At 61.8% G+C, this 57,671-nt stretch carries 49 protein-coding genes (2 of these 49 cut by a window edge); 24 read left to right on the forward strand and 25 right to left on the reverse strand.

The window, feature by feature from the left end; all coding sequences use genetic code 11:
• Positions 1 to 104 carry the start of a methyltransferase domain-containing protein gene (locus tag RPS27_RS19375; protein WP_194405571.1) on the reverse strand. It extends 640 nt beyond the left edge of the window, so the window shows 104 of its 744 coding nt (coding positions 1–104); its start codon is at positions 102 to 104; its stop codon lies off the left edge, out of view.
• A gap of 108 nt (positions 105 to 212) precedes the next feature.
• Between RPS27_RS19375 and gloB the strand changes: the two genes are divergently transcribed.
• Positions 213 to 980, forward strand: a complete 768-nt coding sequence (gene gloB / locus RPS27_RS19380) for a hydroxyacylglutathione hydrolase (RefSeq protein WP_212065731.1) — start codon at positions 213 to 215, stop codon at positions 978 to 980.
• Positions 981 to 1,030: 50 nt separating this feature from the next.
• Positions 1,031 to 1,453: a cupin domain-containing protein gene (locus RPS27_RS19385; RefSeq protein WP_212065730.1), complete on the forward strand. Its 423-nt coding sequence runs from the start codon at positions 1,031 to 1,033 to the stop codon at positions 1,451 to 1,453.
• Between the two features lie 55 nt (positions 1,454 to 1,508).
• On the opposite strand, the gene RPS27_RS19390 is transcribed toward RPS27_RS19385, so the two are convergent.
• The 3 genes from RPS27_RS19390 to RPS27_RS19400 all read right to left on the reverse strand — a co-directional run bounded on the left by RPS27_RS19390 (position 1,509) and on the right by RPS27_RS19400 (position 4,711).
• Entirely contained in the window at positions 1,509 to 2,378 is an 870-nt protein-coding gene (locus RPS27_RS19390; RefSeq protein WP_212065729.1) for a DMT family transporter, read from the reverse strand.
• 164 nt (positions 2,379 to 2,542) lie between these two features.
• Positions 2,543 to 3,268 (reverse strand): acetoacetyl-CoA reductase, encoded by a 726-nt coding sequence (phbB, locus tag RPS27_RS19395; protein WP_212065728.1) that lies wholly within the window; start codon positions 3,266 to 3,268, stop codon positions 2,543 to 2,545.
• 264 nt (positions 3,269 to 3,532) lie between these two features.
• Positions 3,533 to 4,711, reverse strand: a complete 1,179-nt coding sequence (locus RPS27_RS19400) for an acetyl-CoA C-acetyltransferase (protein WP_194405567.1) — start codon at positions 4,709 to 4,711, stop codon at positions 3,533 to 3,535.
• Positions 4,712 to 5,028: 317 nt separating this feature from the next.
• Here RPS27_RS19400 and phaR point away from each other — a divergent pair, with 317 nt between their 5' ends.
• Together phaR and RPS27_RS19410 are read left to right on the forward strand one after the other, a co-directional pair.
• Positions 5,029 to 5,619 (forward strand): polyhydroxyalkanoate synthesis repressor PhaR, encoded by a 591-nt coding sequence (phaR, locus tag RPS27_RS19405; RefSeq protein WP_194405566.1) that lies wholly within the window; start codon positions 5,029 to 5,031, stop codon positions 5,617 to 5,619.
• A 44-nt stretch (positions 5,620 to 5,663) separates the two neighbouring features.
• A complete protein-coding gene (locus RPS27_RS19410) occupies positions 5,664 to 6,281 on the forward strand; it encodes a trans-aconitate 2-methyltransferase (protein WP_212065727.1) in 618 nt (205 codons plus the stop codon).
• Between the two features lie 104 nt (positions 6,282 to 6,385).
• Here RPS27_RS19410 and RPS27_RS19415 read toward each other — a convergent pair whose 3' ends face one another.
• Complete coding sequence (locus RPS27_RS19415) at positions 6,386 to 7,273, reverse strand: branched-chain amino acid aminotransferase (protein ID WP_212065726.1); 888 nt, start codon at positions 7,271 to 7,273, stop codon at positions 6,386 to 6,388.
• Positions 7,274 to 7,405: 132 nt separating this feature from the next.
• On the opposite strand from RPS27_RS19415, the gene RPS27_RS19420 reads away from it, so the two are divergent.
• Positions 7,406 to 8,341: an alpha/beta hydrolase gene (locus RPS27_RS19420; protein ID WP_212065725.1), complete on the forward strand. Its 936-nt coding sequence runs from the start codon at positions 7,406 to 7,408 to the stop codon at positions 8,339 to 8,341.
• Between the two features lie 6 nt (positions 8,342 to 8,347).
• On the opposite strand, the gene RPS27_RS19425 is transcribed toward RPS27_RS19420, so the two are convergent.
• Positions 8,348 to 8,593, reverse strand: a complete 246-nt coding sequence (locus RPS27_RS19425) for a hypothetical protein (RefSeq protein WP_211419975.1) — start codon at positions 8,591 to 8,593, stop codon at positions 8,348 to 8,350.
• Between the two features lie 214 nt (positions 8,594 to 8,807).
• Between RPS27_RS19425 and RPS27_RS19430 the strand changes: the two genes are divergently transcribed.
• Together RPS27_RS19430 and RPS27_RS19435 are read left to right on the forward strand one after the other, a co-directional pair.
• Positions 8,808 to 9,680: a hypothetical protein gene (locus tag RPS27_RS19430; protein WP_212065981.1), complete on the forward strand. Its 873-nt coding sequence runs from the start codon at positions 8,808 to 8,810 to the stop codon at positions 9,678 to 9,680.
• A gap of 234 nt (positions 9,681 to 9,914) precedes the next feature.
• Positions 9,915 to 11,498 carry a diguanylate cyclase gene (locus RPS27_RS19435; protein ID WP_313754166.1) on the forward strand — a complete coding sequence of 528 codons (1,584 nt, stop codon included), beginning with the start codon at positions 9,915 to 9,917 and terminating at the stop codon, positions 11,496 to 11,498.
• 6 nt (positions 11,499 to 11,504) lie between these two features.
• On the opposite strand, the gene RPS27_RS19440 is transcribed toward RPS27_RS19435, so the two are convergent.
• Positions 11,505 to 12,674: a PLP-dependent cysteine synthase family protein gene (locus RPS27_RS19440; protein WP_212065980.1), complete on the reverse strand. Its 1,170-nt coding sequence runs from the start codon at positions 12,672 to 12,674 to the stop codon at positions 11,505 to 11,507.
• Positions 12,675 to 12,740: 66 nt separating this feature from the next.
• Positions 12,741 to 13,205, reverse strand: a complete 465-nt coding sequence (locus RPS27_RS19445) for an Lrp/AsnC family transcriptional regulator (RefSeq protein WP_194405560.1) — start codon at positions 13,203 to 13,205, stop codon at positions 12,741 to 12,743.
• A 158-nt stretch (positions 13,206 to 13,363) separates the two neighbouring features.
• Here RPS27_RS19445 and RPS27_RS19450 point away from each other — a divergent pair, with 158 nt between their 5' ends.
• Positions 13,364 to 14,380, forward strand: a complete 1,017-nt coding sequence (locus tag RPS27_RS19450; RefSeq protein WP_211419973.1) for a 1-aminocyclopropane-1-carboxylate deaminase — start codon at positions 13,364 to 13,366, stop codon at positions 14,378 to 14,380.
• Between the two features lie 138 nt (positions 14,381 to 14,518).
• Here the strand turns inward: RPS27_RS19450 and recQ are convergent, their stop codons facing one another.
• The 6 genes from recQ to RPS27_RS19480 all read right to left on the reverse strand — a co-directional run bounded on the left by recQ (position 14,519) and on the right by RPS27_RS19480 (position 24,128).
• Complete coding sequence (gene recQ, locus RPS27_RS19455) at positions 14,519 to 16,384, reverse strand: DNA helicase RecQ (RefSeq protein ID WP_212065723.1); 1,866 nt, start codon at positions 16,382 to 16,384, stop codon at positions 14,519 to 14,521.
• A 132-nt stretch (positions 16,385 to 16,516) separates the two neighbouring features.
• Positions 16,517 to 17,263, reverse strand: a complete 747-nt coding sequence (locus RPS27_RS19460; protein WP_212065722.1) for a polysaccharide deacetylase family protein — start codon at positions 17,261 to 17,263, stop codon at positions 16,517 to 16,519.
• Between the two features lie 65 nt (positions 17,264 to 17,328).
• Entirely contained in the window at positions 17,329 to 18,369 is a 1,041-nt protein-coding gene (locus tag RPS27_RS19465; RefSeq protein ID WP_212065721.1) for a homoserine O-succinyltransferase, read from the reverse strand.
• 12 nt (positions 18,370 to 18,381) lie between these two features.
• On the reverse strand, positions 18,382 to 19,683 hold the full coding sequence (locus RPS27_RS19470; protein WP_211419969.1) for an O-acetylhomoserine aminocarboxypropyltransferase/cysteine synthase family protein: 1,302 nt from the start codon (positions 19,681 to 19,683) through the stop codon (positions 18,382 to 18,384).
• 231 nt (positions 19,684 to 19,914) lie between these two features.
• On the reverse strand, positions 19,915 to 23,025 hold the full coding sequence (locus RPS27_RS19475) for an efflux RND transporter permease subunit (protein ID WP_212065720.1): 3,111 nt from the start codon (positions 23,023 to 23,025) through the stop codon (positions 19,915 to 19,917).
• Complete coding sequence (locus RPS27_RS19480) at positions 23,025 to 24,128, reverse strand: efflux RND transporter periplasmic adaptor subunit (protein ID WP_212065719.1); 1,104 nt, start codon at positions 24,126 to 24,128, stop codon at positions 23,025 to 23,027. Before RPS27_RS19480 ends, RPS27_RS19475 begins: the two co-directional genes overlap by 1 nt.
• Before the next feature lie 208 nt (positions 24,129 to 24,336).
• Here RPS27_RS19480 and RPS27_RS19485 point away from each other — a divergent pair, with 208 nt between their 5' ends.
• Together RPS27_RS19485 and RPS27_RS19490 are read left to right on the forward strand one after the other, a co-directional pair.
• Complete coding sequence (locus tag RPS27_RS19485; protein ID WP_212065718.1) at positions 24,337 to 24,915, forward strand: TetR/AcrR family transcriptional regulator; 579 nt, start codon at positions 24,337 to 24,339, stop codon at positions 24,913 to 24,915.
• Between the two features lie 72 nt (positions 24,916 to 24,987).
• On the forward strand, positions 24,988 to 25,788 hold the full coding sequence (locus RPS27_RS19490; protein ID WP_313754167.1) for an SDR family oxidoreductase: 801 nt from the start codon (positions 24,988 to 24,990) through the stop codon (positions 25,786 to 25,788).
• 183 nt (positions 25,789 to 25,971) lie between these two features.
• Here the strand turns inward: RPS27_RS19490 and RPS27_RS19495 are convergent, their stop codons facing one another.
• The gene (locus RPS27_RS19495; RefSeq protein ID WP_313754168.1) at positions 25,972 to 27,417 is read right to left on the reverse strand and encodes an amidase; all 1,446 of its coding nucleotides are present in this window, start codon (positions 27,415 to 27,417) and stop codon (positions 25,972 to 25,974) included.
• A 770-nt stretch (positions 27,418 to 28,187) separates the two neighbouring features.
• Between RPS27_RS19495 and RPS27_RS19500 the strand changes: the two genes are divergently transcribed.
• The 8 genes from RPS27_RS19500 (at position 28,188) to RPS27_RS19535 (ending at position 34,124) form a co-directional block, all read left to right on the forward strand.
• On the forward strand, positions 28,188 to 28,376 hold the full coding sequence (locus RPS27_RS19500; RefSeq protein WP_313754169.1) for a hypothetical protein: 189 nt from the start codon (positions 28,188 to 28,190) through the stop codon (positions 28,374 to 28,376).
• 64 nt (positions 28,377 to 28,440) lie between these two features.
• Positions 28,441 to 29,007 (forward strand): cytochrome c, encoded by a 567-nt coding sequence (locus RPS27_RS19505; RefSeq protein WP_313754170.1) that lies wholly within the window; start codon positions 28,441 to 28,443, stop codon positions 29,005 to 29,007.
• A 32-nt stretch (positions 29,008 to 29,039) separates the two neighbouring features.
• The gene (coxB, locus tag RPS27_RS19510) at positions 29,040 to 30,014 is read left to right on the forward strand and encodes a cytochrome c oxidase subunit II (RefSeq protein ID WP_313754211.1); all 975 of its coding nucleotides are present in this window, start codon (positions 29,040 to 29,042) and stop codon (positions 30,012 to 30,014) included.
• Positions 30,011 to 31,924, forward strand: a complete 1,914-nt coding sequence (ctaD, locus tag RPS27_RS19515; protein WP_313754171.1) for a cytochrome c oxidase subunit I — start codon at positions 30,011 to 30,013, stop codon at positions 31,922 to 31,924. Before coxB ends, ctaD begins: the two co-directional genes overlap by 4 nt.
• Positions 31,921 to 32,523: a cytochrome c oxidase subunit 3 gene (locus RPS27_RS19520; RefSeq protein ID WP_313754172.1), complete on the forward strand. Its 603-nt coding sequence runs from the start codon at positions 31,921 to 31,923 to the stop codon at positions 32,521 to 32,523. Before ctaD ends, RPS27_RS19520 begins: the two co-directional genes overlap by 4 nt.
• Entirely contained in the window at positions 32,520 to 32,861 is a 342-nt protein-coding gene (locus RPS27_RS19525; RefSeq protein ID WP_313754173.1) for a hypothetical protein, read from the forward strand. The genes RPS27_RS19520 and RPS27_RS19525 overlap by 4 nt, the downstream gene beginning before the upstream one ends.
• Positions 32,849 to 33,733: a cytochrome c oxidase assembly protein gene (locus RPS27_RS19530; RefSeq protein ID WP_313754174.1), complete on the forward strand. Its 885-nt coding sequence runs from the start codon at positions 32,849 to 32,851 to the stop codon at positions 33,731 to 33,733. The genes RPS27_RS19525 and RPS27_RS19530 overlap by 13 nt, the downstream gene beginning before the upstream one ends.
• Positions 33,714 to 34,124, forward strand: a complete 411-nt coding sequence (locus RPS27_RS19535) for a c-type cytochrome (RefSeq protein ID WP_313754175.1) — start codon at positions 33,714 to 33,716, stop codon at positions 34,122 to 34,124. Before RPS27_RS19530 ends, RPS27_RS19535 begins: the two co-directional genes overlap by 20 nt.
• A 7-nt stretch (positions 34,125 to 34,131) precedes the next feature.
• Here RPS27_RS19535 and RPS27_RS19540 read toward each other — a convergent pair whose 3' ends face one another.
• From RPS27_RS19540 to RPS27_RS19550, 3 genes are read right to left on the reverse strand one after another with little or no spacing between them, the layout of a single operon-like run.
• The gene (locus RPS27_RS19540) at positions 34,132 to 35,049 is read right to left on the reverse strand and encodes a cytochrome c (RefSeq protein WP_313754176.1); all 918 of its coding nucleotides are present in this window, start codon (positions 35,047 to 35,049) and stop codon (positions 34,132 to 34,134) included.
• Between the two features lie 6 nt (positions 35,050 to 35,055).
• A complete protein-coding gene (locus RPS27_RS19545) occupies positions 35,056 to 35,664 on the reverse strand; it encodes a cysteine hydrolase (protein WP_313754177.1) in 609 nt (202 codons plus the stop codon).
• A gap of 41 nt (positions 35,665 to 35,705) precedes the next feature.
• Positions 35,706 to 38,027, reverse strand: coding sequence for an FdhF/YdeP family oxidoreductase (locus RPS27_RS19550; protein WP_313754178.1), 2,322 nt, complete (start codon positions 38,025 to 38,027; stop codon positions 35,706 to 35,708).
• A gap of 227 nt (positions 38,028 to 38,254) precedes the next feature.
• On the opposite strand from RPS27_RS19550, the gene fdhD reads away from it, so the two are divergent.
• From fdhD to RPS27_RS19565, 3 genes are all read left to right on the forward strand, one after another.
• A complete protein-coding gene (gene fdhD / locus RPS27_RS19555) occupies positions 38,255 to 39,001 on the forward strand; it encodes a formate dehydrogenase accessory sulfurtransferase FdhD (RefSeq protein ID WP_313754212.1) in 747 nt (248 codons plus the stop codon).
• Positions 39,002 to 40,095: 1,094 nt separating this feature from the next.
• Entirely contained in the window at positions 40,096 to 41,817 is a 1,722-nt protein-coding gene (locus RPS27_RS19560; protein WP_313754179.1) for an ATP-binding protein, read from the forward strand.
• Between the two features lie 9 nt (positions 41,818 to 41,826).
• Positions 41,827 to 43,077, forward strand: a complete 1,251-nt coding sequence (locus RPS27_RS19565; protein ID WP_313754180.1) for a response regulator — start codon at positions 41,827 to 41,829, stop codon at positions 43,075 to 43,077.
• Between the two features lie 186 nt (positions 43,078 to 43,263).
• Here the strand turns inward: RPS27_RS19565 and RPS27_RS19570 are convergent, their stop codons facing one another.
• Entirely contained in the window at positions 43,264 to 45,408 is a 2,145-nt protein-coding gene (locus RPS27_RS19570) for a hybrid sensor histidine kinase/response regulator (protein WP_313754181.1), read from the reverse strand.
• A 239-nt stretch (positions 45,409 to 45,647) separates the two neighbouring features.
• Positions 45,648 to 46,877, reverse strand: a complete 1,230-nt coding sequence (locus RPS27_RS19575) for an ABC transporter substrate-binding protein (protein WP_313754182.1) — start codon at positions 46,875 to 46,877, stop codon at positions 45,648 to 45,650.
• A 394-nt stretch (positions 46,878 to 47,271) separates the two neighbouring features.
• Between RPS27_RS19575 and RPS27_RS19580 the strand changes: the two genes are divergently transcribed.
• Positions 47,272 to 47,583: a hypothetical protein gene (locus RPS27_RS19580; RefSeq protein WP_313754183.1), complete on the forward strand. Its 312-nt coding sequence runs from the start codon at positions 47,272 to 47,274 to the stop codon at positions 47,581 to 47,583.
• 632 nt (positions 47,584 to 48,215) lie between these two features.
• On the opposite strand, the gene RPS27_RS19585 is transcribed toward RPS27_RS19580, so the two are convergent.
• A complete protein-coding gene (locus RPS27_RS19585; RefSeq protein WP_313754184.1) occupies positions 48,216 to 49,022 on the reverse strand; it encodes a methyltransferase domain-containing protein in 807 nt (268 codons plus the stop codon).
• Between the two features lie 1,349 nt (positions 49,023 to 50,371).
• On the opposite strand from RPS27_RS19585, the gene RPS27_RS19590 reads away from it, so the two are divergent.
• Positions 50,372 to 52,330, forward strand: coding sequence for a PAS domain S-box protein (locus tag RPS27_RS19590; protein WP_313754185.1), 1,959 nt, complete (start codon positions 50,372 to 50,374; stop codon positions 52,328 to 52,330).
• A gap of 195 nt (positions 52,331 to 52,525) precedes the next feature.
• Positions 52,526 to 53,446: an arginase family protein gene (locus tag RPS27_RS19595; protein ID WP_313754186.1), complete on the forward strand. Its 921-nt coding sequence runs from the start codon at positions 52,526 to 52,528 to the stop codon at positions 53,444 to 53,446.
• A 305-nt stretch (positions 53,447 to 53,751) separates the two neighbouring features.
• Here RPS27_RS19595 and RPS27_RS19600 read toward each other — a convergent pair whose 3' ends face one another.
• The 4 genes from RPS27_RS19600 to RPS27_RS19615 all read right to left on the reverse strand — a co-directional run.
• Complete coding sequence (locus RPS27_RS19600) at positions 53,752 to 53,952, reverse strand: hypothetical protein (protein WP_313754187.1); 201 nt, start codon at positions 53,950 to 53,952, stop codon at positions 53,752 to 53,754.
• Between the two features lie 430 nt (positions 53,953 to 54,382).
• Positions 54,383 to 55,792: an alpha/beta fold hydrolase gene (locus tag RPS27_RS19605; RefSeq protein ID WP_313754188.1), complete on the reverse strand. Its 1,410-nt coding sequence runs from the start codon at positions 55,790 to 55,792 to the stop codon at positions 54,383 to 54,385.
• Positions 55,793 to 56,197: 405 nt separating this feature from the next.
• The gene (locus tag RPS27_RS19610) at positions 56,198 to 56,659 is read right to left on the reverse strand and encodes a hypothetical protein (protein ID WP_313754189.1); all 462 of its coding nucleotides are present in this window, start codon (positions 56,657 to 56,659) and stop codon (positions 56,198 to 56,200) included.
• Positions 56,660 to 57,610: 951 nt separating this feature from the next.
• Positions 57,611 to 57,671, reverse strand: partial view of a hypothetical protein gene (locus RPS27_RS19615; protein WP_313754190.1) — the end only. The gene runs 596 nt beyond the window's last position; 61 of the gene's 657 nt are visible here — the last part of the coding sequence; its start codon lies beyond the right edge, outside the window; its stop codon occupies positions 57,611 to 57,613.

Genomic DNA, 57,671 nt, shown 5'->3' on the forward strand with positions numbered 1-57,671 from the left:
GCGCCCGGCCAGCGCTCCCTGATGCCGCGATTGATCATTTGCCGCGCCACGATGCCGAGGCGACGGGAATAGAACTCGCGGAGGTCGACGACGTCGATGGTCATGACGGCAATGTAACATGCGTAAGGCTGCGCCTGCGCGCGGAATATTGCATTGCCTGCGCAACGTTAACGCCATATTTGTCTGGCGGGGCTGAGCGCGATGGAGATGACATGGCCGCCGAAATTCGTACTTTCACCTGTTTAAACGACAATTTCGGTTATCTGATCCACGATGTGGAAACCAAGGCGACGGCGTCGATCGACGCGCCCGAGGCTGGCCCGATTGTCCAGGCGCTGGAGCGCGAGGGTTGGCAGCTCACCGACATCCTGATCACCCATCATCACGGCGATCATGTCGGCGGGGTCGCCGAACTCAAGCGGAAATACAATTGCCGCGTCGTCGCGCCGCACGACAAGACCACCGCTATCGCCAATGTCGACCTGCGCGTCGCCAACGCCGACGTGGTCAAGATCGGCAATCTGCTGGCGCGCGTTCTGGAGACGCCCGGCCACACGCTCGACCACATCTCCTACGTGTTCGACACCGAGAAGACGGTGTTCGCCGCTGACACGCTGTTCTCGATCGGCTGCGGACGCGTGTTCGAGGGCACCTACCCGATGATGTGGGATTCGCTCCTGAAGCTGCGGGCCCTGCCCGACGACTTCAAGCTCTATTGCGGCCACGAATACACGGCCTCCAACGTCAAGTTCGCGCTCACCGTCGATCCCGACAATGCGGCGCTGCAGGCGCGCGCGGCGGAGGTGGCGAAGCTCCGGGCCGAGAACAGGCCGACCATTCCGACACTGCTTGGCGAGGAGAAGCGGGCCAATGTGTTCCTGCGCGCCGATGAACCGTCGGTCGCGGCCAGGCTGCACATGAAGGGCGCGGATGCCGCCGCAGTGTTCGGCGAGCTGCGCGAGCGCAAGAACAAATCCTGACGCATAAATCCCGACGCGCAAGTCCTGAAGCACAGACCTGACGGGGATCGATGCCGACCGCAGCCGAGATCATCGCTCGCCTTGAACTGCGGCCGCATCCCGAAGGCGGCCATTATCGCGAGACGTTTCGCGACCAGGCCACGGACGCCAACGGCCGGTCGCGCTCGACCCTGATCTACTTCCTGCTCACACGCGGCGAGCGCTCGCACTGGCATCGCGTCGATGCGGTCGAGACCTGGCATTATTATGCGGGCAGCCCCTTGATGCTGCGCATCGCCCATGACGGCTGCTCGCGGCACGAGGTGCGGCTCGGCACCGACCTCGCCGGCGGCGAGCGGCCGCAGGCGATCGTGCCGGAGCAGGCCTGGCAGATGGCTGAGACCACGGGCGAGTGGACCCTGGTCGGCTGCACCGTGGCGCCCGCGTTCGAGTTCGCAGGCTTCGAGCTCGCACCGAAGGGCTGGGAGCCGTAGCGCCTACACCGTCATTCCGGCGCGCCGCGCGCAAGCGGCGAACCCGGAATGACGATCATCGCTTCCTCAGCACCATGTCCTTCGCCGCGATCAGGCCGCCGCCGGCAATCAGGATCGCGGCAATGGCGATGTTGGCGCTGGCCTTGGCAAAGCCGGCGGCGATGAGGAAGCCGGTCGAGAGCAACGGCGTCGCGTAGGAGGCGGCGCCGAGCACGCGGATGTCGCCACGCTTCATGCCGATGTCCCAGGCGTAGAAGGCCGCACCGACGGGACCGATGCCGAGGGCGATCACGGAGAGCCATTGCAAAATGGTCTCCGGCCACACCGTGGTTTCAAGCAAACCGTGCATCAGCGCGGCCAGCGCTGCGGTGGCAAGGCAGAAGCCCGCGACGGCATCCGTCGGCACCGCTTTCAATCGGCGCGACAACACCGAATAGGCCGCCCAGACGAACGCGGCAATGAAGGCTGCGATCAGTCCCGGCACCGCCCCCGGTGCAAATCCGCTGGTGTTGCCGGCGAACAGCATCACGGTGCCGACGAGGCCGAGCACGGCGCCGATGATGTGATGCAAAGCGAGCCGCTCGCCGGGCAGGAACGAGGAGAACAGCACGATCAAGAGCGGCCACATGTAGTTCAGAAGACCGGCTTCGGCCGGCGGCGCGAAGCGGAGCGCGAGAAAATACAGCGCGTGATAGCCGAACAGGCCGCCGACGCCGACGACCCAGACGACGAGCGGTTGACGCAGGCTTTTCGCCGCATCGCCGCGGCCGATCCAGGTGAGCAGGCCGACGAGGCCGCCGATCGCGAAGGTCATGGCCGCAAGCTGAAACGCCGGGATCGTTCCGGTCGCCACCGTCATCACCGAGAGCAGCGACCACATCAGGATCGCGGTCAATCCGATCAGCGTGGCGGTGCGGGGAGTCATCTTGGAAGGCCTCGTCATTCCGGGATGGCGCGTAGCGCCAGACCCGGAATCTCGAGTTTCCGGGTTCGCCGCTCTCGCGGCGCCTCGGAATGACAGGGCATGATGCCCGGGACAAGCCCGGGCACGCCGATGTGCAAAATATCAGCCGGCGTGATGCGATCGCATCACACCATGTATTGGCCGCCGTTGACCGTGAGCGTCGAGCCGGTGATGAAACCGGACTCGTCGGCCGCGAGGAACACGACCGCGCGCGCGATCTCTTCGGGTTCGCCGAGCCGGTTGGCCGGGATCTGCGGGATCACGTTCTTCTCCAGAACGTCCTTCGGCACCGCCTGCACCATTTCGGTGTTGATGTAGCCGGGGCAGATCGCGTTCACGGTAATGCCACCCTTGGCATTCTCCAGCGCGAGCGCCTTGGTGAAGCCGATATCGCCGGCCTTCGCCGCGGAATAGTTGACCTGGCCGAACTGTCCCTTCTGTCCGTTGATCGACGAGATCGAGATGATGCGGCCGAACTTGCGCGAACGCATGCCCTCGATGACCTGGCGCGTCATGTTGAACAGCGAACCGAGATTGGTGCTGATGACGGCGTTCCACTGCTCGAGAGTCATCTTGTGGAAGGCGGTGTCGCGGGTGATGCCGGCATTGTTGACGAGCACCTCGATCGGCCCGAGATCGGCCTCGACCTTCTTCACGCCTTCGGCACAGGCGTCGAAGCTGCTGACGTCCCATTTGTAGACGGCGATGCCGGTCTCGGCCTTGAACTTCTCCGCCGCCGCGTCGTTGCCGGCGTAGCTCGCCGCGACCTTGTAGCCAGCCGCCTTCAGTGCCTTGCTGATCGCAGCACCAATGCCCCGCGTACCACCCGTGACCAATGCAACACGTGCCATGTCGTATTCCTTCCCTTGGACTCTTCCTTGGACTCTTCGGACGTTTCTGGAGTGATCGTTTTTTAACGTGGGATTATGCGGTTGGTTTGACGGACATCAAGAACAAAACGCCCGGCGTTGAGCCGGGCGTTTGATTTAGTCGAGGCCTGCGCGATTGCGAAGAATATTTGATTTGCAACCGCTGCCTTTTTAGTCGCGTGCAACGCACTCACCGACGTGTGCAGCGCACGCGCACACCGCGCGTCAGCTGCACGTCAGCTATCGTCAGTCGCGCGCGATGCACATCGCGATGCCCATGCCGCCGCCGATGCACAGCGTGGCGAGGCCCTTCTTGGAATCGCGCTTCTGCATTTCGTGCAGCAGCGTCACCAGCACGCGCGCGCCGGACGCGCCGACCGGATGGCCGATCGCGATCGCGCCGCCATTGACGTTGACCTTGGAGGTGTCCCAGCCGAGGTCCTTGTTGACGGCACAGGCCTGGGCCGCGAAGGCTTCGTTGGCCTCGATCAGATCGAGATCGCCGACATTCCAGCCGGCCTTCTTCAGCGCGGCGCGCGACGCCGGGATCGGGCCCGAGCCCATGATCTTCGGATCGACACCGGCCTGCGCCCAGGACACGATACGCGCGAGCGGCTTCTTGCCTTCCTTGGCCGCCTGCTTGGCGGTCATCAGCACCACGGCGGCAGCGCCGTCATTGATGCCGGACGCAGAGCCCGCGGTAACAGTGCCTTCCTTCTCGAAGGCGGGACGGAGCTTGGCCATCGCCTCGAGCGTTGCGCCATGACGCGGATATTCATCGGCGCTGACGACGACGTCGCCCTTGCGGGTCTTGATGGTGACGGGGACGATCTCGTCGTTGAACTTGCCGGCCTTCTGCGCCGCCTCGGCCTTCTGCTGCGAGGCGACCGCGAACTCGTCCTGCTGGGCGCGGGTGATCTGCCACTGCCGCGCGACGTTCTCGGCGGTGTTGCCCATGTGGTAGCCGTTGAAGGCATCCCACAGACCGTCCTTGATCATGGTGTCGACGAACTCGACGGGTCCCATCTTGACGCCGCCACGCAGATATTGGGCGTGCGGGGCCATGCTCATGGATTCCTGGCCGCCGGCAACCACGATTTCGGAATCGCCGTTGAGCAGCGCCTGGTAGCCGAGTGCGACCGTGCGCAGCCCCGAACCGCAAAGCTGGTTCACGCCCCAGGCCGGGCTCTCCACCGGGATGCCGGCGCCGATCGAGGCCTGACGTGCCGGGTTCTGGCCCTGGGCGGCGGTCAGGATCTGCCCCATGATGACCTCGGAGACCCGGCCGGGCTCGATGCCACCACGCTCCAGCGCGGCCTTGATGGCTATGGCGCCGAGATCGTGGGCGGGAAGGGTCGCGAACGCGCCGTTGAAGCTTCCGACCGGGGTGCGGGCGGCGCTGACGATGACGACATCGTCTGACATGGGCATCTCCTGAGGCTTGAGGTTTCTTTGAAAGGGGCAGGCGGGGCTTTAGGGAAACGGCTCGCCAGTCTCGTCAGCCATCCTGTTAACGTCGTTGAGGCATGTCAATCGGCCGGCGACCGAATTCATGCCGCAGCGCATTCAAAATAGCGTTCTTGGCGCTTTCGCAAGCAAGATTTTGCTCCGCGATTAACCGTGCCGCACAAAACGGTAGCGTGACCCCTTTGAAAATGCTTATTTTGTTGCGTTGCGTACTCTTCCCGCCCTGCGGCATGGCCCGTCGGGTTCCCGTTCTCCGCGCTTGCAAGTGAGAGCCCATGGCGAAATCAGACCAACCCACCACCATCAAGAAATACGCGAACCGCCGGCTCTATAACACCGGGACGAGCACCTATGTGACGCTGGAAGACCTCGCCGCGATGGTCAAGGATGGCGAGGATTTCCTGGTCTATGACGCCAAGACCGGCGACGACATCACCCGTTCGGTGCTCGCCCAGATCATCTTCGAGCAGGAGAACAAGGCCGGCCAGAACCTGCTCCCGACCACCTTCCTGCGCCAGCTGATCCGCTTCTACGGCGACAGCATGCAGATGGTGGTGCCGAAATATCTGGAGCAGTCGATCGCGACCCTGACCCAGGAGCAGGAGAAGTTCCGCAAGCAGATCGCCAATACCCTGTCCGGCACTCCTTTTGCTCCTTTGGAGGAACAAGTCCGTCGCAACATGGAGCTGTTCCAGCAGACCTTCTCGATGTTCAAGCCCTTCGTCCCGCCGCGCCCGGGGGCCACTGCAGAGACGGAGACCGATGCGACCGCAGAAGCGCCGAAGGACAGCAACATCGACGATTTGCGCCAGCAGATGAAGGAAATGCAGGAACGCCTGGAGCGGATGTCGAAGAAGGACGAATAGTCCTTTCTATGCCCCGGCGCCCCAGGTGAGCCGGAGGATGCGCCATGTCCGACCGAAGCTCCCATTGGGACAACGTCTACGCCACCAAGGGCGAGGCCGAGGTCAGCTGGTTTCAGACCAGCCCCTCGACCTCGCTCGCGATGATCAGGGCAGCCGATCCCGATCGCGAGACTGCCATCATCGATATCGGCGGCGGCGCCTCGCGTCTGGTCGATGCGCTATTGCAGCACGGATATCGCGACGTCGCCGTCCTGGATCTCTCTGCCCACGCGCTTGACGCGGCAAAGAAACGGCTCGGCGACGCCGCATCACGTGTCGATTGGATCGTCGCCGACGCCACGACGTGGCGGCCGCCGAAGACCTACCAGGTCTGGCACGACCGCGCCGCATTTCACTTTCTGACCGATCCGCAGGACAGGACGGCTTATGTCGCGCGCCTGCGGTCCGCGGTTGCCCCCAGCGGCCATGTCATCATCGCGACGTTCGCACCCGATGGTCCGGAGAAGTGCAGCGGCCTGCCAGTGCAGCGCCATGACAGCGCCAGCCTTCTCGCAGAGCTCGGGCCGGACTTCGCGCTGATCGAGACGCGCCGCGAGACGCATCATACGCCCTGGGATTCGACGCAGGCGTTTCAGTTCAGCCGGTTTCGGCGACGCGGATAGATCCCGTCATGGCCGGGCTTGTCCCGGCCATCCATGCGTGACGCATGCGAGGAAGAACGTGGATGCCCGGGACAAGCCCGGGCATGACGACTGAGAAGTCCAGATCACGCCGCCAGTTTCACCGCATGGGCAAAGTCCCAATAGAGCTTTCGCGCCTTGGCGTAGAACGGGCCCGGCTTCAGCTCGCGCTCGTCGATGCGGATCACCGGGGCGACCTTGGCGAAATTGCCGGTGGAGAAGATCTCGTCCGCGGTCAGGAAGTCGGCATAGCGCAACGTCTTCTCGACCACATTGACGCCATCACCGCGCAGCAGGCTGATGACGCGCTGGCGCGTGATGCCGTTGAGGAAGGTGCCGTTGGGCACCGGCGTATAGACCACGCCGTCCCTCGCCATGAACACGTTGGAATTGCCGAATTCGGCGACGTTGCCGAGCATGTCGAGCATCAGCGCGTTCTGGAAGCCGCGCGAGGCGGCTTCCGCGAGCGCGCGCGAATTGTTCGGATAGAGACAGGCCGCTTTCGCCTCGACCGGCGCGCATTCGGCAGTCGGCCTGCGGAACGGCGACAGGGTGATGGCGTTGCCGACCGGCTTTGGCATCGGCGCCTCGTAGATGCACAGGCACCAATTGGTGGTCTCGGGGTCGAACAGCACGCCGCCGCCCGCGCCGTTCTGCGCCCAATACATCGGACGGACATAGAGCTCGGCATTCGCCGCAAAGCGAGCAATGCCTTCATTTGCCAGCGTCAGCCAGGTGCCGGTATCGACCACCGGCTTCAGACCGAAATTGATCGCGGATTGATTGGCGCGCGCGACGTGACGGTCGAGATCGGGCGCGACGCCCTCGAAGGCGCGGGCACCGTCGAACACCACCGAGCCGAGCCAGGCCGCATGCGTGCGCGGGCCCATGATCGGCACGTTGCCGTCGTGCCATTTGCCCTCGAAGAAGGTCCAGCTCGGCGAATATTCGATCGGCTTCTTGATTTCGGCCATATCCGGCCTCCCTTGGAATATCCGGCCACTATTGTCCCAATTTCTAAACGATTTGCTGCCCGATTGGCACCCTCTGCGGGAGGGCAGACAAGCCAAACAGGCTATAATGCGGGCAATGATACGGAGTTCGCCATGCCGCTCGATCCGCTTGCAAAGCGCTTGTTGACCATGATGGCTGCGGCTGCGCCGCAGGCGCGAAGCCGGCCGAGCGTGGAGGCGCGGCGGCAATCGCTGGCCAAGCTGATGCAGTTCGCGCGCGCTGATGCGCCTGACGTGACGACACGCGACGGCGTGCTGCCCGGCCGCGCCGGCGAGCTGCCCTATCGTCTCTACACGCCTGCAAACGCCGGCGAGCTTGCACCCGGCTTCGTATTCTTCCATGGCGGCGGCCTCGTCGCCGGCAGCATCGCCACGCATGATCGCATCGCGGCCGCGCTGGCGCATGCCACCGGCTGCCGCCTGGTTTCCGTCGATTACCGGCTCGCGCCGGAGCACCGATTTCCTGCCGCGGTCGACGACGCCATCGCCGCCACCGAATGGATCGCGCGCGAGGCCACATCGCTCGGCATCGATGCGGACCGCCTGGTGGTCGGCGGCGATTCCGCCGGTGCAACGCTCGCTGCGATCGTATGCCAGGAGGCGGCGCAGACCGCCGGCCTTGCCATCGCCGCGCAATGCCTGATCTGCCCGGTGCTGGACTTCGAGGAGACCTCGCCCTCACGTGAGGCCTTCGCCGAGGGCCATCTGATCGATCGGGTCACGATCGAAGCCGATCTTTCCGACTATCTGCCTGACGGTATCGACACGGCGGATCCGCGCGTGTCGCCCCTGCGCGCCACACGGCTCACGGGCCTGCCGACCGCGATCATCCACACGGCCGAGTACGACCCGATGCGCGACGAGGGCAATGCCTATGCCCGCAAGCTGCTCACTGCCGGCGTCGCCGTCGAGCATGTCTGCCACGACGGCATGGTTCACAATTTCCACGCCATGGGCGCGATCCTGCCGCAGGCGCAGCTCGTGCTGTCGCAGATCGGCGAGCAGGTGCGGCGAGCGGTGGAGAAGTAGCGCGAATCACACGCGCGCGTCGAGCACGGCCCTGGCTGCCGTGACATAGTCAGGCCAATGCATGTCCGCATAACGCTCCGCCTGCCGGGCGCAAGTCACGTCGGGCGCATGCGCGGCGGCAATCATGCGCGCAAACCGTTCTTCGGCAACCGTCGTGTCATCGCGCATCGGCACGGGGGTGGCTGCCCTTGCGGCCGGAGCGACGGCAAGCCCGGCCATTCCGGCGAGCAGGATGCGGCGTGACGTGGTCATGGCTGTCGTCCTCCATTGTCCGGCCTGCAGTCTGGCGGGCGAACCTGTCGTGCAATCCTCACAGAGTAGCCGCGGACGTCCGTGCCGTCCATCGCTCGCCGATATCGCTTGACCACACGAACGATCACGTTCCATCTAGCACGCGATTTTCGCCAACACCTTCCACGCGTCGGATTGTCACGTGTCCCCTCACCGCCCATCGCGTCGTCCGACCTTGCGCGCCGTCGCGATGGGACTGGCCTGCGTGATGCTGTCGGCCAGCGCCGCCTTCTCTGCCGAAGATGAGGACAACGAACCGGCGAAACCTGCGATCCCGAACATCTATCTCGATCTGCGCACGACCTATGCGTCGATTCCGGCCGGCACGCTCGGGCTCGGTTTCGGCACCACGTCGCTGTCGGCCGCGCTCGAAGCCCTGGCGGTGCGCCGAGGCGCAACGCTGCCGAACGGTCTGCCGGCCGCGAAGTCCATTGCCGTCGACCTGCCGCTGACCGTCGACGTCAACGACCGCGTCTCGCTCTACGGCGGCGTGTCGGGCTCGACGACCGACATCGGCGGCGGCTGGTCGACGTTCGACGTCACGAGCTGGAACATCGGCGTGCAGGCCGACCTCCACCGGCAGGACGGCGGATCAATTCCGACCATCACGCTGCAATCGACCCTGACGCAATCGGTGCCGAACGATCAGGGCATGACGAACTCGCTCAACAACATTCTGGAATTCGACTACGCGCTGGACGAAGACGAGACGCGGGGCTGGTTGGCCGGCATGCAACATACCTACACCACCATCGCAAGCCCGTTCGCCAGCATCCGGCCGAACACCATCCTCTATGCCGGCGGCTATTACCAATGGCCGAGCAACTGGAAGTTCACCGGCCGCCTCGGCGTGCAGTCGTTCGGCGGCGCGCAGCTCGCCGGCCGAACGCTGGCCGAGTCCTTCACGCAGCCTATCCTGCGGCTCGACCTCGACCGCATGGATGACAACGACAACCGCCTGTTCGGCGTCACCGCGCAGATCGCCTGGACGCCGAAGCCGGCCTACCAGGTGACCTTGCGAACGCCGCTTTACGCCGTGCGCAATTGACTGCGATCATGGTGGATAGCTGGTAAAGCCAATCTACCGCTTGTTCCGGCATCCCAGGGCGGCCGCACTGGGCCGGCCTTGACGATGAGGGATTTTCGCAGGGCTTTCGGACCCCCGTGGTGGCTTCTCCCGGCCAAGGACTGCCGGTCGGTCTTATGGCCGCCGCGCCCATCCGGTTACCTCTCGGCAATATGCTTGCGACAGACTGGGCCGGAGTCACGCGGGAGGCTGCGAATGTCCCATCTGGTCCCGGAACGGACGCTACTTGCTGGGAAGATCTTCTTCAATTTCGGCCAGTCGACGATCGATTGCGTCGTGCGACGGCTGACCGACGAGGCGGCGACGCTCGAGATGGAGAGCGGCCTCGGCGTGCCCGAGCGCTTCCAGCTTCGCCTGGCGGGGCGCGAGGTCCTGACCTGCCGCGTGGTCTGGCGATCGGACCGTCAGGTCGGGGTCGCTTTCGAGGAGCCGAACAATGTCGAGTCTCTCGCCGGCGAGGAGCGAAGGCGCTCGTCCGATGCGCTGATGCGCGGGCAGATGCTCGCACTTCGCGCAGCACTTGATTTCGTCTCGCTCGGCATCGTTCTGCTGGATGCCAATCTCCGTGCGAAGTTAATCAACCGCGCATTCCGTGAGATGTGGCTATTGCCGGACGAGGTCGCCAACAGCAATCCGTCATTCGTGACCCTGATGCATCACGGCCGCGATACAGTTGCTTACGAGATTCCGCCGGCTGAACTTGAAGCTTACGTCGCGGAGCGGGTCCGGCACGTCCAGGCGGGTGACGCCTCGCCGCTCGATCTGCGCCGCACCAAGGGTGACGTCGTGCGGATGCAGTGCACGCCACTGCCCGACGGCGGGCGAATGCTGACCTATACGCCCGTCACCGACATCGTGCGCTATTCCGACGAGCTGAAGCTGCTGCGCGACGCGCTCGAGAATGTCGAGGACGGCGTGCTGCTGCTCGATCGCGATCTCAACGCAAGCTTCATGAACAGGCGGATGCGCCGGTTCTGGGATGTGAGCGAGCCGGAGGCGGCGAGCCGACCGACCTATGCATCACTGGTGAGCCGGGTCCATCGCGCGAGCGCGCCGGACCTTCCGGCAAACGAGCTGACGAAATTTCCCGCCAGGCGGGTCGCGGAGGTCAAGGCCGGCGACCATGTGCGCGACCTGCAGACGCCGGACGGAAGGCGCATCAGGGCCCATTGCACCACGATGTCGAACGGCGGCCGCATGCTGACCTATGTCGACATCACCGACCTCACGCAAAAGGCCGCGATGCTCGAGACGCTCGCGACCACCGACTCTCTTACCGGCCTCTACAATCGCCGCCACTTCCTCGAATCCCTCGATGCGGAATGGAGCCGGTTCCAGCGCTATTATCGCTCCGTCTCGGTGCTGATGCTCGACATCGACCACTTCAAGTCGGTCAACGACCGCTACGGCCATGCCGTGGGCGATGCCGCGATCAGAGCGGTTGCGGCCGCGTGTCTCGATGGCAAACGCAAATCAGACCTCGTCGGCCGCCTCGGCGGTGAGGAGTTCGCGGTGCTGCTGCCCGAAACCAGCCTGTCACGTGCGAGGACTGTCGCCGATCGCATCCGCAAACGCGTGATGAGCGCGCAGATCATCGCCGGCGAGGTTCAATTCGGCGTCACCGTGAGTGTGGGCATCGCGGAGGCAACCGTCAGCATGTCCGGCATCGACGCGCTGATGAGCGCGGCCGATCAGGCGCTCTACCAGGCCAAGGCCGAGGGCCGCAACCGCTGCATCGCCTTTGTGCCACCAGCGCCCGCAAGCAAGGCGGCGGAGTGATCGAAACTATTGCGGCGGCACCGGAGCGTCGAACTCGCTCTGCGGATTGACGACGTCGTCGAGATCAAGCGCCAGTGGCTCGCCCGCCGCGAGGAATGACGACAATTTGGCCTCGAACGGCGCCGGATCGAGGCCGCGGGCCTTCAGCCATTCGGGCTCGTAATAGGTCTGCCGATAGCGCTCGCCGGAATCGCAGATCAGCGTCACCAGCGATCCCACAACGTTGGCCTGACGCATCTCCGAGGCGAGCCGGCACAGCGCCAGGAAATTGGTGCCGGTGGAGCCGCCCACCGGGCGGCGCAGCCGGCGCGACAGCACGTTCATCGCCGCGATCGTGGCCGCATCCGGGATCTTCATCATGCGGTCGACCACGCCGGGCACGAAGGACGGCTCGCAACGGGGACGGCCGACCCCTTCGATCAGCGACGGGCGGTCGCAGACATGGGTGCGGTCCTGCGAGCGGAAGCAGTCGAAGAAGGCGGAATGCTCGACATCGGCAACGCACAGACGTGTCGGATATTGCCGATAGCGCAAATAGCGTCCGATGGTGGCCGAGGTGCCGCCGGTGCCCGCGCCCATCACGATCCAGTCCGGCAGCGGGCGCCGCTCGCCCTGCAACTGCGTGAAGATCGATTCGGCGATGTTGTTGTTGCCGCGCCAGTCGGTCGCGCGCTCGGCGAAGGTGAACTGGTCCATGTAATGGCCGTTCAGGCGCGAGGCGAGCGCGGCGGCTTCCGCATACAGCGCGCGGCCATCGTCGATCAGATGGCAATTGCCGCCATAATGCTCGATCGCGGCGATCTTCTCCGCCGACGTCGTGCGCGGCATCACGGCGTAGAAGGGGACGCCGATCATCTGCGCGAAATAGGCCTCCGACACCGCGGTCGATCCCGACGAGGCCTCGACCACGGGCGTGCCTTCGCGGATGTGGCCGTTGCAGAGCGCGTAGAGAAACAGCGAGCGCGCAAGGCGATGCTTCAGGCTGCCGGTTGGATGGGTGGACTCGTCCTTCAGATAGATGTCGATGCCTGACAGCGCCGGCACGATCAGCCGGATCAGATGCGTATCGGCGGTGCGGCACTGGTCGGCCTCGATCGCGGCCACGGCCTCATCGACCCAGCCGCGGCGATAGGCCGGCCCGGCCGGATCGTGGTGGCGGAAGGGGAGCGGCTCCATCGGCATGACCAGGCGATTCCTCGAAAACTGACGTCCATCTAGCACGAGGCGCTTCGTGCAGGCCGCTCAAAATTCCAGCGGCGCGTTGTCGACGACTTCCTTCATCACAAAGAAGGTGCGGGTCTGCCGCACGCCGGGCAGCGCGATGAGCTGCTCGCCGTGGATGCGGTTGAAATCCTCCATGTCGCCGACGCGGATCTTCAGGAAATAGTCGAAGTCGCCGGCGACGAGATGGCAGTCGAGCACGAATTTCAGCCTGGCGATCGCCTGCTCGAAGGTGGCGAAGCTCTCCGGTGTCGAGCGGTCGAGCACGACGCCGACCATCACCAGCGTGCCCTTGGCCACCTTCTTCGGCGCAACCATGGCGCGGACGGCGGCGATGAAGCCGTCCTCGAACAGCCGCTGGGTCCGGCGATGGCAGGTGGCGGGGCTGATCGCGACTGAGACGGCCAGCTCGGCATTGCTGAGCCGACCGTTATTCTGCAGCAACCTCAGGATCTTAAGGTCGGTTCGATCGAGTCGGGCGGCCATGAAAGAAGCTTCCGCAAAAGAGTGTCATTATGGAAGAACCATTAACGAATATTATCCATGACGCAAGAATAGCCGCAGGATGGACGCAAAATTCGAGAGCACCTTTTCCCGGAGCGATGCTAGGGAGCCGCCAGCACCAACGCCAATCGGGATGACCCATGAAGCTCGACAAATTTCCGCGCTACAAGCTGACCTTCGGCCCGACCCCCATCGAGAAGCTGGAGCGGCTGTCAAAGCATCTCGGCGGCCAGGTCGAGATCTATGCCAAGCGCGAGGACTGCAATTCCGGCCTTGCCTATGGCGGCAACAAGCTGCGCAAGCTCGAATACATCATCCCCGATGCGATCGCCTCCAACGCCGACACGCTGGTCTCGATCGGCGGCGTGCAGTCGAACCACACCCGCATGATCGCCGCGGTCGCCGCCAAGATCGGCATGAAGTGCCGCCTGGTGCAAGAAGCCTGGGTGCCGCACGAGGACGCCGTCTATGACCGCGTCGGCAACATCATGCTGTCGCGCATCATGGGCGCTGACGTGCGCCTGGTCGACGACGGCTTCGACATCGGCATCCGCAAGAGCTGGGAGCAGGCGATCGAGGAAGTGAAGGCCGCGGGCGGCAAGCCCTATGCGATTCCCGCCGGCGCCTCCGTGCACAAGTATGGCGGGCTCGGCTATGTCGGCTTCGCCGAGGAGGTGCGCCAGCAGGAAGCCGAACTCGGCTTCAAGTTCGATTACATCATCGTCTGCACGGTGACCGGCTCCACCCATGCCGGCATGCTGGTCGGCTTCGCCGCCGACGGCCGCGCCCGCAAGGTGATCGGCATCGATGCGTCGTTCACGCCTGCACAGACCAAGTCGCAGGTGCTCGAGATCGCGAAGAACACGGCTGAACTCGTCGAGCTCGGCAAGGACCTCGTTGCTGACGACGTCGTGCTGATCGAGGACTACGCCTATCCCGCCTATGGCGTGCCGTCGGAAGAGACCAAGGAGGCCATCCGCCTCAGCGCGCGCCTTGAAGGCATGATCACCGACCCCGTCTACGAGGGCAAGTCGATGCAGGGCCTGATCGACCTCGCGCAGAAGGGCTATTTCGAGAAGGGCGCAAAGATCCTGTACGCCCATCTCGGCGGCGCACCGGCGCTGAACGGCTATGCGTATGCCTTCCGCAACGGCTGAGGCATAAGGGAGGCGATAGCCGCCTCCTGCACCTTCGTAGCCCGGATGGAGCGTAGCGTAATCCGGGACGGTGCCGTTGATGCGCGAGATCCCGGATTGCGCTTCGCTCCATCCGGGCTACGGCATCTGCGATAGCGCCTACCGCGTCTTGACGATCTGCAGCAGCTCGTCGCCGTAATGCTCGAGCTTCTTGTCGCCGATGCCCGGCACATTCCGCAGCTCATCCAGCGTGGTCGGCCAGGCCCGGACGATGCCGTCGATGGTGGCATCGTGCAGCACGACATAGGCCGGCACGCCGCGCTCACGGGCGATCTCCAAGCGCCACGAGCGCAGCCGCGCGCGCAGTTCGGGATCGACATCGCCTTGCGGGGCGTTGGCGGCGGGCGCAAGATCGCCGCGGCGAGATTTGCCGCGGCTTGCGCGAACGCGGGTGCCGGGCGCTTCCTCGCGCAGCCACACTTCGGTCTCGCCGCGCAGCACGCCGCGCGCGCTCTCGGTCAGCTTCAGCGCTCCATAGGCTTCGCTGTCGCTTTGCAAATGGCCCATCGCCACAAGCTGCCGCAGCACGGTGCGCCACTGCTTTTCGTTGAGCTCGCGTCCGATGCCGAACACCGACAATTTGTCGTGGCCGAACTGCGTCACTTTCTCGGTCAGGCGTCCGATCAGCACGTCGATCAGATGCATCGCGCCAAAACGCTGCCCCGTGCGATAGACGCAGGACAACAGCTTCTGCGCCAGCACCTTGCCGTCGCGCATCTTCGGCGGCGTCAGGCAATTGTCGCAATTGCCGCAGCTCTCGCCCATCACGACCTCGCCGAAATAGGCGAGCAGCCGCCGGCGCCGGCAGTGCGGCGTTTCGGCAAGGCCGACCAGCGCATCGAGCTTGCCGATCGAGACCCGCTTGAACTCGTCGGAGGCGCTGGACTCGTCGATCATGCGGCGCTGCTGCACGATGTCGGAGAGCCCATAGGCCATCCAGGCCGCCGACGGCTTGCCGTCGCGGCCGGCGCGGCCCGTCTCCTGGTAGTAGGCCTCGATGCTCTTGGGCAGGTCGAGATGGGCAACGAAGCGCACGTCGGGCTTGTCGATGCCCATGCCGAACGCGACGGTCGCGACGATGACGATGCCGTCCTCGTTGAGAAAGCGGTCCTGGTTGCGTGAGCGCAACGCCCCGTCGAGCCCGGCGTGGTAGGGCAGCGCTGCAATGCCGGCGTCTTGAAGCGCGGCGGCGACCTCCTCGACCCGGTTACGGGACAGGCAATAGACCACGCCGGCATCGCCCTCATGACGCTCCCGGATGAACTCCTTCAGCTGCGACACCGCGTTGCGCTTGTCGACGATCTCGTAGCGGATGTTGGGCCGGTCGAAGCTCGAGACGAATTGCGGCGCATCCGTCAGCTGAAGTCGCGCGACGATCTCCTTGCGCGTCAGATCGTCGGCGGTCGCGGTCAGCGCGATGCGCGGCACGTCGGGAAAGCGCTCGGCGATGATGGAGAGGCCGACATATTCGGGACGGAAGTCATGGCCCCATTGCGAAACGCAATGCGCTTCGTCGATCGCGAACAGCGCCACTTTCGCCTGCGCCAGCAGCGACAGGCAGCGCGGCGTGACCAGGCGTTCCGGCGCGACATAGAGCAGATCGAGATCGCCCGCGAGCAGGCGCCGCTCGATGTCGGAGGCCTCCTGGAACGACAGTGACGAATTCAGCGCGGCGGCATTGACGCCCGCTTCGATCAGGCCGGCGACCTGATCGCGCATCAACGCGATCAGCGGCGACACCACGATGCCGCAGCCTTCGCGCAGCAGGGAAGGGAGTTGATAGCACAGCGACTTGCCGCCGCCGGTCGGCATCAGCACCAGGCAATTGCCGCCGCCCGTGACGTGCCCGACGATCTCTCCCTGCGCGCCGCGAAAGCCCGGCAGGCCGAAGACCGAATGCAGCACCGACAGCGCGTCGCGGCCGTTGGCCGGCGCAGGCAGCGGGGCGGTGGAGGGAGCGGGCATGAGCGGGATGGAACCAGGCGGTGAGATTCGTCACAAGGCCAGTCGCATGCTGGCGCGGGCGTGGCAAGGGCGTTTGCTCCCGAGGCGTGGCTCTCTCCCTCTCGCCCTACAGGGGGAGAAGGGAAGACGACACTACGCCCCGATCCTGCGCAGCGCCTCTGCGACCGTCACGATCGGCATGTTGCGCTTGCCGGCCGCTTTCAGCGCGTGACGCATCAGGTCCGGCGTGCAGCCATACGGGCTCGGCTTCTCGGCAACGTCGTGCCCATAGAAGATCAGCCAACCGCCGCTCGCGACGGCCTCGTCGAAATAGCGATCGACGCCCGCGCGATCGATCTCGCGATCGATCAGGGGCGAGGCACGCAGGAATTGGAGATCGATGACGTCGCTATTGACGCCGGGAAGGATGCCACGTGCCGAACGGAACACCCTGGCAAGCTGCGGCTTGCGCCAGACCGAGGCGATGCCATAGGGATAGGCGAAATTCTCCAGCGTGATCGAGGAATCGATCGCACGAAAATGGGCGCGATTCCGCTCGATCTCGCGCGCCATGCCGCCCTCGTCGAGATTGGCCGAACTCTGGTGCGAGAACGTATGGCAGGCAATCTCGTGACCGGTGCGGTGAAGCCGGACGATCGCATCATCCGACAAGCCATGCCAATGGTCCGATGGCTGGCCGATCAGGCTGCCGGCGAGATAGAACGTGCCCCGGCCGCCATGCTGTTCGAGAAGTTCGGCGCCCTGCCCTGCTGCGCTGTCGGGGGCGTCATCGAAAGTGAAGCTCACGATCGGCGCATGCGAGGTGGGCAACCGATGCGGCGCGGCACGGAAATGCCGGGCCAGCCGATTGCTCACGCGTCCCTGGAGTGCCGACCACACGACCTAAGCTTCCCGTGATTTGCGTATTTCTGTACTGAAACATTCGCGCGACGGTTGAGGCAAGCCTAACGCTTGGGTAATCCTAACGCGGAACCAACATCCCTGGATGGACGCGCGAGGATCGGCGCCTCGGCTGCCGCGCTGAGATATTGCAACCAGTTGCGAAAAAGCACGGCCGCCGCGCTGCCGGCACCGATATCAGCGCGCAAGGTCAGCCCGGGCAGCTCGTTGGCGAGTGCCGGATGACGCTGGTGCGCCGCCTTCTTCTCGAAGCGGAGCAATTTCTCTTCCGTCGCTGCGTCAAAATAGCTCACGGGCAGGCGCGGATAGGTCTCGCGCTCCCGCGCGAGGTAGCGGCCGATGTCGCGCAGATATTCGCGCTGGAGCGACAGCGCGTCATACTCCGGATGGCCCTGGAAGAACACGAAGCGGCTGGCATATTGGCGAACGAAGACGTCGACGCCGGCCTCTGCCGAACGGGTCAGCACATGATAACCGGCCTGAACCAGGTCGCTCTCCGCGATCTCGTTCAGCCGCGAATGCGACACCTTCAGCGGCGCCGGCGCGGCGCGCGTCAGTGCATCGCTCGTCATCACGTCGCAATCGAAGATGCCGTGGCATTTGGCCGGCAGCCGTCGCCGTGCGATGCCGTCGAGATGCAGCACCGCCGCGTGCGCGGCAAGGCACGACCAGATCGTCGAGCGCGTATTGGCCTTGGCCCAGTCGATGAGCTTGGTGAGGTCGCGCCAGTACGGCTCCTGGTCGAGCTCGGGCGCGACGGGCTCGGCGCCTGTCACGATCAGCCCGTCGAATTTCAGGCGCTTGAGATCGGAGAGGTCGGAATACTCGCTCTCGACGCGCCATTTTGCTTCCGGCGACCGCTTCACGGTGGGAAGCGTGAAGCAGTGGAAACGGATGCGGCACGGGCCTGCTGCGGCCTGGAGCAACTTCATGAACTGCCGCTCGGTCGCCTTCAGCGCGGGATCCGGCATGTTGTTGACGAGCCCGATGGTAAGCTCGGCGCCGGGATCGCGCGCGAGATCGCGCTCGGTCGGCACCAGCGCCGGGCTCGAGATGACTTGATCCCTGTCGATCAGGATCGTCATTGGCGGTGCCGCCTACTCCGCGGCCTCGAGGCGCGCCGACCGGCAGGCCTTGTCCAGCGCCTGGTCGATGTCCTCGATGATGTCGGAGACGTGCTCGATGCCGATCGAGAGCCGGATGGTTTCCGGCAGCACGCCGGCAACGCGCTGCTGCTCGGCCGACATCTGGCGGTGGGTGGTGGAGGCCGGATGGCAGGCCAGCGACTTGGCATCGCCGATATTGACGAGGCGCGTGATCAGCTTCAGCGCGTCATAAAAGGTCTTGCCGGCCTCCATGCCGCCCTTGATGCCGAAGGTGAACAGCGAGGAGGCGTTGCCATCGAGATATTTCTGCACCAGCGGATAATAGGGGCTGTCGGGAAAGCCGGTGTAATTGACCCAGGCGACGCGCGAATCCTTGCGCAGGAATTCGGCGACCTTGCGGGCGTTCTCGACATGGCGCTCCATGCGCAGCGCGACGGTCTCGATGCCCTGGAGCAGCAGGAAGGCGTTGAACGGCGACAGCACCGAACCCATGGTGCGCTGATAGACGCTGCGCGCACGCTCGATATAGGCGGTGCGGCCGAACCGTTCGGCATAGACGAGGCCGTGATAGGAGGCATCCGGCTTGTTGTAGGCGGGGAAACGATCCGCGTGCTTCGCCCAGGGAAAATTTCCGGAATCGACGATGGCGCCGCCGAGCGTCGTGCCGTGGCCGCCCAAAAACTTGGTCAGCGAATGCACGGCGATGTCGGCGCCGTAGTCGAACGGCTTGAGCAGGATCGGGGTTGCGACCGTGTTGTCGACGATCAGCGGCACGCCATGGGCATGCGCGACCTTGGCCAGCGCCTCGATGTCGCAGACATTGCCGGCGGGATTGCCGATGGTCTCGGCGAACACCGCGCGGGTGTTCTCGTCGATCAGCCTCTCGACCGCATCCGGCGCGTCGCTCTCGGCGAAGCGGCCGGTGATGCCCTGCCGCGGCAGAATGTGCGAGAGCAGCGTGTGCGTTGTGCCGTAGAGCTGCGGCACGGAAACGATGTTGCCGCCGTGATCGGCGACGTTGACGAAGGCGAAATGCAGCGCCGCTTGCCCGGTCGCAACCGCCAGCGCGCCGACGCCGCCTTCGAGCTGCGCGATGCGCTTCTCCAGCACCGCGCTGGTCGGATTGGCAATGCGGCTGTAGCGAAAACCTTCGGCTTCGAGATTGAAGAGGGCTGCGCCGTGATCGGCGCTGTCGAAGGCATAGGCCGCGGTCTGGTAGATCGGCACGGCAACCGCGTGCGTGGTGGCTTCGGGCTCGTAGCCGGCGTGAATAGCGATCGTCTCGTTGCGCATCGTGCCACCTCCGCGTGGGGCGGGCCGCACTCATTGGCCTGGAATGAGGCATGTGCGTTTCCCGCCACGTCCGTGTTAGAGGCGGGTGGTAAAGCGGACAATAATTCGCTTAGAGATCGAGGAAGTAACCCTAACCGTTGTTGGCGAATTGGCCGGAATTCGGGTTAAATTGCATTAATCAATCAGCGGCGGCGATGTCGGCCACCGATCCTCCATGGGATCAACGGAGCCTTACTCGGCAGCCAATGCCGCTTGCAGGTCCGGCTTCTCGGGCGAAGCCTCATGCATATCGTCTGCGGTCGGCTTGATGCGGAACCACGCGGCATAGAGCGCAGGAAGAAACAGCAAGATCAGAACCGTTCCGAGCGCGGTGCCGCCGATCAGCGTGTAGGCCATCGATCCCCAGAACACGGAATGGGTGAGCGGGATGAAGGCCAGCACGGCAGCCAAGGCGGTCAGGATCACGGGCCTCGTGCGTTGCACCGTGGCTTCGATGACGGCGTGATAGTCGTCAAGGCCGGCGGCAAGGTTCTCCTTGATCTGTTCGGTCAGGATCAACGTGTTGCGCATCAGGATGCCCGCCAGTCCGATCAGGCCCAGGATCGCATTGAATCCGAACGGCTGGTTGAAGATGAGCAGTGCCGGCACGACACCGACCAGGCCGAGCGGTCCTGTCAGGACGACCATCGCCATCGTCGAGAAGGACCGCACCTGCAGCATGACAACGATCAGCATCGCGGCGATCATGGCCGGGAAGATCGTCGCCAGCGCGTCGTTGGCCTTGGTTGCTTCCTCGATCGATCCACCCAGCTCGATACGATAGCCGGCCGGAAGGGATGCGATCAGGGGCTGCAGGGCTGTCTTGATCTCCTTGGAGACTTCCGGCGGTTGGGACGCCTCATTGATGTCGGAGCGTATGGTGACGACGGGAGTGCGATCGCGCCGCTTCATGATCGGCTCTTCGAGTCGGATCTCCGAATGACCGACCTGGTCGAGCGGAATCGCGCGGCCGTCGCGGCTCATCAATGAGAAATCCGCCAGACGCGCCGGATCGAGCCGCTCGCCACCCGCGCTGCGTGCCACGATGGGGACATTGCGAATGTCCTCGCGAACCTGCGTCACGGCGATGCCGGTGAGCAGGAACTGGAGCTGGCGACCGACCTCGGCCGGCGAAAGGCCGATCAGGTTCAGTCGATCCTGATCCGGCACGAAGCGAAGCACGGGCGTGCGATCGCCCCAATCCCGATTTGCCTGCCGCGCGTCATGAATGCCACGCATCACTTCGAGAGCCTTTTGCGAGATGGCGTACAGTTGCGCGGGATCCGGCCCCATCACACGAAACTCGACCGGGAACGGCGTATAAGGTCCGAACACGAGTTGGGTGACGCGCACATTGGCCTCGGGTGCAAGGCCCTGCGACACGGTTTGTCGGAGCCGGTGCTTCAAGGCCTCGCGCTCTTCCGCGTCAGGCGTCAGGACGACGATCTTTGCGAAGGCCGGATCGGGCAACTCGGGCGCCATCGCGAAGAAGAAGCGCGGCGCACCCTGGCCGACATAGCTGGTGATGATCTTGGCCTCGGGTTGATCGTGCAGCCAACCCTCGAGCTTCTCGACAGTGGCCGTCGTCGTCTCGATGCTGGTGCCCTCAGGCAGACGAACCTCCACCAGCACTTCCGGGCGGTCAGAGGTCGGAAAGAATTGCTGCTTGACACCACCCATGCCGACGACGGAAAGCGCGAAGGCGACGGCGACGATGCTGCAGGTCAGGAATTTGTGGCGGACGGCTAGGGTGATCACGCCTCGCAGGCGCTGATAGTTGGGCGTGCCGTAGATCGCGTGGTGACCGCCTTCGACCGGCTTGATCGCGGGCAGCATCTTGACGCCAAGATACGGCGTGAAGATCACGGCGACGATCCAGGAGACGATGAGGGCGAACCCCACGACCCAGAAGATGTTGCCGGCGTATTCGCCGGCGGTCGAGCGGGCAAAACCCACCGGCAGGAAGCCCGCGATCGTCACCAGCGTTCCGGACAACATGGGTGCCGCGGTGTGGCTCCACGCATAGGCGGCCGCCGAGATGCGGTCCATGCCCTCTTCCATCTTCACCACCATCACCTCGATGGCGATGATGGCGTCGTCGACGAGGAGACCGAGCGCCAGGATCAAGGCGCCGAGCGTGATGCGGTCGAAGAATCGGCCGGTTTCCAGCATGATCAGGAACACGACGGCGAGCGTCAGGGGCACGGCAGCTGCCACGACGATGCCGACGCGCCAGCCAAGGCTGAGCAAGCTCACCAGCAGCACTACGCCGAGCGCCATCGCGAACTTCATCATGAACTCGTCGACCGCCGAGGTGATGTTGACGGCTTGATCGCTGACTTTGGCCAGGCTCATCCCGAGCGGCAGCGTCCGGGCGATCGCCGCGGACCTCTCCTCCAGCGCCCTGCCGAGCGCCAGGCCGTTCCAGCCCTCCTGCATCACCGCCGCGAGCATGATCGTGGGCTCACCCTGGTGCCTGATGATGTAGGTGGGAGGATCCTCGTAGCCGCGGCGGACCTCGGCGATGTCGGACAGCTTCAGCGTCCGCCCGGCAGCGACGATCGGCGTGTCTGCGATCCCCTGGACGCTGTCATAAGCGCCGTCGACGCGGATGAAGACCTGCGGGCCCTTGGTGTCGATCGAGCCTGCCGGTGTCACCGTGTTCTGCCGCTGCAAGGCAGCAACGATATCCGTTGCCGACACACCGAGAGTTGCCAGTTTGGCAAAGGAAAACTCGACGAAGATCTGCTCGGGACGCTCGCCGAGAATGTTGATCTTCTTGACGCCGGGCACGTGCAGCAGATCCTGGCGAATGGTCTCGGCCTGCCTGGCGAGCTCGCGCATCGGCATGCCCTTGGCCTTGAGCGCATAAAGCGCGAAACTCACATCCGAATATTCATCGTTGACGAAGGGACCGAGCACGCCAGAGGGCAGCTTGCGCGCTTCATCGCCCAGCTTCTTGCGGGCCTGATAGAACTCCTCCTGCACGCTCGATGGCGGCGTGCTGTCCTTCAGCGTCACCGTCATGTAGGCATAGCCGGGCCGCGTCGTCGTCTCCACCCGATCGTACCAGGTCAGCTCCTGAATCCGCTTCTCCAGGGGTTCGGCGACCTGGTCCTGCATCTCGCGTGCGGTGGCACCCGGCCACACGGTGGTGACCGTCAGGGTCTTGATGGTGAAGGACGGGTCCTCGGCCCGTCCGAGCTTGAAGAAGGCGTAGGCGCCCGCGGCCGCCAGCAGGAGGATGAAGAACAGGGTGACGGCCCGCTCGCGAACGGCGAGCGCGGAAAGATTGAAGCTCATCAGTTGCTCCTGCTGTCCGCGGCAGTCCTGACGTGGGCACCTTCGTGCAGCAGATGAGCGCCGAGTGAAACGATCTGGTCACCGGACCTCGATCCGGAAATAACGGCTGTCTCGCTGGTCACACGCAGGAGCTTGACGGGGTGCAGGCGTACGGTCGAGGTCGCACCGTCGAAGACCCAGATGCCGGTCGTTCTGCCGTCGTCGAGCACGGCTCCCAGCGGCACCTGGACTTCCGGTTGACTGTCCTGGCTTGCGAGCCGAATGGTGACCGTCGCGCCAAGCGGCGCGGCCGCGGCCTCACCATCGAGCACGTAGCGGGCCTCATAGGTCCGGGTCTGCGGATCGGCGGAATCCGACAACTGACGAAGATGTGCGGTATGGCGGCGTCCGTCGCTTCCATACAGACTGGCCTCCGCGAGCGAACCGATCGCCGGCCGGATCGTCTCCGGAAGCGCCACCACGGCTTCGCGAGGACCGGACTGTGCCAGCCGAACGACAGCCTGGCCGGCGGAGACGACCTGTCCGGGCTCACCAAGCGTTTGGGTGACCGTCCCGTCGGCATCGGCAACCAGGACGGAATAGGTCGCCTGGTTCTCGGCAACCCCTGCATCGGCTTCCGCCGCGGCAAGCTGCGCTTTGGCGGTGTCCGATGCGGCCTTCGCCTGCTCGTAGCGTTGCTTTGACGTCCATCCGTCATTCATCAGATTGGCGTAGCGCCGCTCGTCGGCATCGGTCTGCACGACAATTGCGCGCGCAGCCGCAACGGCGTTGCGCTTCGCGGTGAGCGCGAGACGGAGATCGGTTTCGTCGATCCGCATCAGTGGCTGGCCGGATTTGACCTGCTCACCGACATTCACGAGTCGTTCGACGATCTTTCCGGCGACGCGAAAGCCGAGATTGCTTTCCACGCGGGCGCCGATGGTCCCGGTAAAACCGCGTTCAGATCCTCCGACCCGGTTGGGGGTCACCAGACGGACCATCGGTGGCTCCTGCCTGGGATCGCTAACTGCGGAAGCCTCATGGGCGGGAATCGCGAGCGCAACGAAAGTCGCCACCCCCGCCGGGATCAAAATACCGGCGAGCACCGCAATACCCCTTTTCATGGCCGTCTCCCTTGAGAATTAGATTACATACGAACTCTATACGTAGATTAGGATTTCGTTCGCAATCTAAATTGTGACGGGTAACGGGAGCGTGATCCCTTGAGCGGGGGTTTTCCTCGAGCGGTGGTCAATTCCTGGAGGCTGATAGATTGCAGTTGAACTCTATACTTGTTATAGAGGTCAAACGAAATCCAAATGGAGGTCCACGATGCGAGTAAGTCGCACGCAGGCGGCCGAGAACCGTCAAACCGTGATCAACGTGGCCAGTCGCCTCTTCAGGGAGCGCGGCTTTGATGGCATCGGCCTCAAGGACCTGATGAAGGGGGCCGGGCTCACCCAAGGCGCCTTCTACAAGCAATTCGCTTCGAAAGAGGATCTGGCGGTCGAGGCGTCCAGGCGCGCATTGGAAAGCGCGTCCGGCCGATGGTCAGACGCGGCCACGGCACATCCCGATGATCCGCTCGGCGCGGTCATCTCGTTCTACCTCAGTGACGACCATCGCGGAGAAAGGATGGACGGCTGCCCGATCGTGGCGCTCGGCTCGGATGCCGCCCGACAGGGCCCCGAGGTGAAGGCGGAATTCGAAGCGGGGATCAAGGCGCATCTCGACGTGCTCAGCGGCTTCCTAGCCGGAGCCGGCGAGGAGGCCTCGCGCGGCAAGGCCATGGCCATCCTCGCGACGATGATCGGCGCGGTGACGCTGTCGCGCGTCGTCAACGACCCCGACCTGGCTCAGGCGCTGTTGGATGCCGCGGCCGAGCAGGTTCGCGACACCGCAGCCGCTTGAGTGGATGGGCCGGTGTTCCGATTGAATGGGCGCGAGCCCATTCGCTGACTCCAGATAGACGAGAAGAGAACGATGTCGAAAGAAGCAACGGATAGCTTCGCCGGAAAATGGGCGCTGGTCACGGGGGCGTCGAGTGGCCTCGGCCTCGAATTCGCAGATCTCCTGGCAGCGCAGAAGGTCAATCTCGTCTTGGCGGCTCGACGGCGGGAGCCGATGGACAAGCTTGCCTCCGATCTCCGCAGCAAATACGGGGTGGATGTGCTGGTCGAGGCGATCAATCTTGCCGCGCCGGACGCGGCCAGCCGCCTGAAAAGCAGTCTCGACGCGAGGTCCGTGACGATCGACATTTTGGTGAACAATGCCGGCTTCGGCTTGCACGGCGATTTTTTGGACACGCCGATCGAGCAGACCGCGAACATGATCCAGCTCAACATCACCACGCTCACAGAGCTGACCTATCTATTCGGCCGCGACATGGCTCAGCGGCGATCCGGACATATCCTTCTGATCGCCAGCCTCCTGGCCTTCCAGGCCGTTCCCAGCTATGCGGCCTATGCGGCGACCAAGGCTTACGTGCTGGCCTTTGGCGAGGCCCTGCATGACGAACTCCGCCCACATGGTGTGGTCGTGACCAGTCTTTGCCCGGGACACACGGCGACAGGCTTTGATGCGGCAGCCGGCGCAACCGCTTCAAGCTTGCTGCGGCTCCTCACCATGACGCCGCGTCCGGTCGCCACGAGCGGCATTCGGGCGCTCATGCAAGGAAAGGCCACCGTGATCGCAGGCCTGTCGAACAAGATGGCTGCCTTTTCAAATCGTTTGACGCCGCGATCAATGCAAAGGGCCACGATGAAGAGGATAATGGACGCCTGACGCCTAGCGCGGCTGCATGTGGGCGCTTATCGACCCGCGTTCTACCCACGTGGTTCGGACGCCGCTAAACCGACATATGCGACTGTCTCGATCTAGCTCTTCGGCGCAGCAGAGCGTCAGCTTGCCGAGACGCCGCCCGCGAGCCACCCTCTCCCGCACGGAGATAGGGGTGAGATTATCGCCCTACCCCATCTTCTCCCACAGTTGGCGCGTGAGCACGCCGGCCCGCTTCTCGATCGCGGCCGCCGCATCGAGCGCGAGATCCTCGCGATAGCGCCCGGCGATCAGTTGCACGCCGATGGGCTTGCCGTCGTGGAGCGCCACCGGCACCACCGCGCCGGGCAGGCCCAGCACGTTGATCGCGGAGATGAAGCGGATCTCGCCCCAGAAGATCTCGCGCACGCGCTCGGCGCTGACGGTGTCCTCGCGCGGGCCCGGCGTCGGCTTCACCGTGGTCGGCGCCAGCACGATTGGGTAGTCCTCGAACGGTCCGGCTACCGTGTCAGCGAGGTCGAGGTGCCCGACATCAACGGCGTCTGGCAGACCTGGTGCGACATCATCACCAACGAGACCGTGGTGATGCAGGAAGCTTCCATGCTGAAGGTCACCTCCGAGGATTTCCACAAGGTCGGCGGCCTGCCGCAGCGCCGCGCTGACGGACGGATCGACATCCATGTCGGCAGGGATCTTGGCCAGCGCCACCTTGATCGGCCCCTTCGGCTTCTCTCCGACCAGCGGCGCCGGCACCCACCAGGGATCGCGCGGATCGCGCTGGCTCATCACCTCGAGCGCAAGGCGAACGTCGGCGACGTGGCGCGCGAGCGGCCCCTGCGCCGACATCAGATGCGCCAGCATCGGCCGCTCGGCCGTTGCGCTCGCGTTGAACGCGGGGATGCGTCCCTGCGTCGGCTTGATGGTGGCAACGCCGTTGCAATGCGCCGGCCAGCGCAGCGAGCCGCCGATGTCATTGCCGTGGGCGATGGTGCCGATGCCGGCAGCGACCGCCGAACCCGCGCCGCCCGACGAGCCGCCGCAGGTGATATCAGGATCCCAGGGATTGAGCGTCAGGCCGTGCAGGGGATTGTCGGTGAAGCCGCGAAAGGAGAATTCCGGCGTATTGGTGAGACCGATGACGATCGCGCCGGCCTGCTTGAGGTTACGTACCACAGGCGCATCCGACGGCGCGACCAGGCCCTTGTTGGCGGGCACACCGTTGAAGTTCGGCCGTCCCTCATAGTCGACGTTTTCCTTGATCGTGATGGGCACCCCGTGCAGAAGGCCGAGCGCACCGCCCTTGGCACGCTGCTTGTCGGCCGCGTGGGCAGCCTTCAACGCTTCTTCCGAGAGATCGACGACGACGGCATTCAGCTTCGGATTGACCGCGCGCATCCGCTCCAGATGCGCCTCGACGGTCTCGACCGCGGAGATCGCGCCGGAGCGGATCGCGGCTGCGGTCTCCACCGCCGACCATTGCCAGGCCGGTCCGCGTGGGCGGGGCGGCTTCGCTGATTTGCCGGTGGCGGCTTTTCGGACCGGCTTCGCGACAGTCCCTTTGCGGGCCCCGCTCTTCGCTGCAGCTCGCGTTGCCGCCTTCTTCGCAGTCTTGTTCTTGGTCGCCTTCTTCGCCACGCCCCATCTCCCACAATTGCGCGCGAGAAGTTAGGGACGGCCCGCGTCCCTGTACAGGCGTGATTCTGCATCGCCGTCTTTCGCATCTGTGCCGACGTCAAATCGGGTTGGTGCTGATGCGCACGAGCAGTCCGCGCTGACGGAGCGTGACATGGCGCGGATGAAGGGGGATGAGGGCCGATGGCGGAGGGAGAGAATCTTGAAAGAAAATTGCTCCAGCGCTACCCCTTAGGTTCTCTCGGGAGGTAAGAAGACCAGCACCGGCAGCTTCTCCGCCAGGGGAATTGGCCAGAGCCGACCACGGGTTCATCGCGGACGCTCTGCACGGGCTGATCCCTACAACGGCCAACTCGTTACCGATACCGGGACCAGAGTGGAGGTTCCCCGAAAGCTGCGCGAGAGGCCCATACAGTGGCCCCGAGCCCGAGTTGGGGCTCGTGGGGGCTCCGGTGACCACGTGCCGGTCCGCGCATTTTAAATGGTCCGTTGATACCGGGGGACAGTCGAACAAACGACGCCGCCGATCCTCGCAAACGGCACTGGCGAGGTCGCACCGACCTGCTGATGTCGCAGCATTTTGACCGCGGGCCCAAGCCCTCGCCGGGCGCGTCAATCCTGCTGCGCGGCAACGAAGCGTGATCATCGCGCTCGAGACGCGGTGACGACAGCAACCATCCCCGGCCGGAGGCAGACTGCATGAAGACGCGATCCCGGCGCTCACAGCCCCTTGTGGCGCCGGGGTTAGCGGCGACGCGGCGTCCGTCGAGGCGATGAGTAAGCACCACCATGCCGGTGCGGTCAGCATGGTCGACCAGATGGGGCGTAGTCACGGAGACGCGCGCCTGCGCTTCATGGCGCCTGCCATTCGCCATGCCCAGCAGGCGAGATGCACGACGCGAGCGGCGTTTTCGGCGGTCGTCATCCCCGTCCGCAACGTGCTCGGCGACAACGCCAATTAGGGAACTAGGAACCATGGTTCGGCGAGTCGATTTACGCTTCCAGTCCCTCAATTCACGCGAACAGATGCAACGGATAGCCGGCGTCCTCCTTGGTCTTGCAGCCGCTTTGGCGGGATGCCAGCGGGAAGAGCGGCAGTTGCGGCTCGACCCGCCCGTTGCCGATGCGCTCGACAAGATCGCTCTGATGCCGAACCGCATCGGCGGCGCGCCGCCGGAGGTCTATCTCAAGCTCGGCAAACCCTACGAGACCAATGCGTACAATCTGAGCCAGGGCAAGCGGCTCTATAGCTGGTTCGGCTGCAAGAGCTGCCACGGCGACGGCCAAGGAGGCAGCGGCCCCGCCTTTCTCGACGGCTGGTGGTATTACGGCCCCGAGTTGGTCTCCATCTTCGCCTCGATCCGGGACGGGCGGCCGCATGGCATGCCCGCGTTCGCCGACAAGATGACGACGGATCAGATCTGGCAGCTCGCCGGCTATGTCCAGACCATCGGCTCCTACGAAGGCAAGACCGCCGCACCGAGCCGCAACGACGAGAAGCAGACGCGGCCTGCCGAAAATCGCGCGCCGGCCAAGCTGCGGTTCGACGAGGGCCCCTCGCCCGTGCATCCGGACCAGGGACCGACACCGTGATCCGCGCCGCCAGCAAAGCCGGTTTGAGCGCCATGCTCGCCGTCCCCCTGGCCGGCTGCGGCGGCAATTGGCAATCCGCGCTCGATGTCCATGGCAGCGCGGCGATCAGCCTGAAACATCTGATCATCCTGATCGTCACGGTCTGCTCAGTGGTCTGGATGTTGGTGATGGTCGCGCTGATCGCGGCGTTGTGGCGCAACCGCGAAGCGCACTCGACCTCTCCCGAACCGGCGCGCGAGCGACGCATGACCATGGCGGTCACTGGCGCCGTTGTCGCCACCATTCTGATCATCAGCACCTTCACCGTGTTGAGCTTCATTGCGACCCGCGCGCTCAATGTGGCCGGTCAGGACGACCTCACGATCCGGGTGCGGGGCCTGCAGTGGTGGTGGGGCCTCGAATATGTCGGCCCCGATCCGTCCCGGCGGTTCGAGACCGCCAATGAGATTCACGTTCCTGTCGGCCGCAACGTACGCCTCCAGCTCGAAGGTCTCGACGTGATCCACTCGTTCTGGGTCCCGAGTCTCGCCGGAAAGCAGGATCTCGTTCCTGGCCGACCGAACGAGCTCACCATCCGCGCCGAACGCGCCGGCGTCTATCGCGGCCAATGCGCCGAGTTCTGCGGCATGCAGCATGCTCATATGGCGCTGCTGGTGATCGCCGAACCGCAAGAGGATTTCGATCGATGGGCAGCAGCCCAGCGGGAGGCGGCGACGACACCCGCTGACGAGGAAGCCGCGGCCGGATTGCAGACGTTCCTGACCAAGCCGTGCGCAGCCTGCCATACCGTTCGAGGCACTGCGGCGGCCGGCACCACGGGACCCGATCTCACCCATGTCGGCAGCCGCCGCACCATCGCATCGGGCCTGTTCGAGACCACACGCGGCTCGCTCGCGGCCTGGATCGCCGACCCGCAGACCATCAAGCCGGGCAACAACATGCCTTTGGTGCCGCTGACGCCCGACGAGCTGCGCGCGGTGTCCGCCTATCTGGCGAGCCTGAAATGAACCGCCCCGCGACGGCGCCCGATACGCGCGACACCGACATCAAGGCCACGCGGCTGACCAGCGCGTTGGCGGAAACCTGGAAGACCCCCTCCGGATTCTGGGGCGCGCTCACGACCGTCGACCACAAGATCATCGGCCGCCGCTACATCTTCACGGCCTTCGTGTTTCTGGCGCTCGGCGGTGTGCTGGCAGCTCTGATGCGCCTCCAGCTCGCCCAGCCGGAGGCACGGCTGATCGGTCCCGACCGCTACAACCAGATCTTCACGATGCACGGCGCGAACATGATGTTCCTGTTCGCCGTGCCCGTGATGGAGGCCGTGGCGATCTATCTCGTGCCGCTGATGGTCGGCACCCGCAACATCGCGTTCCCGCGCCTGAACGCCTTCTCCTACTGGATCTATCTCGCCGGCGGCGCGCTGCTGTGGACCGCGTTCGCGCTCGACATGGGGCCCGACGTCGGCTGGTTTGCCTATGTGCCGCTGTCAGGCCCACAATACGGCGCCGGCAAGCGCGCCGACATCTGGGCGCAGATGATCACCTTCACCGAGCTCTCGGCCCTCGCCATCGCGGTGGAGCTGGTGGTCACCATCTTCAAGCAGCGGGCACCCGGCATGACGCTTGACCGCATCCCGCTGTTCGTCTGGGCCATGCTGGTGACGTCGTTCCTGGTGATCATGGCCATGCCGGCCATCATGATCGCGAGCACCGGGCTTATTCTCGACCGTCTCGTCGGCACGCATTTCTACAATCCGGCCGAAGGCGGCGACGTGTTGCTCTGGCAGCATCTGTTCTGGTTCTTCGGCCATCCCGAGGTCTACATCATCTTCCTGCCCGCTGCCGGCATGGTCTCGACCATGATCGAGCCATTCGCGCGACGGCCCGCCTTCGGCTATCTCGGGCTGGTGATGGCGCTGATCGCGACCGGCATCCTCGCCTTTGGGCTGTGGGTGCACCACATGTTCGTGGCGGGGCTGCCGCGGCTCGGCGACAGCTTCTTCACGGCATCCAGCATGGCAATCGCGATCCCTGCCGGCATCCAGATGTTCTGCTGGCTGGCCACGCTGTGGGACGGCAGGCCGGTGTTCAAGACGCCCCTGCTGTTCATTATCGGCTTCATCGTGACCTTCGTCATCGGCGGGTTGACTGGAGTGATGGTCGCGTCGGTCCCATTCGATACTCAGGTGCACGATACCTATTTCGTGGTCGCCCATTTCCATTACGTGCTGATCGGCGGCGCGGTGTTTCCCTTGCTCGGCGCCATCCACTACTGGTTTCCAAAGCTGACCGGACGCATGATGAGCGAAAGTCTTGGGCACTGGTCGTTCTGGCTCATCATTGTCGGCTTCAATGCCACCTTCTTTCCAATGCACATCCTCGGGCTCGAAGGCATGCCGCGCCGGGTTTACACCTACCAGCCCGACCTGCCCTGGCACGGCCTCAACGTGTTCGTCAGCCTGAGCTCTGTCGTGCTCACGATCGGCTTCCTGCTGTTCTTCATCAATGTCCTCCGGAGCGCACGCTTTGGCGAGGTTGCGCCGGACAATCCCTGGGATGCGCCGACGCTGGAATGGGCAACGACGTCCCCGCCCCCCAGCTACAATTTCCCGATGATCCCGGTCGTCGGGAGTCTGCATCCATTGTGGGTCGACCGCGACACCCTGCCCGTCGCCGACGGATTGCGCACCGATCGTCGCGAGCTGATCGTGACCAGTCTCGCGGCCGCCTCGCCGCAGGCGCGCGAGGCCTCGCCGCGGAACTCGATCTGGCCGCTGCTGGCGGCGGTCGCGACCACGGTCATGCTGATTTGGTCGATCTTCTCGCCCTGGGCCGTCGTTTGGGGTTCCATTCCGATCGCCATCACGCTGATCGGCTGGTTCTGGCCCAAGGGCACGCCGGAGGACGAGTCATGAGGGAGAAGATCGTGCTCAACCTCAGTCGATTACCGATGCACGGCATGGGCGCCGCGAGCGTCACCTGGTGGGGCACGCTGGCCTTCATGCTGATCGAAGGCACCGGCTTTGCACTCACCATCGCTGTCTATCTCTATCTGATGAGCCTGGCGGCGAACTGGCCGATCAACGCGCCGCGTCCCGACCTGCTTCCGGGCACGCTGATGACACTGATCCTCGGGATCAGCCTCATGCCGAACTTCCTGATTTCGCGCTGGGCTGAGCAGCAGGATCTGCGCAAGGTGCGGATCGGCATGGTGATCATGTCGATCTTCGGTATCGTCCCCTTGATCGTGCGCATCTTCGAATTTCCGGCTCTTCGAGTCAGCTGGGACAGCAATGCCTACGGCTCCATCGTGTGGATACTGCTGGGCCTCCATACCACCCACATCCTCACCGACCTCGTCGACACTCTGGTGTTGGCGGTACTGATGTTCACGCGGCATGGCCCGAACCGGCGCAGGTTCGGAGACGTCCAGGACAACGCCATGTATTGGAACTTTGTCGTCGCGACCTGGCTTCCGATCTATGGCTGCATCTATTGGCTGGCACGGCTATGAACACGTCAAACCGCTTCACCCATCTCTCGATCTGGGCGGGTCTGTGGTTCGCCCCGTTGATCTGGGCCGTGAACATGCAGCTCGGGCAGATCCTGCCCTATGCTGACTGCCGCTCGCAGCTGCACGCCTCCGCCATCATCTCGTTCGTCGGTGCGGTGTTCACGTCGGCGTCGGGCCTCATTTCCTGGTGGTCTCCACGCCGCGTCGGTGGCGGAGCCGCCGCGCAGAGCAATGCCCATTTCGGCGGGATTGTCAGTGCGCTCTCCGCCGGCATCTTCACCTTCGCCATGCTGATGCAGGGCGTCGCGGCATTGGTGTTGACCGGATGCGAAAAATAGCCCTCGCCATCATTGCCTGGTCGGTGCCGCCTGCGATCCATGCGCATGGGGTAGCGCCCGAGGCTGCGGCACCGAGCTGGACGTTCGATCCGTGGATCGTCGTGCCGCTGGCGGCGTTTGGCCTCATGTACGGCATCGGCGGGCTGGTGCTGGCGGCGAAGGGCCGCAAACGCCTATGGCAGGATGTCGTCTGCGCTGCAGGCTGGCTGACGCTGGCTGGCGCGCTGGTGTCGCCGCTGCACTGGCTGGGAGAGCGCCTCCTCTCCTTCCACATGATCGAGCACGAGATTCTGATGGCCGTGGCAGCGCCCCTGCTGGTGATTGCACGTCCGGTGGGAGCTCTGCTTTGGAGCCTGCCGCGACGGCTGAGGCTGGCGGTTGGCAGCGCGATGCGGCATCCGCTCTCGACGCGGCTGTGGTCCCTGCTGAGCGCGGGCCGCACCGCGACTCTGCTGCATGGGATCGCGATCTGGGCCTGGCACGCGCCGTCGCTGTTCGATGCGGCTGTCGATAACATCCTCCTGCACCGGCTGCAGCATCTGAGCTTCTTCCTGACCGCCATCCTGTTCTGGTGGGCGGTTTTCCGCCGCAGCGACACTGGCAGCGCCGCCTGGCATGTGTTCGTCACCATGCTCCACACCAGTATCCTCGGGGCGTTGATGGCACTGGCCCCTCGCCTCCTCTATCAGCAACACGCCGCCGCTGCGGCGGCCTGGGGTTTGACTCCACTCGAGGACCAGCAATTGGCCGGCGTCATCATGTGGGTCCCGGCCGGAACGATCTATGCGGGCGCCGCGCTCGCGCTGATCGCGCTGTGGATCCGGAGGGCGGGTCAATCCAGGGAGCGAGCGGATGCGCTTCACGCACCCTAGGTGGGCGTCCCTCGCCGTGGCGACCGCGAGCCTCCTGGTCGCCGCGGCCGTCGTGACAGGCTTCGCGCGCAGCGAACGCCAGCAAAATGAAGCGATCGCCGGCGCCATGTCCGGGGGCGATCCGGCCCGCGCGCCGGACTTGATCCGCCGCTATGGCTGCGCGGGCTGCCATACCATCTCAGGCATTCCCGGAGGCGACGGAAAGGTCGGTGGCTCGCTCGACGGCCTCCGCGGCCGGGTCTACGTTGCCGGCGTTGCGAGCAACACGCCGGACAATCTGGTTCAATGGATAGTGAAGCCACAGGCATTCTCGCCCCGCTCCGCGATGCCGGCAACCGGCATCACGGAAGCCGAGGCGCGCGACGTCGCGGCCTATCTTTACGCGCAATGAAGCCTGCTTAAGGACTCGGCGTCGGTCGCGACGGCAATGATTTGACGAAGGCGGCAATCGCTTCTCGGTCGCTGTCCGGCAGCATGGCCAGATTGGTGACGACGTCGGCCATGGACGAGCCGACGCGGCCGTGATTTGGCGTGATTCCCGTTTTCAGCATCGCCGCCAATTGCGCCTCCGACCAGTTGCCGAGGCGCGCAGCCGTAATGTTGGGATAGAAACCGGTGCCAACAGGATCCTGGCCACCGGCATACCGCGTGCTCGGCCTGATCCCGCCCAGCATGTCGCGCGAGGAATGGCATTCCGCGCAATGGGCTAACGCCTCGACCAGATAGCGGCCGCGATTCCATTTCTCATCCCCCGCCGGGTCTGGCACGATGGGGCCCGGCTTGAAGTACAGCATCTTCCAGAACCCCACGAAGCGCCGAATGCGGAATAACGGATTGATCTCATGGTCTGGCGGACGCCCCTTCACCGCCGGCAGCGTGCGCAGATAGGCCAAGAGATCCCGCACCTCCTCAGGGCGCATATGCGTGAAGCTGACGTAGGGAAAGACAGGGTAATAGTGGCTCCCGTCGGGAGACACGCCGCGCAGCAGGGCGTTGGCGAGATCCTCGGCGGTCCAGTTTCCGATGCCGTCAATCCGGTCGGGCGAGATGTTCGGCGCGCGAAACGTTCCGTAGGGCGATGCCAGAGCTATTCCGCCCCCGAGACGCAAGCGATCGGACTGGCCCGGCGAGGCGTGGCAGGAGGCGCAATCTCCGGCCGCAAACACGAGCTTGCCGCGCTCGGGATCGCCTTCCGTCTCGGATACGATCTGCGCTTCCGCCGCGGTCACGCGCTGCGGGGCGCTCACCAACCACGCGGCAGCCATTGCGGCGCAGCCGGCGAGGATTGCCAAGATCAGCCAGTGGCGCCCGCGCATCCCATCCTACTCCCGCCAAAACTCCGTCAGCTCTTCCGCGGTCACCAAATCCACCTGGCCATGAAAGCGAGTGCGATACATCGTCATGAGCGCGTCGTGACCGACATCGGAAGAACTGCACAATGCGTCTTCCACGATCACGATACGGAATCCGAGATCGACCGCGCTCATGACCGTCGACAGAACACAGACGTCCGTCTCGGCGCCCGAAACCACGATGGTGCCGACGTTCTTCTCGACCAGCAGGCGCGCAAGGCCGGGATTGCTGAATGCGGAATAGGCCGGCTTGTCGATGACGGCAGCCGGCGGCACGAACCGGCTCAGGACCGGCACGAGTTCGAGAGCGGATGGCGCAAGATGCCTGCGGGTCGCCTGATGCCAACGCCGGAAGTAGCTCTGCCATTGTCCGGGCCGATCCTCAGGCTTCTCCGGCGTGACGAAACGCGTGAAGATGGTTCTCGCCTGGCATCGCTCGACAATCGAGATGATTGTCGGCAGGACAAGCTCCATCCAAGGCGTCGCCCACAGCCCCCCGGGAGCGAAAATGTTCTGCATGTCGATGCACAAGTGAACGGCGTCCCTGATTTGCGCAATTCCCGAGGCGCTGTCTCTCATCGTCCTCCGACCCTGACCACGTAGTCGCTACAAATGGCGTGTCACGACGCCGAAATCACAGCCTCTTCCCCGTCGATCATCTCGGGAGGAACGTCCTTGAACAGACGCACCGGAACGGACTTCGCCGCCGGCACCTTGCTGCCCTCCGCGTAATGCCAGAGCGGAATGAGCACGTTGCACTCCGGGTAATAGCCCGCGATGCTCCTGCGCGGGATGCCGTAGGGAACGACCTGAAGTTCGCTCAAGCTGCGCTCGACGCCATCTCCCGCCTCCGTCACCAGGGTGACGGTATCTCCCGATTTCAGCCCGTCATCCTCCATGTCGACAGGATTCATGAAAACAACGTAACGGCCGCCCTTGATGCCGCGGAAGCGATCGTCCTCACTGTAGATCGTGGTGTTGAACTGTCCGTCGGCACGCATCGTCATCAGCTCGTAGATGCCGTCGCTCTCGCGCGGCGGCGCAAAGGCCGATTTTGGCACGGTGAAGTTCGCCTTGCCATTCGGCGTCTTCCACTTCCGTTCGCGAGCCGCAAGCGGCCGCGGAAATCCGCCGGGCTCGAACATGCGCTTGTTGAAGTCCTTGAACTGGTCGGGATAGGTGCGCTCGATTGCGTCCCGAACTTTCGAATAATCGCCGACCCATGCATCCCAATCGACCTTCGGATTTGGCTTCAACGTCGCCTTCGCGAGCGCGGCGACGATCGCCGGCTCGGACAGAAGGTGTTCGGCCACAGGCTTGCGCTGGCCGCGGGAGCCGTGGATGCAGGCGGTGGAATCCTCCATCGACACGGCCTGCTCGCCGCTATCCTGCCGGTCGATCTCGATCCGGCCGAGGCATGGCAGGAGATAGCTGACCTCGCCCGGCACGAGGTGGGTGCGGTTGAGCTTGGTCGCGATCTGCACGGAGAGGCGCAGGCCGGACCATGCGGGCTCCATCAATGACCGCTCCGGGACAGCGCGCAGAAAATTGCCACCGAGACCGACGAAGCCGCGAATGCTGCCTTTCAGGATTCCTTCGCATGCATCGACGGTGGACACCCCTTCCCACCGCGGAGGCTCGAAATCATAGAGCTCGGCGAGCTTGTCGAGCGGCACCAGCTTGGTCTTCTCGGAGATGCCGACCGTGCGCTGGCCCTGGACGTTGGAGTGCCCGCGGATCGGCGAAATCCCCGCGCCGGGCTTGCCGATATTGCCGCGGAGCAGCAGCAGGTTGATGATCATCTTCGCCGTCTCGACGCCGTGCTTGTGCTGGGTGATGCCCATGCCGTAATTGGCGATCACGGCGTTGGCCGCCATGTAGGTGTTTGCGGCCTCGCGCAGCGCCATGCGCGAAAGCCCTGAGGCGCGCTCGATTTCATCCCAATCCTGTGCCCGGCAGAACGCAGCGAACTCCTCGAAGCCCGTCGTGTGGTCCTGAATGAACGCGACATCGAGGACCCGCGCAGTTCCATTGTCGCGGGCGAGGTCGTCAGACTCGATCACCCATTTGCAAATCCCAGTGATGGCGGCGGCGTCGCCGCCAACCCGCACCTGATAATATTGCGAGCTGATGCGCGTGCCGCCGGCGATCATCTGCACCGGATTTTGCGGGTTGACGAAGCGCTCCAGGCCACGCTCGCGCAGGGGATTGAAGGTCACGATCGGCACGCCGCGCTGCGCCGCCTCCTGCAACGGATGCAGCATGCGCGGCGCATTGGTGGTGGTGTTGTGCCCGAAAAAAAAGATGCAATCGGTGACGTCGAAATCCTCCAGCAGCACCGTGCCGACCGGAACTCCGATCACCTCGGGCAACGCCACCGAGGTACTCTCGTGACACATGTTGGAGCTGTCGGGAAAATTGTTGGTCCCGTACATGCGGCCGAACAATTGATACATGTAGCTCGTTTCGAGCGAGGCGCGTCCGGACGTGTACATGACGACCGAGCGTGGATCGAGTCGGTTCAACTCGGCGCCGATATCCCGGAAGGCCTCGTCCCAAGCGACCGGCAGGTATTTGTCGCTGGCCCTATCGTAACGCATCGGCGTGGTCAGGCGGCCCTGCTCCTCCAGTTGATGATCCGACCAGGTTCGCAGTTCAGCCAGCGAATGTTGCGCAAAGAACTCCGGCGTTACAGTCTTGTTGGTCACTTCCCAGGCAGTCGCCTTGGCGCCGTTCTCGCAGAACTCGAACGGCCGCGGCTTGGCCGGCTTGGCCCAGGAGCAGCTCACGCACATGAACCCATCTGGCTTGTTCTGTTTCAGCAGGATCTCGCTGCCGAGGATCGCGACCTCTTCCTGCGTTAGGATGTGAGCCACGGCGTTGAGAGAGCCCCAGCCACCGGCGGGAGAATCGTTTTTCTCGACTTTAGCCTTTTGCCGCATGACGCATCCTTCGATCGCAAACCACACCTAGCGCCCTGCACCCAAAACCCGAGATGTCATCGCAAGTTCCTAAGCGTTCGGAACCTTGCCTTGGCTCGCGCGTCATGACTCGATCCTAGGACGCATCCATGCACGGCTCTCAACTCGACGTATGCGATAGCGCGTCTACGCCCCCCGCCTCGGTCGCGGTGCCAAGGCTGACGTCGAGCGGTGCGCAGGATGCGCGCATCGTAGCGGAGGAGTGCCCGGTAGCACTCGTCTATGACGGGACCACCGCGGCAGTGCTGATGGCGACTCCCGCCGATTTGACGGATTTGGCCCGAGGCTTCAGCCTTACGGAAGGAATTATCGGGGACATTGGCGAGATCGAGGAACTCTCCGTCGTCCCGGGTCCCGACGGCATCGAACTTCGGCTATGGCTGCGACCGGACGCCGGACGGCGCCTGAAGGAGCGACGGCGGCTGCTCGTGGGACCCACCGGCTGCGGCCTTTGCGGCATCGACAGTTTGCGCGAAGCCGGCCGGATCGTTCGGCCCATCGAGCACCCCGCCTGCCTCGCGCCTCAACAGATCGGTGCAGCGATCGCAGCTCTCACGGAGCTACAAACCCTCAACCACGCGACCCACGCCACCCATGCGGCAGGTTTTTTCCAGCCGGGCAGCAGGTCCATGGTGGTTCGCGAGGACGTCGGTCGGCATAACGCGCTCGACAAGCTCGCCGGCGCACTCGCCGTCGAGGGAATAGCCGGGTGCGCTGGCGCCATCATCCTCACTAGTCGGATATCGGTCGAGATGGTGCAGAAGGCCGCAGCGATCGGCGCGGGAATAGTCGTCGGCATGTCAGCGCCGACCGCGCTTGCCATCCGGACGGCGGAAGCAACCGGCATCGCGGTCGTCGGTATCGCGCGCGGAGAGGCGTTCGAGATCTTCAGCCACTCAGAGCGAATTTACGCTCACACCCCTGGGCGTCTTTAGCCGGCGGATCCCTGCAGAAACACTTGAGGACCGACCGGCGCCTCGCCGACAACTTGTCCGGTAGAATCCGCGCGGTGAAGTTCGCGAACGATCTCTCAATCAGAGTGGTCACTGCACGGTGCTTGTTATGAAGTTATTCCTTCACGAGTTCGTAGCGTATCGCCATGAGGAGGATGGCTGTTGGCCGTCGTACGACTTGGCCTGATTCAGCCAGGAACGGCCCATGGCCCCGAAGCCTTGGGCGGAAGCTAAGTCTCTACAGAGGCCGCTTGCGGATGGGGTCCTGCAGATCATTGCAACCGGCGATAAGGACGACGCAGGACCTGGGGAGTAGGCGGACGACGTCAGGCGATTTTGAAAACATCGGCGCGGGCGTTAAGCCATTCCGGCTCAATATAAACGATCCGAACTCCGTCAGGGTTAACCAAGGCAGCCCGTCGGTGACCGCGATGATACCTCTGTCGGCTACGTTTATATTTAAAGCGGCGCTCGTATTCACTTGCGCTGTTCTCAAATCGAAGATCGATGCCTAGCTCGACGAATGATCGCGCCAGGCCGCGTTTCCTCGTCAACTGACATCGGGTCGATACTATGGCGTTGGGCTGCGCCGCTCTTTTGGCACCTCAATGGATGGGCGGACAAACGAGCGAGGAACGGGCTGTTCAATGAGCCACCGCGTCACATAATGCGAACAAAGGAGCGGTTTGAACATCGAATCGGGGCGGCGATTCGCGTATTCGATGTTATGGAAGAAGCGCTCCATAGAGCAACCCGAGCGTGAAGCAATTGCTGTTTTCGCGCGCGCCTGAACTGCTACCGTCCGCTTGATCTTCGACCTGACCTCGGAGCTACCTTCCGATAGGTTTGCAGTTCTTCAAGCATTTAACGGCCCTGGCACCTGCTACTGCGAACGCGAGGCCCCTTCACCGCATGTCTCGCGGCAATATTTTACCGCTCTTGGTTGTCACGGGAATTCTTATGAACCGTCAAGCATGGGTTGATATACTAAACTAAAGTTCGCAACTCTTTTCTGAGGGGGCCGCATGCTGAACCCTCACGAGTCGGTCTCACAGTGTCTCACCGGCGGAGGTGAGATGGGCGCAGCGATGCGCGCGCTTGATTGGTCGAGCAGCTGCGTCGGTCCACCGAACCGTTGGCCTGAATCTCTCCAGACCTTGGTAAGGGTAATGCTCAACACAAACCACCCGATGTTGATCTGGTGGAGCCCGGAGCTCGTTCAATTCTACAATGACGCCTTTCGTGAAATTGCCGGAAGCGCTCTCAGGCAAACCGGATTGGGCGTTTCCGGCGAGAAATTCTGGAGAGAGATTTGGCACATAATCGGCCCCGACATCGGACACGTCATGAGTGGCAAAGGAGGAGTCTGGCGCGAACGCCAGCGCATTCCACCCGGCTCGACAGATGACACGCGCCAAACTTTTTGGAGCTATAGTTTTAGCCCTATAGCGGAAGGAGACGGGGTCGGTGGCGTACTAGTTGTCTGTCGAGACGAGACCCAGGAGTACCGCGCCACTCTAGCTTTGCGCGCTCGAGAAGCAGAACTTGCCCGCGTTCAGCAGATTGGCAAAATCGGGGGCCTTGAAGTTAATCTGACAACGGGCTTCCGAAATCGTCGCTCCCCCGAATACTTGGCCATTCACGGCTTACCGCCGGAAGCTGCCCATGAAACGCACGAGGATTGGGTCAGGCGAATTCATCCGGAGGACCGAGAGAGAGCCGAAAGCACGTTCATCAATGCCGTCAATGGTAATGTGCCCGGCTACTCAACTAAGTATCGGATCATCCGCCCGTGTGACGGAGCAACACGCTGGATACTTGTCACAACAGAAATCGAACGTGACAAGAATGGGAAAGCAATACGCCTCGTTGGCGCACATGCGGACGTCACAGAGCAGGTCCTAGCTGAGGAGGCTCTGCGCCGAAGCGAAGAAAAGTTTAAGAAGCTCGCAGGAGAGCTTTCCGAATCTCTAGAGAAGCTGCGAGCCACTCAAGATCGCCTAGTTCAAGCCGAAAAGCTTGCGTCTCTCGGGCGTTTGACTGCGGGCATAGCCCACGAGATCAAGAACCCACTCAACTTCGTCAACAACTTCGCACGCCTCTCCAACGAACGAATCGACGATCTATTGCGTGCTATCGCGAAGTCGCCCCCCAAGCCGGGTATCGCAGAGGAGATCGATCATTTAACTAGGACGCTGCAACGCAACTTAGACAAAGTGGTGCAGCATGGCAAACGTGCAGACAGCATCGTGCAAAATATGCTTCTCCACTCTCGATCCGGCTCAAGCGAACATCGTCCAGTCGACATCAACGGCCTTGTGGACGAGACCCTCAATCTTGCATTCCATGGAGCTCGAGCGCAGCAGCGCGATTTCAACGCGAGGCTCTTGCGAAGCTTCGACAGTAACGCTGGAAAGGTCGATCTATACCCGCAAGAAATTTCTCGAGTCTTCCTCAATCTAATCTCTAACGGCTTCTATGCAGCGACCCACCGTCAAACACATTCCAGTTCTATTACGTCTCACGTTGAGCCAACGTTGAGTGTGAGTACCAAGAGCCTAGAAAATGGCGTCGAAATTCGGATCCGCGACAACGGCGACGGCATTCTTCCCCGGTTCAGAGAAAAGATATTCGAGCCGTTTTTCTCGACCAAGCCGGTCGGAGAAGGAACCGGGTTAGGACTTTCTATCTGTCATGACATCGTGGTCAAGCAACACCGTGGTGCGATCCATGTCGAGACTATCCCGGGTGAGTTCTGCGAATTCGTCGTGGTGCTACCGCGCAAGAACTTTGAATGAGTATCTGCTATGACAGGGACAATTCTCGTCGTGGACGATGAGCCAGACCTGGAGGAAGTCATCCTTCAACACTTTCATCGCCAAATTGATGGCGGAACTCTCAGGTTTATGTTCGCTCGCGACGGGGTTGAGGCTCTCCAGTTGGTCGAAGGCACGCCAGGAATTGAGGTTGTCCTCTTAGATATAAACATGCCTCGGCTGGACGGGCTGTCCACACTGCAAGCACTCCAGAGAACAGATAGTGGGCAATCAACTATCATTGTGTCTGCGTACGGCGACATGGGCAATATTCGCGCGGCGATGAATCGCGGGGCGTTTGACTTTATTACTAAGCCGATCGATCTCGATGATTTGGAACTCACAATCCAAAGGACGTTACAACACGTCTGCATGTTACGCGAAATCCGTAGTCGCCAGCTCGAGGCTGAGCGCGCACAGGCCTCTCTTTCGCGCTACTTTTCGCCTCAGCTGGCTAGCCGATTGGCGGCAGGATCAGAGAATGGTGGCATGGATGTGCACCACCGCGAGATAGCTGTACTCTTCACCGACATTAGCGGATTTCTTTCGCTAGTTGAAAAGATGGCGCCCTCGACTTTGGGGGACATGCTGAACGAGTATATGTTCGGAATGACTGAGACGATATTTGCTCATGACGGCACTGTTGCCAAAATAATTGGCGATGCGATTCAGGTGCTCTTCAATGCACCAAGCGATCAGACTGATTACGCGACTCGAGCCATTTCGTGCGCACATGCTCTCGATCATTGGGCCGAAGAGTTTCGATTACGATGGAAGCGGAAGGGAGTGAACTTTGGCGCAACGCGAATAGGCGTTCATGCGGGTCCAGCCCTCGTAGGCAATTTCGGCGGAAATCGGTTTTTCGATTATACCGCTCACGGCGACACGATGAATACCGCCGCGAGGCTTGAGGCCGCGAACAAGGTCATGGGAACAAGGGTTTGTGTAAGTGGCGAGCTGGCTGGCCGGGCAGATAGATTCCGCGGACGTCCGATTGGCCGACTTACGTTGCGAGGCCGAAGCGAGCCTCTGCAGGCATACGAACCTCTATCTGTGGCGGACTTCGACAGCGACAAGACGATCGACTATCTCAAGGCCTATGCCCAATTAGAGGCGGACGACCCCGGAGCCATGCCGGCTTTCGCGGCACTGATCGCTCGCAACTGCAACGACAACCTTGCGGGCTTTCATCTCAGGCGCCTGCTTAATGGTGCCCACGGCATAGACATCCGACTCGAGTAACCTGCGCGCGGTGCCGGTCATTCGGAGGCGCTCCCCGAGCACGGATTCATTCGGATATCCATTGTTATGGAAGAAGCCGGCCAAAGGCCCACGTCTGGCTTCATTGCCCTAGCGCCCGCGGCTTGCGAAGCACTGCCTTTACCTGGTTCGCTGACTGACAGTTGGCCAGTGCGACGGTGAGCGGACCTAGATTGGCCTTCCGTCTCTTGTTACAATTGCCTCCAACACGCTCCGTACTCTCTGCGCCAGGTCGCTTTGGGTAAAGGGCTTCTGGATGAGAGAAACACCGGGATCAAGTCGACCCTGATGAACGATGGCGTCGCGAGAGTAACCGGTCATGTAAAGAACCTTCAGACCGGGCCGGCGGCGCTGCGCCTCGACAGCTAAGGCGCGTCCGTTTATGCCTGGCATCACGACGTCGGTCAGGAGCAGGTCCACCTGGCTCGTGGCGAGGACATTAAGCGCTGCACTACCATCCTGTGCTTGCATGACTTCATAGCCTAGTTCGACCAATGTGTCGGTCACGAACTGCCGCACGCCCTCATCGTCCTCTGTGACCAGCACACGCTCACCATCGCCGCGAGGAACGCCTCCGATTGCCTGCTCTTTACGCTCTGGTTCACTGGCATCCTTTCGTCGCGGGAGATAGATCGTGACCGTCGTGCCTGCACCCGGTGTTGAGTTTATTCTAACGTCACCATCGCTCTGCTTGACGAAGCCGTAGACCTGGCTCAGCCCGAGGCCGGTCCCCGTTCCGGGCGGTTTGGTTGTAAAGAACGGCTCGAAAGCTTTGTCGGCCACTTCCGGGGCCATACCTATTCCTGTGTCCTTGACGGAAATGGACACGTATTGCGGGGCATTCAGTTGATCAGACGATGCGGAGAACTGCTCGTCCAGGGACGCGTTTGACGTTTCTAGTATGAGCGTGCCTCCATTCGGCATCGCGTCTCGGGCGTTGAGCGCCAAGTTCAACACCGCAGATTCGAGCTCAGTTAGGTCAGCCTGCGCCTCCCACAGATCAGGCGCGAGATTTGTTTCAATTGAGATTGTCTCACCAAGGGTTCGAGCCAGCATGTCCGTCAAATTCTGGACCAGTCTGTTCAAGTCAACTGGCCTTGGATCGAGTGCTTGCTTCCGAGAGAACGCCAAAAGACGTTTGGTGAGTTCGGCTGCCTTCAACGCGCCCTTTTGAGCGTTTTCGATCAACGCTTTTGGCTTTTCGTCGGTGACCCTACGGCTCGCCATCTGCAGATTGCCAATGATGATCGTCAGCAGATTGTTGAAGTCATGCGCGATGCCGCCGGTGAGCTGACCGACCGCTTCAATCCGCTGCGAACGACGCATCTCCTGCTCCAGAGTTTCTCGACGCTCTGCCTCTGCATAAAACGCGGCTGTGCTACGAGCGGTGAGAACGATGAAGAAACAGACCAGAGCGAGGGCGGGTGCGCCGATGGCCAGATAGCCACCTACCTGCCGGAGCCACGCGCTTCGTATTTCGGACGTCTCCATGCTGGAAGAAACATACACCGGCAGTCCCGCAAGCTTTCTAACTGCAAAGCGGCGCTCTAGTCCGTCTACGTTCGATACCGTCGTATATCTTCCTCCCTCCGGATTATTTTTGATCAGCTGGCCAAAGCCACTCGACGGATCCAATACGATGCCAGGACGAGCCGCGATCGGGTGACGGGCGAGAACAGCACCGTCGTCTCGAATCAAGGCAAAGCTTGCGCTCGACTTGCCGCGCAATGTTGCATAGAGATTTTCAAAAGCCGAGGGTAAGACAGAGATCAGAGTGTAACCGTTGAAAGTACCCGAGCTATCGTGCCGTCGTTTGCTAACCGGAAACAGGATTGCACCCGTCAGAGAGATGCCGACCACGCGCCCAATGTAAGCTTCTTCGCTTTGAGCCAGCTCTGCCTTAAGGTGAGATCGTTCTGGTGCGTTGAAAGCAGGCGGGACTGGAAAAAATAGAGACGAGAGTAATGCATCGCCATTGCGGTCGAGCACCCAGATTGAACTAATGTCTGGAAAAGTATGCGCGAATTGCTTCAGGCGCTCACTTAGCTCAGCTCCGGAATCCTTGATCGTCGAGTCCGTCTTGCCGCGCGTGATCTGGTCAATACTGTCCAGCGTGACGTTGATCGAGCGAAACACGCGAAGAGCCTGTTCCGCTGATACCTCCAAGCTACGTTCAATTCGCTCGTCTGCCAGTTCAAACGCATCCTGGTAAGCGGCGTATGCCGCATATGCGAACACCAGGGCTGGAGCAATGACTGAGGCCGCCAGCGAAATCCACAGCCATCGGAGGGCTGCATCTTTCCGCTGCTTCATCGCTTAATAGGCCTCTCCAGTAGCCACAGACTTAAAATATCTCCTTAGTCATGTTTTCTTTCCGATGCCAGTGTGTTCTGGGTTCCAAACGCTAGGCCGAAAGTATGTCCGGCAAACCGCGATCTCTCTAAGCCTGACTCTCGCACGCTTCAGAGAAATGGGTTCCGCATTTCGAACGGGCACAGAACTTATAGCTCGCATCCACGGCTTGGAGCAGATGCGAGCCACGTTGCACTGTTTTAAGAGCCGCGCTCTCCGCTCATGATGGGGCCGAATCGCTCCCAGCTCTCACCTTTGAAGCGCATCATTTGAAGCTGTTCGATGGGAGCAAAGTCGTTGGGCCCGGTCTTGATCCGAGTGCCAGGTAGATAGATCCCAATTTCGAAATCGAGGCTGGCGGCCTGCTTCATTACATTCTCACGAGTGAGGTTGTCGCCGCACTGCCGTAGCACCTGCTCCAACCCCTTTGCGACCCCATAGCCAAATACGGTAGCGGAGTCGTCAAGATCACCTTCGGGATACCACTTGGTCATGAACGCTCGCCACTCGTTCATGGCAGGGTCCGTTTTCCACTCGGCGTCCTTCGGATCCTTCAAGTAAGCTGTCGAAAGAATCCCCTGGCTTGCCTCGTAACCGGCTGGCTTGATGACACCTCCAATCGAACCAGACACATTGGTCAAAAACTGCACCGGATGCCAGTTTAGTTCAGTAACCTTCTTGATAGCCTGAGCAGCAAACTTCGGAGTTGCGATGTTTACGAAGATATCCGGGTTTGAGCCTTTGATTTGAACGATCTGAGAATCGACCGTTGGCGAACTCGTTTCGTAGGGCGCCTCCACGACGATGAGCTTGCCCGCTTGATCACCGAGCCCGTCCTTCAGTCCAACGACGTAATCCTTCCCAAAATCGTCGTTCTGGTAGAGAACCCCGATCGTCTTCCCCGGATAGTTCTGGAGGATGTACTTGCCATAAATTCGAGCCTCGACCTGATAACTTGGCTGCCATCCCATCGTCCAAGGAAAATTCTTCGGATCATTCCACTTGGCAGCGCCCGTCGAGACGAATAGCTGCGGGACCTTCTTCGCATTCATGTATTTCTGAATTGCCGTGTTGCCTGGCGTCCCAAGGGGGTTGAAGATCAGCAACACCTCATCGCTCTCAACTAGCTTGCGAGCCTGCTCAACCGTTTTCGGTGGGCTGTAGGTATCGTCATAAGAGATGAAGTTGATCTTCCGGCCATTGATGCCGCCTTCAGAGTTGATTTTGTTGAAGTAAGCCGCCTCTGTTTTGCCGATGGTGGCGTAAGCCGAAGCTGGGCCTGAGTAGGGCATGATGTTGCCGACTTTGATCTCCGTATCGCTTGCTCCGGGATCGTACTTTTTCTGCGCATTGGCGGCGGCAGAGAGAGTCAATAGAGTTGCCGCCGCAATGGCGACCGAACAAGCGAACTTCACGTAATCACTACGCATCCTTGTCCTCCCAAACGTCCGGCTCTTGCTTAAAGACTTCTCGGCCGGGCTTCTTGAGTATGCACGACAATGAAGGGGACGCCAGGCGCGATGGCAGTTCCATCGGAATCCGAATTGAGGTGGCAGCGCACAATTCCTCCTGTTGGAATATCGGTCCACCAGGAAGTGGCAAAAACAGCCAAGAGAGCGAGCTGCACCTGATACTCGTGGCCGCCGAACGGGGATGCGGCAGTCACCACCACTGGCGGGCAAGCGGTAGGCTTGGCGTCATCGCTTCTGCGAACCTTGAGCCGCTAGCCCCCTCTGCCCTGTATCGCCTTGAAGATGCAAGTGGCGAGAAGAGTTTCTCTCGATTTTCGGAAACGAGGAACTCGTCGCTTAGAAGGTCGCGTGGTTGCCAGAGCATTTCCACTCTTGTTTCCGAGTCCATCGTATTTATCTGACTTACATGAACTTAACAGACATTCAGGATTTCGCGATCCAGGCCCGGGTGGCAGCGGTGCTCGGAGCGGCGGAGTTTGATCGCGTTTTCGCTGGCATTCGTTTTGCCGAGGTTGAGGGCCCGCTGCTTTACGTCTTCGCCAGGGACGAAGCTGCCGCCGCAACGATTGAGGACGACTTCTCTCCGCTCATCGCAGACATAGCAGGCCGAATCCTGAAGCACGAAATCGAAGTCGTGCTCGTGCTGCCGAAGGTTCTGCAGTAGCTCAATTCGATTCGACGATTTCCGTCGCAAGTATTGCGACCGCCCGCCTGCCAGCCTCGGTCGAACCGCCGAGCGTTTGTGTGTGCTTGCTGGCGTACTCGACGATCTATTCAGCAACGAACTTGCGGGCTGCATGCTCTTCGAACGCCAGAGGCATCATTCGACATGCACGCTCCAACGCATTATCCATGTTGGAGATGGTTCGCTCGCAAAGTTCTCCGAAAGCAACATGACTCAACTCCACGAACAAAAATGTTCACGGAAGCGACCACTGTCTCTTCCGATGGAGAGGTCAGCAGTCCTTCCCCCAACCCACTGAATAACACCCGGCGCCCAAAGCATAATCGTCATCGACGAAATCGGGATTCACGAGAGTTAAGGATAGTGGTGGCTCTTGCCGATTTAGTAGCTCGGCTGAGCTGATCCACGCCGCGGCAGGAGTGGACGGTACGTCTACTGCAACGCGGCATCAGCCTTTCCGCTGAGGCTGATGTCATTCGGATATCACATGTTAGGAAAGAACCCGGCCAGAGGCCGACGTCTGGCTTCATCGGCTTAGCGGTCCTTCAAAAATTCAGAGCGGACGTCAGCAATGGGACAAAACCGGAAAGGAATTCGCGTTTCCAACCGGATCATGCCGCTGGTTTTTCACCGAAGGCGAGCACAGTTGGCCGACGAATAAGAGTAACGCCATCAGTTGTCCTGACACGAGCGGCATTGACGATAGCTTCGCGGATCATCGCCCGAGGTCCGGGCTCCTGGCTGTCGATCATCATCGCTGCACGCACGGTGCCCCCGGCGATTAGATCGAGGAGGGGCTCCGGGCGATTCGATTTCCAACTGATATCGAGATTCTCGACCGCGACGTTGCTAAACCCTGCCGCAATCAGCGCGCGCCGACATTCCTCGGGCTCGCCGAACCGCATCAGTGGGGGCGCGGGGGGCAGTTGAACCGGCCCGCCATGTTCAGCAACAGCGGCTGAGACGATTGTGAGAAGTTCGTCGGCTAAGGCCCACTGCGTGAAGACATATGCGCCGCCGGGCTTAAGCACGCGAAATGCCTCGGCAATCGCGAGGTCGGGGCGCGAAAGGTGCACGATCCCGTAACAGCAGACTACGCCATCAAACGAGCCATCTGCGTAATCAAGCGCCTCGGCATCGCCTTCCCGAAAGGAGACGGTCGGATAAATGGCAGATGCCTTGGCAACCATTGCCGATGCAAAATCGATCCCTTCTGCGGTCGCGCCCTTGTTCGCCAAGGCAGCCGTTAAGTGTCCAGAACCGCAACAGATGTCCAGTACACGCTTCCCGCGAAGGTCACCGAGAAGCGCAATCATGCGCGGAATCGCCTGATTGGAGATTGGGGTGAACATTCTATCATAACTGTCGGCCCGGGCTGACCAACCCGAATGTTCGGCATCCCTAAATGAACTCGTCATGATTTGCTCCGGAGAGGACAAGCCAAGGAAAACCGGAAAGCGACGCAACCAATCTAAGCACAGTGGCCGACCGACCGGCATGGCTCACCAATTTGAGATTGCAACGCCATGTCGGCTTTGGGTCACAATGCGAAGAACTCAAACTGAGCATATTCAGTCCGCCGTGCCTCAATAAGCGGACCTCGTGGAGCGACGCTGCCACTTCGCCGAAGGGCCATAAGCAGACGAGAAAACTTGACTTACTAGCGGCGTGGAAGAGCTTTAGGGGGAAGCCCACCATCCATCGGGAAATGGCTCAAGCAACGCCCCGTCGACTTGATTGTCGTTCTCGGGGTGTCTGACAGCTCCTGCATCTCTGCTTGGTGGCGTGTAGCGACGGAGGCGGACAGACAGGGCGCCGAAATCGCGACCTCGAAGGCGGCGCGAAGCATGGCCTCTAGAGCGCAATGGAGACGCACCGCGGGCGCTTCGCTCTGCATCTTCGACTACATCTCGAAGATCTTCCAATTCTGAGAGCTGAGAGGCGAGCTCGCCCAGTCGCTGGAGATAAAGCATTGCGCGAGAGTTTCGCATAAATGTCCTCCACAGTACAAAAGCACTACTAGGATTGCTGCAGAGCAAATGGGATAAAGTGGCAATCTACTGTGGGCAACTTCAGCTTTCAACACGTCAGGCTTACTGGCTCAACGAGGGCTAATGCGTTACCAGCCTGCTCCGCAGCGAATGACATCTTAGGGTCAATCGCGTCAATTCACCCGTGAGGCGATGACTTCCGGTCCAACCGGATAAGCGGACGTTGTCAGACCGGACGGCACGACCGGAATGGGCCACTAGCGGTCGTTCATGCTGGCTGAACTGAACCTAACAACTATCCATGGATGTGTGTATCTAAGCCTGGTCCAACTCACGTGAACTCAACTTCGACCGCAATTCTGCGGTTGAAAGCATCACCCGCGTAAACGCCTCGGCTGCTCGCAGCCTGTCGCGCCCCTCGACATCAGGGCCGCGATTTTCTTCAACACGACGGCAACGTTCTCAATGCGCGCCAGCTGCCCGGTATACCCCTCTCGACACCTGAAAGAGATGTTTCCAGCTCTTCCGTGAGCTCTGTCAGACAGCTCGCCAACGCTTCCTGTGACAGCGACTGGTCGGGATAAGGGAATCGCAATATATTGACATCGGTGGGTTCCATTTGGACCTCCGCCATGGATACGATGGCGCGGCGGTCTTGGATCATTGCGCAATGCGGCGCTGCTCGGTCCCTTCGACCTACTAGCGCAACCTATCACAGGGGAACATTCGCTGACGCCCGACGTTAGCATAGCCCGCCCCTCCGAGTTCCAATAAACATGAAAACAGGTGCCGCTCCCGGGCCGCTGAGCCTCGACCTGCTGATCAATTCGATCGTCGATTACGCCATCTTCATGCTCGATGCCGGGGGCGTGGTCAGAAGCTGGAACAAGGGGGCAGAGCGCCTCAAAGGTTATGTGTCGGACGAGGTCATAGGGCAGTCCTTCTCGATTTTTTACACGCCCGAAGATCGAGCAAAGGATTTGCCCGCCAAGGCGCTGGCAACTGCTGCCGCCACTGGACGCTTTGCTTCGGAGGGGTGGCGAGTTAGAAAAGATGGCAGTCGCTTCTTGGCCCTCGTTGTCCTCGATGCGATACGCGCCGAAGATGGCGGGCTGATCGGGTTTGCGAAGGTCACGCGCGACATCACGGAAAGGCAACAGGCCCACAACGACCTCCTGGAAAGCGAACGGCGCTATCGCCGGCTAGTCGAAGCCGTTGTCGATTACGCGATTTTCCAGCTTGATCCCTCAGGTCATGTCGCGACTTGGAATCCCGGCGCCGAACGCATCAAAGGGTATGGGCCGGACGAGATTGTCGGTCGACATTTCAGCACGTTCTACACGCCCGAGGATCTGGAAAACGAAGTGCCGAAAAGGGCGTTGGCCGAGGCCACCGAAAACGGCCGGTTCGAAGCCGAGGGCTGGCGCATGCGAAAAGACGGCACGCGCTTTTGGGCTTCGGTGGTGATTGATCGGATTACCGACGAAAGCGGTGCGATCGTCGGCTTTGCCAAGGTCACGCGCGATCTGACCGAACGCAAACAGGCCCAGGACGAGCTTCAACGAGTCCAGGAACAGCTCGTCGCCTCGCAAAAGCTCGAAGCGATCGGGCAGCTGAGCGGTGGCATTGCTCACGACTTCAACAATCTGCTCATGATCGTCCTGGGCAATCTCGAGACCGCCGAGAGAAACAGCCGCAACGTCGGGGGGGCGAACCTTCAGCGCGCGTTGGCCAACGCCAAGCGTGGTGCCCAAAGGGCCGCGGCGCTGACCAGTCGATTGCTTGCCTTCTCGCGTCGCCAAGCGCTCGATCCGAAACCGATCAACCTCAACAGCTTCCTCGGTGGCCTGCAGGAATTTCTGCAGCGCACGCTTGGCGAGCGCATCGAAGTCCAGACGGTAGGGGGCGCCGGCCTCTGGCAGATCGAGGCGGACCTGAATCATCTAGAGTCAACGATTGTCAATCTGGCGATCAATGCTCGTGACGCGATGCCGAACGGGGGAAAGCTGACGATAGAGGCGACGAACGTCTCTGCCGACGAGGACTACGCACGCATCAACCCCGAGCTCGTCGTCGGCCAGTACGTCGTTATCTGCGTCAGTGACACGGGGGCCGGCATGACCCCCGAGGTTCTCGATCATGCATTCGAGCCGTTCTTCACGACCAAGGAGCCCGGACAAGGGACGGGCCTCGGATTGAGCCAAGTGTACGGTTTCATAAAGCAGTCGGGCGGGCACGTGAAAATCTACAGCGAACTGGGAGAAGGCACGAGCATAAGGATGTATTTCCCTCGTTATACCGGGAATCATCCCCAGCCGGCTTCGAACGAAGCCAACGAACTCATCTCGGAAGGCAGCTCTGTCGAGACGATCCTCGTGGTGGAAGATGATCCCGATCTAAGGGGCTACCTGTCTGACGTGCTGCGCGATCTGAATTATCGGGTTCGGTCTGCCGCCAGCGCGCAGGCGGCTCTGACCATTCTATTGCAGGAGAATCAGCAGATTGATCTCCTTCTCACCGACGTGGTGATGCCCGGCATCAACGGACGCGAACTGGGAAGGCGCGCGCAGGAGATGAGACCAGATCTCAGGATTCTTTACATGACTGGGTATTCGCGCAACGCAGTCGTTCACCATGGACGGCTTGATGAGGGCGTTGACCTGTTGGAAAAGCCGGTCACCCAAGCAAGATTGGCGCTGAAGGTCCGCGAAATTTTGGATCGCGCTAAGGATTAGCTTAGCGCAGATTGGATCAGCTCGTCTGAAGCACGGTCATGTCTGCTTCGGGTCAGAAGCTGACCAATCAGCGGACCGCGCGCCGGGTCAGCTTAGGGCCAACAGAGGACATCCGAGGGCACGGCCACATCCATCGGAACCCCATTAAGCGACCAAGGTTGAAAAGGGCGCGCGTGGCAATCCTGGACACTAGCTATGGACCCCAAGGATACTTTTCTGGGTGTTGAGACTTGTGACTTAGCCACCTCCCTGCCAGTGGCCGATGTGATCTTGTTTGGCGCATCCGACGCCACGCCGTACGCTGCAGGCCAGACCAGCCATTCCGCTAATGCGCCCCACTTCATTCGCCGCGCTCTGAGTCACTATGAGAGCGATCTCAACCGGTGGGATTTTGATCAAGAAGCGGAGCTGCTCGCGCCAACCAAATTGGAGGTGTTGGATGGTGGAAACCTTGTAACGGATCCCATGACGCCTGAGAGCAACCGCGATGCGATCAGAACGACCACGCAAGCAATCCTTTCGGCCGGCGCGGTTCCGATCCTGCTAGGCGGGGATGACTCCGTCCCGATACCATTCTTCGAAGCGTTCCGTGAAAGCAAAGGGCTCACAATCTTGCAGATCGACGCCCATCTTGATTGGCATGATCAGCGAAATGGATCGGGCTATACATTTTCGAGTACGATGCGGCGAGCCAGCGAATTGCCCTGGGTCAAACGCATAGTGCAGGTTGGATTGCGCGGCATTGGCGGCTCTGGTCGTGCCGAGTATGACCACGCAAGGGCGTGGGGCGCGAAAATCGTCACCGCAAGAGATATTCGGCTTCATGGGATCGCAGGCGTTCTTGAACTGATAGAGGATGACAGCGAGTGCTTGATTACAATTGATTGCGATGGTCTCGATCCATCAGTTATCCCAGGCGTACTCATACCTCAGCCAGGCGGATTGTCCTATTTTGACGTGGTCGATCTCATGCGGGGTGTCGCTTCGAAGTGCAGAATAGTCGGGCTGGACATCGTAGAGTTCGTTCCCGAGCGCGACGTTCAAAATCTGGGAGCGATTGCTATCGCACGGATTCTCTGCAATGGCCTCGGTTGCATTCGGAAACGAGCCGTATAGCCGCTCCTTTTGCCGCGATGCCCGTTGCCGCCTTCTTCCACTAAGGGCCACAAGCGGAAGTCAGCGTACGACTGAAGAAGAGCCGCCAACTAGGGCGGCCTTACTTCATGTCCTATTGAGAAACTTGCCGGTGTTTTCGCCTCTTTAGGCGCCAGTACCCAACCAACGCTCGCCATTCGAGCGCTGCTATTACCATTGCTATGGTTGCGGTCCCTATGCCGGTCATGATGAGCAGCATCTGCAGCATCGAATCACCTCGCTTTAGGCGAGTCAATAAGTACCAAAGTGGACCGTAGATCCTAGCATTACTTCGGGGGCTGTAGGCCCGGAGACCGCAGCCACTCGCTGATGTGCGAGCCGGTTTCTGCTTGGCGGGCCCTGCGTAGGGCCTCGTCGCGTACCGGTCCATGGGGGAGGAGTTCGGCTTCTTCGCGGAGCCGTCTGGCTTCTTCGGCAAGCCGCTCTTCGAGGGAGAAAACTTGTTTGAATCGTCGGCGCTTCTGCATAGCGCTACCTCGGGTCCTAACCGTGGGGTTTGAACTTCCGATTCTTAATATGCCTAGGATCGATCTTCGGTTCCCGAAGTGAACGTTTCAAATGAGGCCACCTGCGATTTCAATCTGGGCCACAGAGGCCGAAACAGGCCGGCGCCGCCCCCTGCTGCATGGCAACAAACTATAACAGACGCACCGATGGAATGGCCAGCAAGACCCACTTTGGGTCAGAAGCGGATGGTAAAGCTGCAGCGGCGCGGCGTCCGCTTTCTTGCCAGTGACATCATTCGGATATGAGAGGTTATGGAAGAGCTCGGCCAGTGCCCGATCGAGCCGAGTAGCAATGAGAAGCAATACGACCAGTTGCCCCTTCCGTTCATCTGGCTCAATCGAGGTGCGGTTCGTTGCGCAGGATTAAGCGTTACAGCGGACACATCGGACGTTAAAGGAGAAATCGACGCAATTCGTCCTGAAATATTGGCGCGCCAGGGTCCTGCGATAGCAGCATGTGGTTTTTCCCCGGGAGTGCGACAAACCTCGCGCCGGGAATTTCCGCGGCCAAGTCGCGCCCGGATGCGATGGGTACTCTGCGGTCATCGCGGACATGCATGACAAGGGTTGGGGCCTTCACATGCTTGAGCAGAGGACGAACATCAAAGTCGGATACCGTTTCAAGATATCGCACCGCGCATTCGGCTGAGGCGCTGAGACGTTGAAGCTCATTGAAGGCGTCTACCTGCTCCCTCGTGGCATCCGGCAACATGGAGGCGGTGAACAGTTGTCGGAAGGTCGGGTCATCCGAGCCCCACCCTAGCTTCATCAGAGTTTTCATTGCAGCAAACCGTTCTCGATCAGCGGCCGAGAAGTTAGGGTTTTTGTTCGCACCAACGGCGAATCCACCGTAAAGAACTAGGTGCGAGACGCGTTCGGGATGCCGCGCTGCAAATGCGATCGAAACCGCGCAGCCCTGCGAAAACCCGAGCAGCGGAAACCTGTCGAGACCGGCCGCGTCGGCTACGCTCTCCATGTCCTTGACCCAGGCATCAAGGGAGAGCTCTCCGACATCCCAGTCAGACAGACCGTTGCCACGCGCATCGTACCTTACGAGGGTAAATGACGAAGCAAGTCCAAGTAGGAAATCGCGCTGGAGCGGAAAATCCCAGTCATATTCGAGATGGCCAAGCCAATGCGCCGATTTCAACAGACCAGGTCCTGTACCCACTTTAGCATAGGCTAACCGCACACCATCCGCGGCTCTGCAATAGCGAATTTCCTGTTTGAGGTTGGCTGCCGACAGAACTCGCGTTGCGGGCGATCCTTCCTCGTTCAGGTCAATCGCATAGACTTCGATTGGCCGCGCGATGTTCTTTAGATTCTGCCGGCCTAACTCGCGCAAAGGGAAGTTAAGCTTGCCATCGATCTGGTCAAGGACTTGGCGAGAGATGCATATTCCACCGCGCATCGCGATGCCTTCAAGTCGGGCAGCTACGTTGACGCCATCCCCAAATATGTCACCCTCGTCCTCAATGATGTCGCCGACGTTGATCCCAACCCGGAATTCAATACGCCGGGCCTGAGGTACGTTTGCGTTCCTGTCGACCATTCCGCGTTGAACTTCGACCGCACATTTCACAGCTTCGACGGCGCTTGAAAACTCCACCAACATGCCGTCGCCGGTTGTCTTGATCAGGCGCCCTCGATGGGATTTGAGTTTGTGATCAACGAGCTCTCGGCGATGCGCTTTCAATCCAGCAAGCGTGCCTTCCTCATCTTCGCCCATCAGCCGTGAATAGCCCGCGACGTCAGCCGCCAAAATTGCCGCTAGCCGGCGCTCCACCTGAACGTCTACCACGGATAATCCTCAGTTACGTCAGTGATCAAACAATTTTTCGAATGGTGAGGGCACCCGATTGCCCGTCAAAAACTTGCCTAGACTAGGCGCAGTTTGGGCAGGTCTGCAATGGTCCAAAATGGAACCGCTGCAATGTGCGCTTCGACTTCCGCTAATTGGAGGCCAGTCAAATCATCTGCTGTCCGCAAACTGCCAGGCAGGCCCTTCGATTCGTAGAATCCGCGCTCGGAGAACTTGAGATCCGTCCCTGCGACCAAGTCGGTTACGACCCAAGAGACAAGCACTTCGCTACTAGCGGACCGACATGATGCGGGCCGCGGCGTGAACTGGGAGTACGGGCTTCGGAGGATACGACCAACCCCCACCCCCTTTTGCTCCACATTCAGAGAGCAGCCGAGGCTCACCTCATCGGTGAGGCTGTTGTTCTCCCTCTGGAGGATTGGCCGTCAGATATGACGTTGCCATCGTGAGCAAGTGCACCGCTGCGGTCCCCAGCTTTTGCAAATCTGTCTCCATGACGTAAGCCCCGGCGGCGCGACGATATGCAATGGCGACGGTGGCATAGGCATCCGTAATAAAGCCGGCAGTACTATCCCCCAAGTCGGCTCCACGCTCGTCCCGCGCTCTGACCACCTTGAGTGCAGCCGCGGCGGTCGACTCAGCGATCTGGGCATCTTCAGCTGTCGAGTCTGCGATCCCCGGGTGACAAGCGGCTGATGCGCCTTCGACTGCTTCGTAGAAGCGCTGCTTTCGCACGGAGTCTGCGGCCAAGTAGGCCTTGAGAAAACGTCGTGCTCTTGCCTCAAGATAAATCCGGTCCTGGCGGATCTTCTTTCGCTGCCTGCTAGCCTTCAGAAACCCAAACACTAGACTCTCTTAGGTTTGAAGAGCTTTTCTATCCTGCCTGCGGGGAGAAGGCTGGCGTATATCCGACCTTCGCGCACTGGCGCTCTAACGTCATTCCAAATTGCCAAGGCCGCCGTCCTTCCAAATAGCTGCCGGGGCGACAGGGTTATTATGCTTTAAATCGCAGGATGCTGTCCTCTTTCGTTTAAGTTCGGCCGGGAGTTTTTGGTTCCCGCAGCTCCGAGGCCTGAAAGCCGCAATCTTTGCATCTCAACGCGCCTTAATCGGCGCCTCGGTCAAATGCTACGCCCATCTACCCGCCTAAAAAGCGTCCGCTTGCGGGAAATGACTCCGACTTTAGATCCCAGTGGCTTTTTGTATTTATTTCTGAACTTTTTGCGTTCGAACCAGGAAGACCGGTCTCCGCGGATCGCCGGCAGACTTTTGACCACCCCCCGCTGTCAACCGTGTCAACCTTGTCAACCTAACTTTTCAGCCCCTTCGGCTCGCGCGGTGGCGCGGTTCGAATTACCCGCGATCATCTCAAACGCCGGAAGGACCCGCCACTAAGTTGGGCTGCGCCAGAAGCGGAAATGATGGTCTGCGCTTAATCGCTGGCCATCCACCGCGGTACCAGATCCGAACAGCGGGACGAGCGAGCAAAAGGCTTGTCGAATGTTCGGTGGTGAAGGTTTGTTGCGGAGGACATAGGCGAGCTATCCCGGTGCATTCGCATCGAGATGCTTCCCACGTCCTCAGCGATCAATGCTCGGCGGAGCCAGGCCCGTCGCTCTCGGACCCTGCACTGCCGATGGCAGACGTGCAGGTCGCGTCTACTTACGGCGCCGCTCATCGCGCCGGCAGCCACCCTCACGCTTGAGGCCGGGTATACCTGGGCTGCATCCCACGGTAGGTATCATCGTCGACGCCGCCGCCGTTAACCGACCAGCACCAACGAACTCCACACGAGACTCAATGAATCTGGCAGCCCTTAAGCGTCGCCAGGAGTTCCGCGAACCTTTCGCTCATCCGC

The sequence above is a fragment of the Bradyrhizobium sp. WYCCWR 12699 genome (assembly GCF_032144035.1).
GTDB lineage: Bacteria > Pseudomonadota > Alphaproteobacteria > Rhizobiales > Xanthobacteraceae > Bradyrhizobium.

Coding starts and splice junctions, on each gene's coding strand:
- RPS27_RS19465 (WP_212065721.1), bottom strand. CDS start 18,369: ATGACGATCCTGATCGACAGGGATCAAGTCATCTCGAGCCCGGCGCTG.
- RPS27_RS19485 (WP_212065718.1), top strand. CDS start 24,337: ATGCGAGTAAGTCGCACGCAGGCGGCCGAGAACCGTCAAACCGTGATC.
- RPS27_RS19450 (WP_211419973.1), top strand. CDS start 13,364: ATGAAGCTCGACAAATTTCCGCGCTACAAGCTGACCTTCGGCCCGACC.
- RPS27_RS19420 (WP_212065725.1), top strand. CDS start 7,406: ATGCCGCTCGATCCGCTTGCAAAGCGCTTGTTGACCATGATGGCTGCG.
- RPS27_RS19435 (WP_313754166.1), top strand. CDS start 9,915: ATGTCCCATCTGGTCCCGGAACGGACGCTACTTGCTGGGAAGATCTTC.
- gloB (WP_212065731.1), top strand. CDS start 213: ATGGCCGCCGAAATTCGTACTTTCACCTGTTTAAACGACAATTTCGGT.
- RPS27_RS19530 (WP_313754174.1), top strand. CDS start 32,849: ATGCGAAAAATAGCCCTCGCCATCATTGCCTGGTCGGTGCCGCCTGCG.
- RPS27_RS19540 (WP_313754176.1), bottom strand. CDS start 35,049: ATGCGCGGGCGCCACTGGCTGATCTTGGCAATCCTCGCCGGCTGCGCC.
- RPS27_RS19595 (WP_313754186.1), top strand. CDS start 52,526: ATGGACCCCAAGGATACTTTTCTGGGTGTTGAGACTTGTGACTTAGCC.
- RPS27_RS19600 (WP_313754187.1), bottom strand. CDS start 53,952: ATGCAGAAGCGCCGACGATTCAAACAAGTTTTCTCCCTCGAAGAGCGG.
- RPS27_RS19475 (WP_212065720.1), bottom strand. CDS start 23,025: ATGAGCTTCAATCTTTCCGCGCTCGCCGTTCGCGAGCGGGCCGTCACC.
- RPS27_RS19480 (WP_212065719.1), bottom strand. CDS start 24,128: ATGAAAAGGGGTATTGCGGTGCTCGCCGGTATTTTGATCCCGGCGGGG.
- RPS27_RS19535 (WP_313754175.1), top strand. CDS start 33,714: ATGCGCTTCACGCACCCTAGGTGGGCGTCCCTCGCCGTGGCGACCGCG.
- RPS27_RS19565 (WP_313754180.1), top strand. CDS start 41,827: ATGACAGGGACAATTCTCGTCGTGGACGATGAGCCAGACCTGGAGGAA.
- RPS27_RS19575 (WP_313754182.1), bottom strand. CDS start 46,877: ATGCGTAGTGATTACGTGAAGTTCGCTTGTTCGGTCGCCATTGCGGCG.
- RPS27_RS19470 (WP_211419969.1), bottom strand. CDS start 19,683: ATGCGCAACGAGACGATCGCTATTCACGCCGGCTACGAGCCCGAAGCC.
- RPS27_RS19425 (WP_211419975.1), bottom strand. CDS start 8,593: ATGACCACGTCACGCCGCATCCTGCTCGCCGGAATGGCCGGGCTTGCC.
- RPS27_RS19500 (WP_313754169.1), top strand. CDS start 28,188: ATGAGTAAGCACCACCATGCCGGTGCGGTCAGCATGGTCGACCAGATG.
- RPS27_RS19520 (WP_313754172.1), top strand. CDS start 31,921: ATGAGGGAGAAGATCGTGCTCAACCTCAGTCGATTACCGATGCACGGC.
- RPS27_RS19415 (WP_212065726.1), bottom strand. CDS start 7,273: ATGGCCGAAATCAAGAAGCCGATCGAATATTCGCCGAGCTGGACCTTC.
- RPS27_RS19560 (WP_313754179.1), top strand. CDS start 40,096: ATGGGCGCAGCGATGCGCGCGCTTGATTGGTCGAGCAGCTGCGTCGGT.
- phaR (WP_194405566.1), top strand. CDS start 5,029: ATGGCGAAATCAGACCAACCCACCACCATCAAGAAATACGCGAACCGC.
- RPS27_RS19490 (WP_313754167.1), top strand. CDS start 24,988: ATGTCGAAAGAAGCAACGGATAGCTTCGCCGGAAAATGGGCGCTGGTC.
- ctaD (WP_313754171.1), top strand. CDS start 30,011: ATGAACCGCCCCGCGACGGCGCCCGATACGCGCGACACCGACATCAAG.
- phbB (WP_212065728.1), bottom strand. CDS start 3,268: ATGGCACGTGTTGCATTGGTCACGGGTGGTACGCGGGGCATTGGTGCT.
- RPS27_RS19525 (WP_313754173.1), top strand. CDS start 32,520: ATGAACACGTCAAACCGCTTCACCCATCTCTCGATCTGGGCGGGTCTG.
- RPS27_RS19590 (WP_313754185.1), top strand. CDS start 50,372: ATGAAAACAGGTGCCGCTCCCGGGCCGCTGAGCCTCGACCTGCTGATC.
- RPS27_RS19390 (WP_212065729.1), bottom strand. CDS start 2,378: ATGACTCCCCGCACCGCCACGCTGATCGGATTGACCGCGATCCTGATG.
- RPS27_RS19440 (WP_212065980.1), bottom strand. CDS start 12,674: ATGGAGCCGCTCCCCTTCCGCCACCACGATCCGGCCGGGCCGGCCTAT.
- RPS27_RS19410 (WP_212065727.1), top strand. CDS start 5,664: ATGTCCGACCGAAGCTCCCATTGGGACAACGTCTACGCCACCAAGGGC.
- coxB (WP_313754211.1), top strand. CDS start 29,040: ATGCTCGCCGTCCCCCTGGCCGGCTGCGGCGGCAATTGGCAATCCGCG.
- RPS27_RS19570 (WP_313754181.1), bottom strand. CDS start 45,408: ATGAAGCAGCGGAAAGATGCAGCCCTCCGATGGCTGTGGATTTCGCTG.
- RPS27_RS19445 (WP_194405560.1), bottom strand. CDS start 13,205: ATGGCCGCCCGACTCGATCGAACCGACCTTAAGATCCTGAGGTTGCTG.
- recQ (WP_212065723.1), bottom strand. CDS start 16,384: ATGCCCGCTCCCTCCACCGCCCCGCTGCCTGCGCCGGCCAACGGCCGC.
- RPS27_RS19545 (WP_313754177.1), bottom strand. CDS start 35,664: ATGAGAGACAGCGCCTCGGGAATTGCGCAAATCAGGGACGCCGTTCAC.
- RPS27_RS19385 (WP_212065730.1), top strand. CDS start 1,031: ATGCCGACCGCAGCCGAGATCATCGCTCGCCTTGAACTGCGGCCGCAT.
- RPS27_RS19505 (WP_313754170.1), top strand. CDS start 28,441: ATGCAACGGATAGCCGGCGTCCTCCTTGGTCTTGCAGCCGCTTTGGCG.
- RPS27_RS19585 (WP_313754184.1), bottom strand. CDS start 49,022: ATGACGAGTTCATTTAGGGATGCCGAACATTCGGGTTGGTCAGCCCGG.
- RPS27_RS19550 (WP_313754178.1), bottom strand. CDS start 38,027: ATGCGGCAAAAGGCTAAAGTCGAGAAAAACGATTCTCCCGCCGGTGGC.
- RPS27_RS19400 (WP_194405567.1), bottom strand. CDS start 4,711: ATGTCAGACGATGTCGTCATCGTCAGCGCCGCCCGCACCCCGGTCGGA.